Source organism: Rhodococcus sp. AW25M09, from assembly GCF_000333955.1.
Taxonomy (GTDB): domain Bacteria; phylum Actinomycetota; class Actinomycetes; order Mycobacteriales; family Mycobacteriaceae; genus Rhodococcoides.
The window spans coordinates 1-47,253 of record NZ_CAPS01000045.1; the positions used below are offsets into that span (position 1 = coordinate 1).

General features: G+C 65.6%; 52 protein-coding genes. 33 read left to right on the plus strand and 19 right to left on the minus strand.

Annotated elements, in window-relative coordinates; all coding sequences use genetic code 11:
• Positions 1-325 precede the first annotated feature (325 nt).
• Genes RHODMAR_RS08125 through RHODMAR_RS08140 form a run of 4 tightly spaced genes read left to right on the plus strand, consistent with a single transcriptional unit; the run spans position 326 to position 3,431 of the window.
• Entirely contained in the window at positions 326-1,186 is an 861-nt protein-coding gene (locus RHODMAR_RS08125) for a TauD/TfdA dioxygenase family protein (protein WP_008713318.1), read from the plus strand.
• A gap of 35 nt (positions 1,187-1,221) precedes the next feature.
• Positions 1,222-1,749 (plus strand): Rv0361 family membrane protein, encoded by a 528-nt coding sequence (locus RHODMAR_RS08130; protein ID WP_008713320.1) that lies wholly within the window; start codon positions 1,222-1,224, stop codon positions 1,747-1,749.
• Positions 1,750-1,797: 48 nt separating this feature from the next.
• The gene (locus RHODMAR_RS08135; RefSeq protein ID WP_008713322.1) at positions 1,798-2,211 is read left to right on the plus strand and encodes a rhodanese-like domain-containing protein; all 414 of its coding nucleotides are present in this window, start codon (positions 1,798-1,800) and stop codon (positions 2,209-2,211) included.
• Complete coding sequence (locus RHODMAR_RS08140) at positions 2,208-3,431, plus strand: O-succinylhomoserine sulfhydrylase (protein ID WP_008713324.1); 1,224 nt, start codon at positions 2,208-2,210, stop codon at positions 3,429-3,431. Before RHODMAR_RS08135 ends, RHODMAR_RS08140 begins: the two co-directional genes overlap by 4 nt.
• 51 nt (positions 3,432-3,482) lie before the next feature.
• On the opposite strand, the gene RHODMAR_RS08145 is transcribed toward RHODMAR_RS08140, so the two are convergent.
• The 3 genes from RHODMAR_RS08145 to RHODMAR_RS08155 form a co-directional block, all read right to left on the minus strand.
• Positions 3,483-4,556 carry an isochorismate synthase gene (locus RHODMAR_RS08145; protein WP_008713326.1) on the minus strand — a complete coding sequence of 358 codons (1,074 nt, stop codon included), beginning with the start codon at positions 4,554-4,556 and terminating at the stop codon, positions 3,483-3,485.
• The gene (locus tag RHODMAR_RS08150) at positions 4,556-5,314 is read right to left on the minus strand and encodes an HAD-IIA family hydrolase (RefSeq protein ID WP_086000244.1); all 759 of its coding nucleotides are present in this window, start codon (positions 5,312-5,314) and stop codon (positions 4,556-4,558) included. Before RHODMAR_RS08150 ends, RHODMAR_RS08145 begins: the two co-directional genes overlap by 1 nt.
• 102 nt (positions 5,315-5,416) lie before the next feature.
• Positions 5,417-5,785, minus strand: a complete 369-nt coding sequence (locus tag RHODMAR_RS08155; protein WP_008713329.1) for a TfoX/Sxy family protein — start codon at positions 5,783-5,785, stop codon at positions 5,417-5,419.
• Positions 5,786-6,036: 251 nt separating this feature from the next.
• Between RHODMAR_RS08155 and RHODMAR_RS08160 the strand changes: the two genes are divergently transcribed.
• Both RHODMAR_RS08160 and RHODMAR_RS08165 read left to right on the plus strand, forming a co-directional pair.
• Positions 6,037-6,597: a hypothetical protein gene (locus tag RHODMAR_RS08160; RefSeq protein ID WP_008713331.1), complete on the plus strand. Its 561-nt coding sequence runs from the start codon at positions 6,037-6,039 to the stop codon at positions 6,595-6,597.
• A gap of 37 nt (positions 6,598-6,634) precedes the next feature.
• Positions 6,635-7,570 carry an NADP-dependent oxidoreductase gene (locus tag RHODMAR_RS08165; RefSeq protein WP_008713333.1) on the plus strand — a complete coding sequence of 312 codons (936 nt, stop codon included), beginning with the start codon at positions 6,635-6,637 and terminating at the stop codon, positions 7,568-7,570.
• Positions 7,571-7,594: 24 nt separating this feature from the next.
• On the opposite strand, the gene RHODMAR_RS08170 is transcribed toward RHODMAR_RS08165, so the two are convergent.
• On the minus strand, positions 7,595-8,461 hold the full coding sequence (locus RHODMAR_RS08170) for an LLM class flavin-dependent oxidoreductase (RefSeq protein WP_008713335.1): 867 nt from the start codon (positions 8,459-8,461) through the stop codon (positions 7,595-7,597).
• A gap of 1 nt (position 8,462) precedes the next feature.
• Positions 8,463-9,482 carry an aldo/keto reductase gene (locus RHODMAR_RS08175; RefSeq protein WP_008713338.1) on the minus strand — a complete coding sequence of 340 codons (1,020 nt, stop codon included), beginning with the start codon at positions 9,480-9,482 and terminating at the stop codon, positions 8,463-8,465.
• Between the two features lie 106 nt (positions 9,483-9,588).
• Between RHODMAR_RS08175 and RHODMAR_RS08180 the strand changes: the two genes are divergently transcribed.
• From RHODMAR_RS08180 to RHODMAR_RS08185, 3 genes are all read left to right on the plus strand, one after another.
• A complete protein-coding gene (locus tag RHODMAR_RS08180; protein WP_008713340.1) occupies positions 9,589-10,182 on the plus strand; it encodes a TetR/AcrR family transcriptional regulator in 594 nt (197 codons plus the stop codon).
• Between the two features lie 256 nt (positions 10,183-10,438).
• The gene (locus RHODMAR_RS28180) at positions 10,439-10,828 is read left to right on the plus strand and encodes a hypothetical protein (RefSeq protein ID WP_008713342.1); all 390 of its coding nucleotides are present in this window, start codon (positions 10,439-10,441) and stop codon (positions 10,826-10,828) included.
• Between the two features lie 54 nt (positions 10,829-10,882).
• The gene (locus RHODMAR_RS08185; protein WP_008713344.1) at positions 10,883-11,407 is read left to right on the plus strand and encodes a hypothetical protein; all 525 of its coding nucleotides are present in this window, start codon (positions 10,883-10,885) and stop codon (positions 11,405-11,407) included.
• Between the two features lie 12 nt (positions 11,408-11,419).
• On the opposite strand, the gene map is transcribed toward RHODMAR_RS08185, so the two are convergent.
• Complete coding sequence (gene map, locus RHODMAR_RS08190; RefSeq protein WP_008713346.1) at positions 11,420-12,190, minus strand: type I methionyl aminopeptidase; 771 nt, start codon at positions 12,188-12,190, stop codon at positions 11,420-11,422.
• A gap of 104 nt (positions 12,191-12,294) precedes the next feature.
• Between map and RHODMAR_RS08195 the strand changes: the two genes are divergently transcribed.
• Positions 12,295-12,996 carry a GNAT family N-acetyltransferase gene (locus tag RHODMAR_RS08195; RefSeq protein WP_008713348.1) on the plus strand — a complete coding sequence of 234 codons (702 nt, stop codon included), beginning with the start codon at positions 12,295-12,297 and terminating at the stop codon, positions 12,994-12,996.
• A gap of 10 nt (positions 12,997-13,006) precedes the next feature.
• On the opposite strand, the gene RHODMAR_RS29380 is transcribed toward RHODMAR_RS08195, so the two are convergent.
• Complete coding sequence (locus RHODMAR_RS29380) at positions 13,007-15,154, minus strand: HNH endonuclease signature motif containing protein (RefSeq protein WP_008713350.1); 2,148 nt, start codon at positions 15,152-15,154, stop codon at positions 13,007-13,009.
• A gap of 125 nt (positions 15,155-15,279) precedes the next feature.
• Here RHODMAR_RS29380 and RHODMAR_RS08205 point away from each other — a divergent pair, with 125 nt between their 5' ends.
• From RHODMAR_RS08205 to fgd, 3 genes are all read left to right on the plus strand, one after another.
• Positions 15,280-15,618 carry a hypothetical protein gene (locus RHODMAR_RS08205; protein ID WP_008713352.1) on the plus strand — a complete coding sequence of 113 codons (339 nt, stop codon included), beginning with the start codon at positions 15,280-15,282 and terminating at the stop codon, positions 15,616-15,618.
• Complete coding sequence (locus RHODMAR_RS08210; protein WP_008713354.1) at positions 15,615-15,947, plus strand: YidH family protein; 333 nt, start codon at positions 15,615-15,617, stop codon at positions 15,945-15,947. The genes RHODMAR_RS08205 and RHODMAR_RS08210 overlap by 4 nt, the downstream gene beginning before the upstream one ends.
• Before the next feature lie 227 nt (positions 15,948-16,174).
• Positions 16,175-17,188: a glucose-6-phosphate dehydrogenase (coenzyme-F420) gene (gene fgd / locus RHODMAR_RS08215; protein ID WP_008713356.1), complete on the plus strand. Its 1,014-nt coding sequence runs from the start codon at positions 16,175-16,177 to the stop codon at positions 17,186-17,188.
• 12 nt (positions 17,189-17,200) lie between these two features.
• On the opposite strand, the gene RHODMAR_RS08220 is transcribed toward fgd, so the two are convergent.
• Entirely contained in the window at positions 17,201-17,713 is a 513-nt protein-coding gene (locus RHODMAR_RS08220; RefSeq protein ID WP_008713359.1) for a nitroreductase/quinone reductase family protein, read from the minus strand.
• A gap of 141 nt (positions 17,714-17,854) precedes the next feature.
• Here RHODMAR_RS08220 and pta point away from each other — a divergent pair, with 141 nt between their 5' ends.
• Both pta and RHODMAR_RS08230 read left to right on the plus strand, forming a co-directional pair.
• Complete coding sequence (pta, locus tag RHODMAR_RS08225; RefSeq protein ID WP_008713361.1) at positions 17,855-19,981, plus strand: phosphate acetyltransferase; 2,127 nt, start codon at positions 17,855-17,857, stop codon at positions 19,979-19,981.
• Positions 19,978-21,168 carry an acetate kinase gene (locus RHODMAR_RS08230; protein ID WP_008713363.1) on the plus strand — a complete coding sequence of 397 codons (1,191 nt, stop codon included), beginning with the start codon at positions 19,978-19,980 and terminating at the stop codon, positions 21,166-21,168. Before pta ends, RHODMAR_RS08230 begins: the two co-directional genes overlap by 4 nt.
• Here the strand turns inward: RHODMAR_RS08230 and RHODMAR_RS28970 are convergent.
• Genes RHODMAR_RS28970 through RHODMAR_RS08245 form a run of 3 tightly spaced genes read right to left on the minus strand, consistent with a single transcriptional unit; the run spans position 21,165 to position 26,004 of the window.
• Positions 21,165-23,729 (minus strand): serine/threonine-protein kinase, encoded by a 2,565-nt coding sequence (locus RHODMAR_RS28970; RefSeq protein ID WP_081605938.1) that lies wholly within the window; start codon positions 23,727-23,729, stop codon positions 21,165-21,167. The genes RHODMAR_RS08230 and RHODMAR_RS28970 overlap by 4 nt on opposite strands.
• A gap of 11 nt (positions 23,730-23,740) precedes the next feature.
• On the minus strand, positions 23,741-24,703 hold the full coding sequence (locus RHODMAR_RS08240) for a glutamate ABC transporter substrate-binding protein (RefSeq protein ID WP_008713368.1): 963 nt from the start codon (positions 24,701-24,703) through the stop codon (positions 23,741-23,743).
• Positions 24,700-26,004: a hypothetical protein gene (locus RHODMAR_RS08245; RefSeq protein ID WP_198289418.1), complete on the minus strand. Its 1,305-nt coding sequence runs from the start codon at positions 26,002-26,004 to the stop codon at positions 24,700-24,702. The genes RHODMAR_RS08240 and RHODMAR_RS08245 overlap by 4 nt, the downstream gene beginning before the upstream one ends.
• A 71-nt stretch (positions 26,005-26,075) precedes the next feature.
• Here RHODMAR_RS08245 and RHODMAR_RS08250 point away from each other — a divergent pair, with 71 nt between their 5' ends.
• On the plus strand, positions 26,076-26,927 hold the full coding sequence (locus RHODMAR_RS08250) for an NUDIX hydrolase (RefSeq protein WP_042938449.1): 852 nt from the start codon (positions 26,076-26,078) through the stop codon (positions 26,925-26,927).
• 6 nt (positions 26,928-26,933) lie between these two features.
• On the opposite strand, the gene RHODMAR_RS08255 is transcribed toward RHODMAR_RS08250, so the two are convergent.
• Positions 26,934-27,260: a hypothetical protein gene (locus RHODMAR_RS08255; protein ID WP_008713374.1), complete on the minus strand. Its 327-nt coding sequence runs from the start codon at positions 27,258-27,260 to the stop codon at positions 26,934-26,936.
• A gap of 244 nt (positions 27,261-27,504) precedes the next feature.
• Positions 27,505-28,098, minus strand: coding sequence for a hypothetical protein (locus RHODMAR_RS08260; protein WP_051047883.1), 594 nt, complete (start codon positions 28,096-28,098; stop codon positions 27,505-27,507).
• A 104-nt stretch (positions 28,099-28,202) separates the two neighbouring features.
• Here RHODMAR_RS08260 and RHODMAR_RS08265 point away from each other — a divergent pair, with 104 nt between their 5' ends.
• The 3 genes from RHODMAR_RS08265 to RHODMAR_RS08275 are packed head-to-tail and all read left to right on the plus strand — an operon-like array spanning position 28,203 to position 31,080.
• Positions 28,203-29,291, plus strand: a complete 1,089-nt coding sequence (locus RHODMAR_RS08265) for a LolA family protein (protein ID WP_157226027.1) — start codon at positions 28,203-28,205, stop codon at positions 29,289-29,291.
• On the plus strand, positions 29,288-30,271 hold the full coding sequence (locus RHODMAR_RS08270) for an ABC transporter ATP-binding protein (protein WP_008713380.1): 984 nt from the start codon (positions 29,288-29,290) through the stop codon (positions 30,269-30,271). Before RHODMAR_RS08265 ends, RHODMAR_RS08270 begins: the two co-directional genes overlap by 4 nt.
• Positions 30,268-31,080 carry an ABC transporter permease gene (locus RHODMAR_RS08275; RefSeq protein WP_008713382.1) on the plus strand — a complete coding sequence of 271 codons (813 nt, stop codon included), beginning with the start codon at positions 30,268-30,270 and terminating at the stop codon, positions 31,078-31,080. Before RHODMAR_RS08270 ends, RHODMAR_RS08275 begins: the two co-directional genes overlap by 4 nt.
• Here the strand turns inward: RHODMAR_RS08275 and RHODMAR_RS08280 are convergent.
• Together RHODMAR_RS08280 and thiE are read right to left on the minus strand one after the other, a co-directional pair.
• Positions 31,070-31,879 carry a lipase family alpha/beta hydrolase gene (locus RHODMAR_RS08280; protein ID WP_008713384.1) on the minus strand — a complete coding sequence of 270 codons (810 nt, stop codon included), beginning with the start codon at positions 31,877-31,879 and terminating at the stop codon, positions 31,070-31,072. The genes RHODMAR_RS08275 and RHODMAR_RS08280 overlap by 11 nt on opposite strands.
• 46 nt (positions 31,880-31,925) lie before the next feature.
• Positions 31,926-32,618, minus strand: a complete 693-nt coding sequence (thiE, locus tag RHODMAR_RS08285) for a thiamine phosphate synthase (protein ID WP_008713386.1) — start codon at positions 32,616-32,618, stop codon at positions 31,926-31,928.
• 158 nt (positions 32,619-32,776) lie between these two features.
• Here thiE and thiO point away from each other — a divergent pair, with 158 nt between their 5' ends.
• The 7 genes from thiO (at position 32,777) to RHODMAR_RS08320 (ending at position 39,174) form a co-directional block, all read left to right on the plus strand.
• On the plus strand, positions 32,777-33,844 hold the full coding sequence (gene thiO / locus RHODMAR_RS08290; RefSeq protein WP_008713388.1) for a glycine oxidase ThiO: 1,068 nt from the start codon (positions 32,777-32,779) through the stop codon (positions 33,842-33,844).
• Positions 33,841-34,056, plus strand: a complete 216-nt coding sequence (thiS, locus tag RHODMAR_RS08295) for a sulfur carrier protein ThiS (RefSeq protein ID WP_008713389.1) — start codon at positions 33,841-33,843, stop codon at positions 34,054-34,056. Before thiO ends, thiS begins: the two co-directional genes overlap by 4 nt.
• Before the next feature lie 2 nt (positions 34,057-34,058).
• The gene (locus tag RHODMAR_RS08300; RefSeq protein ID WP_008713391.1) at positions 34,059-34,811 is read left to right on the plus strand and encodes a thiazole synthase; all 753 of its coding nucleotides are present in this window, start codon (positions 34,059-34,061) and stop codon (positions 34,809-34,811) included.
• 265 nt (positions 34,812-35,076) lie between these two features.
• Positions 35,077-36,039 carry an ABC transporter ATP-binding protein gene (locus RHODMAR_RS08305; protein ID WP_008713392.1) on the plus strand — a complete coding sequence of 321 codons (963 nt, stop codon included), beginning with the start codon at positions 35,077-35,079 and terminating at the stop codon, positions 36,037-36,039.
• Positions 36,039-36,809, plus strand: coding sequence for an ABC transporter permease (locus RHODMAR_RS08310; RefSeq protein WP_008713394.1), 771 nt, complete (start codon positions 36,039-36,041; stop codon positions 36,807-36,809). The genes RHODMAR_RS08305 and RHODMAR_RS08310 overlap by 1 nt, the downstream gene beginning before the upstream one ends.
• A 33-nt stretch (positions 36,810-36,842) precedes the next feature.
• Positions 36,843-38,315 (plus strand): M28 family peptidase, encoded by a 1,473-nt coding sequence (locus RHODMAR_RS08315; protein ID WP_042938436.1) that lies wholly within the window; start codon positions 36,843-36,845, stop codon positions 38,313-38,315.
• Positions 38,316-38,352: 37 nt separating this feature from the next.
• The gene (locus RHODMAR_RS08320; protein WP_008713398.1) at positions 38,353-39,174 is read left to right on the plus strand and encodes an adenylate/guanylate cyclase domain-containing protein; all 822 of its coding nucleotides are present in this window, start codon (positions 38,353-38,355) and stop codon (positions 39,172-39,174) included.
• Here RHODMAR_RS08320 and thiD read toward each other — a convergent pair.
• Complete coding sequence (gene thiD, locus RHODMAR_RS08325) at positions 39,136-39,990, minus strand: bifunctional hydroxymethylpyrimidine kinase/phosphomethylpyrimidine kinase (RefSeq protein WP_042938457.1); 855 nt, start codon at positions 39,988-39,990, stop codon at positions 39,136-39,138. The genes RHODMAR_RS08320 and thiD overlap by 39 nt on opposite strands.
• Positions 39,991-40,281: 291 nt before the next feature.
• On the opposite strand from thiD, the gene RHODMAR_RS08330 reads away from it, so the two are divergent.
• The 3 genes from RHODMAR_RS08330 to RHODMAR_RS08340 all read left to right on the plus strand — a co-directional run bounded on the left by RHODMAR_RS08330 (position 40,282) and on the right by RHODMAR_RS08340 (position 41,808).
• Positions 40,282-40,608, plus strand: coding sequence for a GNAT family N-acetyltransferase (locus tag RHODMAR_RS08330; protein WP_008713402.1), 327 nt, complete (start codon positions 40,282-40,284; stop codon positions 40,606-40,608).
• A 147-nt stretch (positions 40,609-40,755) separates the two neighbouring features.
• Positions 40,756-41,106 carry a GNAT family N-acetyltransferase gene (locus tag RHODMAR_RS08335; RefSeq protein ID WP_051047888.1) on the plus strand — a complete coding sequence of 117 codons (351 nt, stop codon included), beginning with the start codon at positions 40,756-40,758 and terminating at the stop codon, positions 41,104-41,106.
• Positions 41,107-41,190: 84 nt separating this feature from the next.
• Positions 41,191-41,808 carry a hypothetical protein gene (locus RHODMAR_RS08340; RefSeq protein WP_042938437.1) on the plus strand — a complete coding sequence of 206 codons (618 nt, stop codon included), beginning with the start codon at positions 41,191-41,193 and terminating at the stop codon, positions 41,806-41,808.
• On the opposite strand, the gene RHODMAR_RS08345 is transcribed toward RHODMAR_RS08340, so the two are convergent.
• Genes RHODMAR_RS08345 through RHODMAR_RS08355 form a run of 3 tightly spaced genes read right to left on the minus strand, consistent with a single transcriptional unit; the run spans position 41,778 to position 44,193 of the window.
• On the minus strand, positions 41,778-42,578 hold the full coding sequence (locus tag RHODMAR_RS08345; protein ID WP_008713409.1) for an exodeoxyribonuclease III: 801 nt from the start codon (positions 42,576-42,578) through the stop codon (positions 41,778-41,780). The two genes, RHODMAR_RS08340 and RHODMAR_RS08345, sit on opposite strands and share 31 nt — an antisense overlap.
• 60 nt (positions 42,579-42,638) lie before the next feature.
• The gene (locus RHODMAR_RS08350; RefSeq protein ID WP_008713411.1) at positions 42,639-43,568 is read right to left on the minus strand and encodes an N-acetylglutamate synthase, CG3035 family; all 930 of its coding nucleotides are present in this window, start codon (positions 43,566-43,568) and stop codon (positions 42,639-42,641) included.
• Between the two features lie 22 nt (positions 43,569-43,590).
• Positions 43,591-44,193: a peptide deformylase gene (locus tag RHODMAR_RS08355; RefSeq protein WP_042938441.1), complete on the minus strand. Its 603-nt coding sequence runs from the start codon at positions 44,191-44,193 to the stop codon at positions 43,591-43,593.
• Between the two features lie 346 nt (positions 44,194-44,539).
• Between RHODMAR_RS08355 and RHODMAR_RS08360 the strand changes: the two genes are divergently transcribed.
• The 4 genes from RHODMAR_RS08360 to RHODMAR_RS08375 form a co-directional block, all read left to right on the plus strand.
• Entirely contained in the window at positions 44,540-44,878 is a 339-nt protein-coding gene (locus tag RHODMAR_RS08360) for a DUF3263 domain-containing protein (RefSeq protein WP_008713415.1), read from the plus strand.
• Between the two features lie 58 nt (positions 44,879-44,936).
• On the plus strand, positions 44,937-45,470 hold the full coding sequence (locus RHODMAR_RS08365; protein WP_198289417.1) for a LytR C-terminal domain-containing protein: 534 nt from the start codon (positions 44,937-44,939) through the stop codon (positions 45,468-45,470).
• A gap of 119 nt (positions 45,471-45,589) precedes the next feature.
• A complete protein-coding gene (gene sodC, locus RHODMAR_RS08370) occupies positions 45,590-46,300 on the plus strand; it encodes a superoxide dismutase[Cu-Zn] (protein WP_008713420.1) in 711 nt (236 codons plus the stop codon).
• Position 46,301: 1 nt separating this feature from the next.
• Positions 46,302-47,253, plus strand: a 952-nt coding sequence (locus RHODMAR_RS08375) for a glutamate--cysteine ligase (RefSeq protein WP_232433600.1), incomplete at its 3' end; no start/stop codon positions are given.

Here is a 47,253-nt window from a genome sequence, read left to right on the forward strand (position 1 = left end):
ACGAGTCTGATCAGTCATGTGCAGCGAGCTACCTTCTTCGAGGGAAGTGCGGACACCCCAGCATAAATTAAGCAGGACCTGAGCTGGGGCAGTGGGCAACTTGCCGTATTTCCCGGTTTCCGGTAGGAATTGTGCTGTGCAGACGACATTCCTGGTCCGACGGTTCACCGTCGACTTCTGTCGTACCTGCACCAACATGTGTTGTCGGTGACCACACCCGACGCCCCTTCCCACGTTCCTGCGGCATTCGACAGGACGGGATCCCCCTCTCGACGGCAGCGTTGCCCGTTATCGGTTCGCTCGCCGTGCACAGATTCGAGGACACATGACCACCGTGGAACAGACCGCCACGCTCACGCTGGACAAGCTGGGCCCGTCGTTCGGTGTCGAGGTCCTCGGACTCGACGTCTCGTCGGCCTCCGACGCGCAGATTCACGCCGTACGCCGAGCCCTCGTCGACCACAAGGTGCTGGTGCTGCGTGGGCAAACGCTCGACGACGCGGGGCACGTCGAATTCGGCAGGCGCCTCGGTGACCTCACCGCGGGCCACCCGGTGCACGACAGCGGCCACGTCGCGCCCGAGGTCTATGCCCTCGACAGTCAGGACAACGGCTTCGCCGACGTCTGGCACACCGACGTCACGTTCATGGCGCGTCCGCCGCTGGGCTCGATCCTGCGACCGGTCGTCCTACCGCCGCACGGCGGTGACACCAACTGGGCCGACAGTCAGCTCGCGTACGAGTCCCTGTCCGCGCCCGTACGCCGAATGATCGACGAGCTCACCGCTGTTCACGACGGCAACCGCGAATTCGGCTATTACCTCGCGCAGAAGCGCGGCGGAAAAGGCAACATGTGGGACGGCGAGGAAGTCACCGCGCTGGTCCCCGTCGAACACCCCGTGGTGCGGGTCCATCCGGAAACCGGCCGCAAGGGGCTGTTCGTCAATCCGGGTTTCACCTCCCACATCGTGGGTGTGTCGGAGGCCGAAAGCCGGGGGATCCTGGACCTGCTGTACGCGCACCTGACCAAGCCCGAGCACATCGTGCGGCATCGCTGGCAGCTGGGCGACCTGGTGCTGTGGGACAACCGCAGCACCTCGCACTACGCCAATCGTGACTACGGCACCGAGCACCGCACCATGCATCGCATCACGCTGCGGGGAGATGTCCCGGTCGGCCCCCGATAGTGGCGGGCCCGTCGGATCGAGGAAGATTGGCTCTCATGGCGTCGTGGAGTGAACGTAGGCAGCAGTGGGTCGACAGTCGGGAGGAAGCGCGCAACAACGCTTCCCAGGCAGCTGCCGACGCCGGTGAGCGCCGTCCGCCCAATGCGTGGCCGTTCATCATCGCGGTCGGCATCGTCGCCGTGTTGCTCGTCGGTATCTTCGCTGCGTCCAAGTTCGCGCCCGCCGAGGACAACGTCACGCAGGCCCAGTTGCTCACCGACAGCGTCGACGGTTTCCTCGAAGCGCAGAACACCGGCGATGCCGATCTGCTGCGGGAGAACACCTGCTTCGACCAGGTCTCGCTGCTCGTTCCCGGCGACGACGCACAGTACCGAACCGATCGGGCCGACGAGGTCGAGCGCAACGGCGAGACGTCCATCGACGGTGTGCCGTCGGAGTACGAGGTCAACGGCGATCGCGGCATGGTGAAGGTCCCGCTGAAGGAAGAGAAATCCGGAGTGCAGACCGACGACACCTGGAAATTCGTCCGCGTCGACGACAAGTGGTTGGTGTGCAATGTCTGATCTGGGTATCAGTGACGGAATAACAGCGAGTGATGGAAGGCTGATCAAGTGACCTACGCAGGTGACATAACCCCCGAGGCCGCATGGGAGTTGCTTTCACGCAACCCCGAGGCCGTGCTCGTGGACGTGCGGACACGCGCCGAGTGGCAGTACGTCGGGGTCCCGGATACGTCCGGCATCGATCGTCCGAGCCACCTGATCGAGTGGGTCAGCTACCCCGACGGTGCCCGGAATACCCATTTCGTCGACGACCTGAAGGCGGCAGGCGTGGACGGCGATCGGCCGGTGGTGTTCCTCTGCCGCTCCGGTCAGCGGTCCATCGGTGCTGCAGAAGCCGCGACGGCGGCGGGCATCGGCCCGTCCTACAACGTGCTCGACGGCTTCGAAGGTGCCACCGATGCCGACGGCCACCGCGGAGCCACGGGATGGCGTGCGGTCGGGTTGCCCTGGCGGCAGTCGTGAGCGGGAATCCGAGAGGCGGCGGATTCAGCAAGCCGCTACCGGAGGGTGTCGGTCCGGCAACTCTGGGAGTACGCGGCGGCCTGAACCGATCCGGGTTCGACGAGAATTCCGAAGCGCTGTATCTCTCCTCGGGTTTCGTCTACGAGAGTGCCGGGGCGGCCGAGCAGGCGTTCACCGGTGACATCGATCATTTCGTGTACTCGCGCTACGGCAACCCCACAGTCAAGATGTTCGAGGAGCGCCTGCGTCTGATCGAGGGTGCCGAGGCCTGCTTCGCTACGTCCAGCGGAATGTCCGCGGTGTTCACGGCACTGGGTGCTCTGCTGAAGGCCGGTGACCGTTTGGTCGCCGCACGGAGTCTGTTCGGCTCGTGCTTCGTGGTCTGCAACGAGATTCTGCCGCGCTGGGGCGTCGAGACCGTCTTCGTCGACGGAGAAGACCTCGAGCAGTGGGAGCAGGCACTGTCGGAGCCGACGACAGTCGTGTTCTTCGAGACCCCGTCCAACCCGATGCAGTCGCTCGTCGATGTCGGGCGCGTCTCCGAGATGGCGCATGCCGCCGGCGCAACGGTGGTGCTGGACAACGTGTTCGCGACGCCGCTGCTGCAGCGCAGCCTGGAACTCGGTGCGGATGTGGTCGTGTACTCCGGCACCAAGCACATCGACGGTCAGGGGCGGGTGCTGGGCGGTGCGATCCTCGGATCGAAGGAGTACATCGACGGGCCGGTCCAGACACTGATGCGGCACACCGGCCCGGCCCTGAGCCCGTTCAATGCCTGGACCCTGCTCAAGGGGCTCGAGACGATGCCGGTGCGGGTGCGGCATTCGGTGAACTCCGCGCTGCAGGTCGCCGAGTTCCTCGAAAGCCACCCTGCGGTGAGCTGGGTGAAATACCCCTTCCTGCAGTCACATCCGCAGTACACGCTCGCCACATCGCAGATGTCCGGCGGCGGCACCGTGGTGACGTTCGAGGTCGATGCTCCCGGGGGTGAGGGAAAGAAGCGCGCCTTCGAGGTGCTCGACGCGTTGCGCATCGTGGACATCTCCAACAACCTCGGTGACTCCAAATCGCTCATCACCCACCCGGCCACCACCACGCACCGGGCGATGGGGCCGGAAGGCCGTGCGGCAGTGGGCATCACCGACGGCGTCGTGCGCATTTCCATCGGTCTCGAGGACACCGAGGATCTGATCGCAGATCTGGACCAGGCGCTGCGGTAGGCCGGTCGTTGCTGGGGTCAGGGCTCGAACACGCTCAGGGCTCGAACACGCTCAGAGCTCGAACACGCTCAGAGCGGTGCGGAACTTCGCTGTCGTCTCGTCGAGTTCGGCGTCGGGATCGGAACCTGCGACGATGCCGCCGCCGGCAGTGGCCGTACCGGACAGCCCGTCCTCGGCGAGTTCGATGCAGCGGATCGAAACCATCCACTCGCCGTCCCCGCTGCCGTCGGTCCAGCCGACGGCTCCGGCGTAGAAGCCTCGGGAGCCCTCGACGTCTCTGATCGCAGCCATCGCTGCGGCCCGGGGGACCCCGGCGACGGCGGCGGTGGGATGCAGTGCCAGAGCGAGGTCGAGTGCCGAGGTCGCGGGATCGGCCAGGGTACCGACGATGGGCGTCGACAGATGCCACAGCTGCGGAGTACTGCTCAGCTGGGGTGACTCGGGCACCTCGAGTGTCTCGCAGAACGGCGCCAACGCAGCGCGGATCTCGTCGACGACGAATCGGTGCTCGGCCTGATCCTTGGCACTTGCCGCCAATGCCGCCGAGATACGGCTGTCCTCGCCGGGATCGGTCGAGCGTGCGGCCGTCCCCGCGAACGGATGACAACTGACGACAGCGCCGCGTTTACGAACCAGCAACTCGGGGCTCGCACCGACGATGTAGTTGCCCGAGTCGCTCGTGGGGGACAGGTCGGCCAGGAATCCGTTGCCCATCGGATCGCGTGAGACCAGAGCGCTCAACACCGAGACCGGATCGATGGGCGAACTCGCGGTCACTTCGATGGCCCGCGCGAGCACGATCTTCTCGGCAACGCCTGCCTCCAGTTGCTTGACGACATCCCGTACCCGCTGCACGTGAACGTCGGGATCGGGAATCTGTCGTGTGACGGTGACCGTAGGCAACGGAGGCAGAGGATCGACTGTGACCCAGGGCCCGTCGAGGCGGTAGAACTCTTCCGGCTCGAGCAGGGCGGTGGCGTCGGACATGTCGAAGGGGAGTGCACCGACGACATTTCGGCCCTCCCGCACCGCGGCCACCGCGTCGGCGACGGCGGGAAGAACGTGCCTTACGCCCCGTCCGACGACGTGGTGATCCTGACGGGAGAGAACGAATTCGAGTGTCATCAGAACGGGTTCTGAGTGCGGCCCACCAGGTCGGCGACGGAATCGAGGACCATGGTCGGCCGGTACGGGTACTGCTCGACGGACTGGACCGTCGAGATTCCGGTGAGGACCAGGATGGTCTGTAGTCCCGCTTCGAGACCGGAGAGCACGTCGGTATCCATCCGGTCGCCGATCATCAGGGTGTTCTCGGAGTGGCCGCCGATCGCGCGCAACGCCGAACGCATCATCAACGCGTTGGGCTTGCCCACGTAATACGGCTCCTTGCCGGTCGCCTTCGTGATCAGCGCGGCCACCGAACCGGTCGCGGGCAGCGAACCCTCACGGGATGGGCCGGTGGCGTCGGGGTTGGTGGCGATGAACCGCGAACCCTTCTCGACGAGACGAATAGCGGTGGTGATGGCCTCGAAGGAGTACGTCCGAGTCTCGCCGAGTACCACGTAATCCGGGTTGGAGTCGGTGAGCGTGTAGCCGATGTCGTGCAGAGCGGTGGTCAGACCCGACTCGCCGACGACATACGCACTGCCGCCGGGCCGCTGATTGCCGAGGAACGTCGCCGTGGCCAGAGCCGAGGTCCAGATCGACTTCTCCGGAATGTCCAAACCGGAGAACGCCAACCGAGCCCGCAGGTCACGGGGGGTGCGAATGGAGTTGTTCGTCAACACGATGAAAGGGATCTCGTTGGACTGCAGCTCGGCGAGGAACGTGTCGGCACCGGGAATCATGTGATCCTCGTGAACGAGTACTCCGTCCATGTCCATCAGGTACGTCCACTGCTGGGGCTTCTCGATGTCACTCACCCCTCCATTGTTACCTACCGAGCCGCTCCGCAGATGCCACTCCTGCTCCTGACTCGTCTGTCGTCAGCGGTGTCGATGTCGAGCCGAGCGCTCACTGTTCGCTGCGTTCGCATTGTGTTCCATTGCTGCGGCGACCCAGAACTCCAATGCTGCTTCGCTTGTCAGCGCCGCTGCGTCGACGGTGATCCACCCGTCGCCCATCGACCGGCCCCGACCCATGACCGCGTGGCTGGCTCCATCGAGCCGAACGTATTCGGGTTCACGATTGCCGTCGACGCGAACGAGCAGTCCGCGGTTGCCGGTGCCGACACACGCCACCATCTTGTCCCGCACCATGAACGCCAGACCACCGAACATCTTCTGCTCGCGCAGACTTTCCTCGTCGGTGAGCGCGCCGCGGACACGGTCTGCAAGAAGCTCGTCGTACGCCATGAGCGGGCGTCCTTCCATTGGTCGGTGCCCCGATCGAAGCCCTGGTCGGCGTCGCGCGCAACCTCAGGCCCTGTGGGGTGGGCTGTCCGGTGCGCGTCGATGTGACGTTGTCGATCGAACGTAACTCCGAGTCGCACTATTGCTGGTCACCGAGTTCAATGTCCACAAGGCCAGAGTGACGACAACAGCAGCGTTGCTCACTGTCGAGCCGGTGTCCGATGGCATGTGTTCACTCAGTGGGGATGATCGACATGAACGACGCATTTCGCTTCGCCGTTCCGTGCAGTTCGACGAAGGAACTGATCACCCGACTCCAATTCGGCACAACGGATCTGTGGACGGAGTGCACAGATCTCCCTGCCCGCTGGCAATACATGGCCGACCTGATCGTGTCCGATCGCGGCATGCTCGCCGAGCTGAATGCTGCGGTGTCGACACCGGTGGCGGATGTGCTCGCTGCGACGGCGGAACTGTGCAGACAGTCGGCCAGCGAACCTGTGCCCATGAGCGACTGGGAGCTTCTACGCCGTGCGTTGGCGTGGCTCGAACGCAGCAGTTCCGATGTCGACGGTGCGTTGCTCGCCGTCGCGGAGGAAATGACGCTGATCGGTCTCGATGGAGCAGAACAGGATTTCTCCGTCGCGACCTGGCTGTGCATCGAAGTCTTCGATCGATTCGCCGCCACCGGCGTCGGCGAAACAATCGGCTATTGGTTGCAGCGCGTGGCCGTTCCCGAGCCCACCACTGCTCACCACCACGTCGACGCAGGAGCGATCTGCTGCGGAAGGTCCGAAGTCTCGGTGGGCGTATGAGTGGAACATTTGCGTCGTGTCGTCCGTTGTACCGGCCATGACACGAGCAGCGGTTGCAGCGTCCTACGGTGGCTCCGACGTGATCGAGATCGTCGAACGTGAGTTGCCCGAACCCTCCGAAGGTGAGGTGTCGATTGCGGTGAAGGCGATCGGCGTCAACCCCTTCGACTACAAGAGCTACAGCGGCGCGTTCGGTACCGACGAGTCGAAGCTCCCGATTGCGTTGGGTAGTGAGGCGTCGGGAATCGTGGTCGCAGTGGGCGGGGCTGCCGAGGGTCCCGTCGGGCCCATTGCCGTCGGCGACGAGGTGATCGTGTCCGGCCACACCGGTACGTACGCCGAGACGATTCTGGCTCCCGCACGGTTCGTGTTCCCGAAACCGGCCGAACTGAACTGGAATGTTGCGGCCGGCGTACTTGCAGCCGCTGGAACTGCCTACGACGCAATCGAATCCGTGGGTGTCGAGCGCGGTGACACGGTGCTCGTGCACGGCGCAGCGGGCGGCGTCGGATCCGTTGTAGCTCAACTCGCAGTGGCGCGGGGAGCCACGGTGATCGGGACCGCGCGGGCACAGAACCACGATGCACTGCGTGCCTACGGCGCCGAGCCCGTCGAATACGGCGATGGGTTGATCGACCGTGTCCGAGCGGCCGCACCGAACGGAATCGATGCGGCCATCGACGCGGTGGGTACCGACGAGGCAGTGGACGTCTCCCTCGAATTGCTCACGGACCGAGCGAAATTGGTGACGATGGCAGCCTTCGGGAGGGCGTCGGCAGACGGGTTCCTCACCGTCGGAGGGCCGGAGAGCATGAAGCGTCGACGCCTCGCATCACCGTCGCTGTTGGAGCAGGCCGGTGCGGGAGTGTTCGAGGTGACGGTTGCCAAGACCTTCCCGCTGGCCGACGCCGCGAGGGCGCATACTGAACTGCAATCGACGCACCCGCGCGGAAAGTTCGTCCTGGTTCCCTGACGAAAAGTCCTGTTGCAGTACTACTCACGACCGGCCGCTCGGTTTGATGAACTCCTCGGCCACTCGATGCGCGATACCGTCGGGGTAGGGGCCCGGGAGGATGAGAACGACGTGATCGAAGCCTGCGGCCACGGCGTCGCCTATCTCGTTTCTCGTTTTCTCGGGTTCCTCGAACGACACCCCGAGCGCGATCGATCGCGTGATCGCCCCGGGATCACGCCCGATCTCGGCACAGAACCGGTCGAGTAGTCTCGCTCGGCCCACTGCGTCGTCGAGATCCCCGCCGGGGATGTTCCAGGTGTCGGCATGCTCGGCTACGAGACGCAGTACACCTGCGGCTCGGCCACCGATCACGATCGGTGGGCCGGGTCGCTGAACAGGTTTCGGGTTCTGGAACGCCCCGACGAGGTCGACGTGGGTACCGTGGAAGTCGAAGGGTTCGTCCTCGGTCCAGAGTCTGCGAATCACGGTCAGCGATTCACCGAGCCGCGCGACAGCGTCCGCGGCGTCGCTGTACGGCAGACCGCTGCCGTCGTACTCCCGTCGCGCCATCGGCACACTCGGCCGTGACCCGGCGCCGATGCCGAAGTCCAGCCGCCCGTGCGAGACCGCGTCGACCGTGGCGGCGATCTTCGCGAGGATCGCCGGTGGACGAATACGGTTGCTGGTGACCATGGTTCCCAGTCGCAACCGCTCGGTCCGAGCGGCCAGGGCGGCCAGCATGGTCCAACCCTCGAAGATCGGGCCGTCGAGATCTCCACCGATGGGCATGAGGTGATCGAACAGCCACGCGTGCTCGATCTCGGGAATGCTGTCTGCCTCGCGCCACACTCGGAGCAGGTCGGCGTAGGAGACGTTCTGCGGAGGGGTCATCAGACCGAAACTCGCCATGTCAGCGCCTCCGCAGGGACGCGTCGAGCAGTGCGGGTGGGGTGTCGAACTTGTCGCCGGGAGCGAGGTCGACGCCGGGCGCGACGATCTCGTCGATCCTGTCGAGGACATCGGCCGACAGTACGGTGTCGCCGGCAGCGAGTTGCGACTGTAGATGGGCGACAGTGCGAGGCCCGACGATCGCGCTGGTGACTCCCGGATGGGCCGTCACGAAACCGAGAGCGAGTTGGATCAACGTCAGCCCGGCTTCGTCGGCGACAGCGACCAGCTTCTCCACGGCGTCGAGTTTGGCCTGTCCCGTGGGAGTGTCGGTGCCGAAGCGCTCGGGCATCATCATGGCGCGTTGGGAGGTCGCCGCCCGCCCCGCCCGGATGGCTCCGGAGAGGAAGCCGCCTGCGAGGGGGCTCCACACGAGCACTCCCATTCCGTACTCTCGAGTGACCGGAAGAACGTGGGATTCGATGCTGCGCTGCAGGATCGAGTACTGCGGCTGCTCGGTGACGAACCGGGCGAGACGGTGTTCGCGTGCGGCCCACTGCGCCTGCACTGTTCGGTACGCCGGATACGTGGAGGAGCCGAAGTAGCGAATCTTGCCGGCGCGCTGCAGATCCGTCAGCGCAGCGAGGGTTTCCTCGTCGCTCGTCGTGGGATCCCAGCGGTGTATCTGGTAGAGGTCGACGTGATCGGTGTCGAGTCGGCGCAGGCTGTTCTCGAGCTCGGTGGTGATCCAGCGGCGCGAGCTGCCCTGGTGATTCCGTTCGTCGCCCATCGGGTTGAACACTTTGGTGGCCAGCACGACGTTCTCGCGGCGACCTGCGATCGCTTTGCCGACCATCTCCTCGGACTGCCCCTGGCTGTACATGTCCGCGGTGTCTATGAGGTTGATGCCGCCCTCGAGAGCTGCATCGACGATGGCGGTGACGTCGTCTTGCGTGGTGCGTCCGATCGCTCCGAAGTTCATCGCGCCGAGCGAGAGCGTGCTGACCTGGACGCCGGTCCGTCCTAATGTGCGGTACTGCATGGTGATCTCCTCTTGCCCACTGTGGGCTACTGTGTGAGTAAGCGGAACAGTGTTCCGTAACCCAATATACGGAACACTGTTCCGTTTGTCGAGACCGGGAGGAACAGTGGCCGAGGCTGAAGCCGAGCAGCCCAGGAAACGGGCGGATGCGCGGCGGAACGAAGCGACCCTGCTCGATGCGGCTGCGACTGCGTTCATCGACTCAGGAGTAGAGGTGCCGGTGCGCGAGATTGCCCGGCGGGCCGGCGTCGGCGTGGGAACCATCTATCGGCACTTCCCCACGCGTGGGGACCTCGTCGTGGCTGTTTTCCGGCATCAGGTGGAAGCGTGCGTCGTCGCGGGTCAGGAGCTTCTCGCTGGCAGTGAATCACCGCACGCCGCGTTGGTGCTGTGGATCGATCGGTTCGTCGACTTCCTGGTCACCAAACATGGTCTGGCCGAGGCGATGCAGTCGGACAGCACCGGATTCGAAACCTTGCACAGCTACTTCCTCGATCGGCTTGTTCCCGTGTGCAAGTCGTTGCTCGACGCCGCTGCCGACTCGGGGGAGATCACACCGGGGCAGACCGCACTGGAGTTGATGCGCGCGGTCGGCAACCTGTGCATCGGTGCAGCGGACCCCCGTTACGACCCGCGAAAAATGGCGCGGGTGTTGGTCGCAGGTCTGCGTATCACGACAGAACCCGACGAGATCGATTGATGGACGGCTACTTTCGATTCGATCGGATAACGTGGTCGGATGAACTCGATCAGTGACGACTTGGTTGCGCACGACGAGCGGGAGACGGGATCGTCCTGGAGGTCGACGGAGCGGGATCGTGAGCGCTCGCCCCTCGAATCAGCGTGATCGCAGCCGGCGTGCACCCACTGCGCCGTCGAGTTCGGTATCCGCGGCTGGCGACGCACCTGTGATGTAAGCGTTGAACTGAATTAGGCGCTTACTGCATGCTGGCGTCATGACCGCTCACAGACCGGCCGCCGAGCTGGCTGCCGAGATCGTCAACGCCTGGAAGTCGCACTTTCTGGACCACGATTGGGTGGCCGCGCTACTGGCGCGGGAATCGCTGCCCATCAGGCATCGCGGGGTCGCAGCACCGAAACCCTTGGTTGCAAACCTTGCGTGTGTCGACTACCACCCTTCGGATGGTTCTCCCAACAAGTCGCGCTCGACCTGCCAGCGCAGCGCTGGATCCGAGTCGATGAGCCAGTTGCGCAGGGAATCGGCGACCATGACCAGGGAGCCTAGCCTCGGTTTTGCAGACCTGAGCCGTGACTTCGGGAGGGAGGTCGACCAGGCGGGCCCTCGCATCGGCTTCGGGAACAGTCTCCGCGGACGGGCCGGCTAACGATCGGGTATCGACTCGAGTGGGGTACGGCTCTGCAGGACCTACGATGGATTCATGACTGCCGATCCGACCACGCCCGCACCGTCGACCAGCTCGGCGAACTGGAAGCGACGCGCCATCCTCGTCGGAGCCGGCATCGCCGCGCTGTTGGTCGCCTACTTCATCTTGGCCGCATTCCTGCCGCGCTGGTGGAGTCTGCGAGTGGAGAGCCTTGCCGATCGCACATTCACCAAGGGCATTCTGTGGGGCTTGCTGTTCGGCATCGTGTGCACGTTCGCGCCGCTGATGTTCTTCTGGAGTGCCTGGTCGGTCCGTAAGCGCAAAGCGGGCAAGCAGCTGGCAATCGGGTCGGTGGTACTGGCAGTCATCACCGCGATCCCGAACCTGTTGACCCTCACCATCGTCCTCGGTACCAGCAACGCCGCCCATGCCGGTGAGCGCACCCTCGACACCAGCGCACCGGGTTTCCGCGGCGCGACGGCACTCGGTGCGATCATCGCCGTGGTGCTTGTTGCATTGCTGGTGTTCTTGGTGGTGCGCAGGAATCGTCGACGCAAAGCCGCTGCTCTGCCGCAGTGACAGTGCTTTCGATCAGGCCCGCCGCGTCATGATTTCTGCACCGTCGTCGGTGATCACGACAGTGTGTTCACTGTGGGCGGTGCGGCATCCTGTGGTGCTGCGCAGGGTCCATCCGTCGGCGTCGGTGACGAGTTCGTCGGTGTCTTCCATGACCCACGGCTCGAGTGCCAGCATCAGGCCGGGGCGGAGGCCGTAGCCGCGACCGGCCCGTCCGGTGTTGGACACGTGCGGATCCTGATGCATCGTCGACCCGATGCCGTGGCCACCGAACTGCACGTTGATCGGGTACCCGGCCTCGCTGAGGACAGCGCCGATGGCATGCGAGATATCGCCGATCTTGTTTCCGGGGAGAGCTGCTGCGATTCCCGCAGCCAGTGCCCGTTCGGTGGCGTCGATCATCGCGAGGCTCTTCGCGGGCTTGTTGTCGCCGACGACGAAGCTGATCGCAGAGTCCGCTGCCACCCCGCCGAGGATCACGGCGAGGTCGAGAGTCAGCAGGTCGCCGTCGGCAAGCGCGTAGTCATGCGGAAGGCCATGCAGCACAGCGTCGTTGACGGAGGTGCAGATGTAGTGACCGAACGGTCCGCGGCCGAAGGATGGTGCGTAGTCGACGTAGCAGGACGTCGCCCCGGCGCCGAGAATGATGTCCTTGGTCCACTGGTCGATCTCGAGCAGGTTGGTGCCGACGGTGGCGCGCTCACGGACTGTCCCCAGAATCTCGGCGACGAGTGCGCCCGATTCACGCGCGAGGGGGATTTTGCTCGGCGGGAGAATTTCGATCATGTGTTGCCTTTCGTCGTATGACGAATAACTATACCGGTATAAGTATTGGTGTCGAGCCCTGACGGTGCGTTTACCCCACGGCCGTTCGTGCGACTCTATTTAATGTGGATCAGCACCCTCTCGACGACCCCGTCCGCAATTCCCTCGAAGGCCCGCTCGCACGATTCGCGGTTCGGCGCGGCCGGATCGTGCGGGCAGATCCCGAGGTATCCCCGTTTCTGATTCACCCCGACGTACTCGATTCACAGGACTGGGACGACATCGCTGCCCTGTTCGGGCCGCGAACCGTGGTGGGACTCAACGGACCGGAACGCGAATTGCCCGACGGGTGGTCGCACATCGAGACCTTCGGTTTGGTTCAGCTCGTCGGTACGCACCTCGAGACGCGGCCTTTCGATGAGGCAGCCGAGCTGACTGCGGCGGACGTCCCCGAGATGCTCGATCTAGTTCGTCGCACCGAGCCCGGTCCGTTCCTGCCCCGGACCATCGAGCTCGGTACATACCTCGGAGTCCGACGCGATGGGGCGTTGATCGCGATGGCGGGCGAGCGCATGCACCCACCCGGGTGGACGGAGATAAGCGCGGTGTGCACCGACCCGGCGTTCCGGGGGCACGGCTTGGCCACGGACTTGGTGCGCGCGGTCGGTCACGGTATCCGCGCCCGCGGCGATGAACCGTTTCTGCATGCATCGGATGCGAACGTGCGCGCCATCGAGCTGTACCTATCCATCGGATTCGTGCTGCGGCGGACGTCGCGGCTGACGTTGGTACGAACGCCCGCATCGAACGCCGAGCCTTCTTCCTGAGAAAGTGCTCCTAGAACGGCGGATCATCGGTGTCTCCGGCGCTGGGTTGTGCCTCCGATGTCGGGTTGTCGGGTGGGTGGGGGTAGGCGATGATGCCGGATCGTCGGGGTTGGGTGGGGATGTGCGGTCTGAGGTCGTTGCCGAGGACGGGGACGCTGGTTCCGTTCGCGGGCAGGGTTATTCGGATGGTCTTGGATGTCGATCGCCAGAGGATCGCGCCGCCGGGGAGCATGGTGGCTTTCCAGTAGCCGGCGGTTTTGACGGTGTGGTGGTACTCGCAGAGGCATTGCAGGTTGCCGACGGTGGTCCAGCCGCCGCCGAGGGGGTTGGCGTGGTCGAAGGGGACTATGTGGTCGAGTTGGCAGCGTGCGGCGGGTCGGCGGCAGCCGGGGAAGCGGCAGTGTCGGTCGCGTAGTCGTACGGCGGCGGCGGTGAGGGCGTCGGGGCGGTAGATGAGGGCTCGGTCGGTGAGTGGGTCGCGGTCGACGGATTTTCCGAGGGTGGGGTCGGCGGCGATGGCGGCTTCGAGGGCGGCGGCGAGTGAGGCGTTGCCGAGGTAGAGGCCGTGGACTGGGGGCTTGGTGTGGTTGCTCGCCGCTGCCGTCAGTGCTTCGAGGTCGAGGGCAGAGCTGTGCCGTGTGCCCCGGCCGACGGGTGTGTGGGTGCAGAACAGGGCTGCCGCGGAGGTCAGTGATTGCAGGCGCCGCTGAGGTGAGTCGTCGCTGGGGGTCGGCTCGGCTGGGCTGGTTCCCGGTCTCGCACCGTCGGCGAGTCTCGGGTCGGATTTACTGGCGATCTCGGATCGCGTTGCGGAAGAGTGTGATTCGTCTGAATCCGGTGCCGACCGGTCTGTAGCTGATTGAGGGTCCGACACCGTTGCTGGCGACGCAACTGGCACTGGGCCGGTCGCCTGCGTCGGCTCGGGCTCGGGCTCTGGCTTCTGCTCTGGCTGTGGCTTCTGCTCTGGCTCTGGTTCGGTCGCTGTCGCTCGTGTTGCCGCTTGCGTGCGAACTGGGTCGGAGCCTGCGTCAGGAGCTACAGCCTGTTCCTCCGCGGGTTCGGTTGTTGTCGAGGATTTGTCGACCTCCTCTGCCGGAGTCGATGAGTTCCCTGGCTCAGGTGAGGGCGCGCCTTCTGTTGCAGGAGCCGGAGCAGGATTCGGTGCGGCGGTCGCGGCTGCTTCCGTCTCGGTGCCGGTTGCTGGCTCGGTCTTCTCACCGTTCGTGCGCCGCTCCCATTCCCCGGTGTCCGGGTTCTGGACTGCGAGGCCGAGTTTCTCGGCGAGGGTGACTGCTTCGGTGAGCAGGATCTGCCAGGCACTGTTGCGTGCCAACTCCCGCGCCAGGTCGGGGTCGATGGAGCCGTGCCCGGCCAGATATGCGGGGTCGGCGAGTAGTCCGATGAGGGTGGCGATGTCGACGGTGATCATCGTCAGCGGTGTCCGCCGATCCGGCAAGACTGCGTCTGCTTTCGGGCAACTCTCGCGTTGGCACAGGCATGTCAGGCGGGGTTCGCCGTGCATGCGGGCCATGAACGCATCGCACAGGCGTTCCTGCTTACCGCGGGGGTCTTTCGGGCAGACGGTGTCGGCCATCTCCTCCAACAACTGCCAGGCTGCGGCAGCCTCGGGTCCGGTCAGCTCGGCTCGGATCCGTCCCAGTTCCCCACCCGGACTGTGGGAGATGTGACGGAATTTCTTCGCGAAATCCCGCAACGCGGCCGCTTCTTCGGGTGCGGCGCGCATGAGGATGTCCCAGATCTCGTTCTCGAGCGGCCCTGGTGAATTCCTGCGTGCGGCTTCGACGACGTCTTCTTCGACGAGTGTGACGATGGTGTCGGAGAGGTTGTCGAGGATCCGGCACACGACTCGGACTCGGGCGAGGTCGATCTCGCCGGTCTCGAACGCGGCCAGTACCAGTGGTAGCCGGGTGTGGAGGGCGACGCCGATGGAGACGTACGATTCGGCGACCGTCGCCGAGCATCCCAGCGCCACGGCCATTTCGGTGCGTCCGTATCGGCTGTAGTGCTTGTGGTCGGTGTCGTGGGTGATCCAGTCGCGGTGTACGCGGTAGCAGGCGGCGATCTTGCGGGCGGCGTGCCGGTTCTCTGCCTGTGCGGCTGTGGTCAACGCCTCCAGCGACACTGTCGGTACTGCCATCGTCTTCACCCCCCGGTGACCCAGTTCAGAACGTATGTTCGAACTGAAAGAAGAGTAACCGGGAGCACCGACAGGTTTCGAAATCTCTCGTTGCGCGCCACGGCGTCGGACATTTACCGTTACTTGTGCGAATAAATGGCGACGTCATCTACGACGATGGGCTGGTTCTCCTCGACGAGGCAGGGGTCACTCTCAGGTACTACTACTTCCCGATTGCCACGAAGAAGTTCGACCCCTACGCCGAGATCCGCGCCGTCGACACAGCCGTCCTCGGCAATTGGAACGGTCGGTGGCGGCTGTGGGGAGCGCCGTGGATCGATCAGTGGCTTCCGCTGGACGTGATGCGTCCCAGGAAGGACACTGCAGTGGTGCTCACCATCCGCCATATCTCGCCGGTCTTCACACCCGATGATCCGGACCGGGTCGCCCATCTGATTCGCGAGCGTATGACCGCACCGGCGTGACGCGCCCCGATGAGCGTTTCACCCTGGCCAGTGAACGCACTTTTCTCGCCTGGCTTCGGACCTCGCTCGGTTTACTCGCCGGCGGCATCGCGGTCGTCCACCTCGTCCCCGATTTCAGTACGGGATGGGTTCGGACGGCGCTCGGCCTCATCCTGATCGGACTCGCTGCAGCGGCACCGATCATCGGCCTGCGACGGTGGATGCGCGTACGGGATGCCCTGGAGAACGGCGCACCGATGCCGGAGTCCCGAGACCTGTGGATCTTCGCGGTCGGTATCGGTGCGGTGGCTGTGCTGGCTGCGGTGGTCACAGTTCTGGGGATCCAGTAGCGGGAGTGGAGCCTGCGGAACGACCCTTGGGGGCGGGAGTGGAGCCTGCGGAACGACCCTTGGGGGCGGGAGTGGAGCCTGTGGAACGACCCTTGGGGGCGGGAGTGGAGCCTGCGGAACGACCCCTCAGGCAAAAGTGGAGCCTGTGGAATGACCCTTGGGGTACTGCGTCGACCGTCACAGGTGCACAATCGAAGAACTAGGACGACCAACGACAGGAGTTCGGCGTGGCGCAGGGTCTCAAGCTCGGATACAAGGCATCGGCGGAGCAGTTCGGGCCGCGGGATTTGGTCGAGCTCGGTGTTCTGGCCGAGCAACACGGCATGGACTCCGCTACGGTCAGCGACCATTTTCAGCCGTGGCGGCACGAGGGCGGCCATGCGCCGTTCTCCCTGGCGTGGATGACGGCCGTGGGTGAGCGTACGAAGACGATTCAGCTCGGCACCTCGGTGTTGACGCCGACGTTCCGGTACAACCCGTCGGTCATCGCCCAGGCGTTCGCGACCATGGGCTGCCTGTATCCCGGACGGATCATGCTCGGTGTGGGTACCGGTGAGGCACTCAACGAGATCGCAACCGGATTCACCGGCGAGTGGCCGGAATTCAAGGAACGTTTCGCGCGTCTGCGTGAGTCGGTGCGGTTGATGCGTGAGCTGTGGCTCGGCGACCGCGTCGATTTCGAGGGCGAGTACTACACCACCAAGGGCGCATCGATCTACGACGTGCCCGAGGGCGGCATCCCCGTCTACATCGCTGCCGGCGGTCCTGTGGTGGCCCGCTATGCGGGACGCGCAGGCGATGGCTTCATCTGCACGTCGGGCAAGGGTATGGAGCTTTACACCGACAAGCTTCTGCCTGCGGTGGAAGAGGGTGCGGGTAAGGCCGAGCGCGATTCCGGTCAGATCGACAAGATGATCGAAATCAAGATCAGCTACGACACCGATCCCGATCTCGCGCTGGAGAATTGCCGCTTCTGGGCCCCGCTGTCATTGACGCCGGAGCAGAAGCACTCGATCGACGACCCGATCGAGATGGAGAAGGCCGCCGACGAATTGCCGATCGAGCAAGTCGCCAAGCGGTGGATCGTGGCGTCCGACCCGGACGAGGCAGTGGAGAAGGTCAAGCAATACACCGATGCGGGCCTGAACCACTTGGTGTTCCACGCGCCGGGACACGATCAGAAGCGGTTCCTCGAACTGTTCGAGAAGGACCTCGCGCCGCGCCTGCGCAAGCTCGGCTGATCTACCGAGAGACTAGCGATCGGCCGAGAGTGCGAACATCCGCATGTCTCGGTCGGTCCGAGTCTTGTACTCGCCGTACACCTCGAGCATCGCGTCGAACTGCGCGTACAGGCGGGCCTTCTCGTCGCCGGTGATCCGGGTGGCCGTCACCGGAATCTTCTTGCCGCCGATGGCAACCACAGCTTTCGGTTCGGCGAGGAGGTTCGACGTCCACGCCGGGTGGTGTTGCTGACCGAAATTGGATCCGACGACGAAGATCCTGTCGCCCTCCCGGTAGTACAGCAACGGGCTGATCCTCGGCTTTCCTGACTTGCGACCGGTGGTCGTCAGTAACACCACCGGCATGGCGATCGGTCCGAGGACGGTGAAGCGACCGTCGGACTTGGTCAGTAGCCATCGGTCGACGCCTGCGAGATTCTTGATGACCCAAGATCCTGGTTTGGTCGACGCGAACTTCACGGCGGGCTTGCGAATGAATGAGGTCTCGCTGCCCCAGCGGACATCCGGGAACGGGGAATCGGCCATGCATCATCTGACAACCGCGCAAGGCTCCGTGTCAACACCCGCACCACCCGTACCCGGACCAGGCTTCAGGAGTGGAGCCTGCGGAATGACCAGGCTTCAGGAGCGGAGCCTGCGGAATGACCTCGGGATAGGCTGATCGGCATGGCTGAGCCCACCACTGCCGAGACCGCCGGTATGTACCCCTCCAGCATCTATGTCGCGTCACCGGAAGGGGACACCGGGAAGTCCACCATCGCGTTGGGCGTGCTGCAGATGCTTGCCGCGACCGCAGCTCGGGTGGGGGTGTTTCGGCCCATCGCACGTTCGACGAACGAACCCGATTACATTCTCGAACTTCTTGTCGAGCACACCACCGCAGACCTCACGTACGAGCAGTCGCTCGGTGTCACGTACGAGCAGGTGCACACGGATCAGGATGCTGCGCTCAGTGAGATCGTCAATCGATACCACGAGGTGGCCGCTCAGTGCGACGCCGTGGTGATCGTGGGCAGCGATTACACCGACGTCGGCAGTCCCAGTGAGCTCGGCTTCAACGCCCGCATCGCCGTCAATCTCGGTGCCCCCGTGTTGCTCGCCCTACGCGGATCCGACCGTACACCCGACGAGATCGCGCAGCTGGCCACCCTGTGCCACGCCGAGCTTCGTCAACATCACGCACACTTGGCCGCGATCGTGGCAAATCGCTGCGCCCCCGACGATCTCGATGCGGTGACCGACGCGTTGGCGTCGGTCGGTGTGCCCGCGTGGAGCCTGCCGGAAATTCCGCTGTTGATCGCCCCCACGATGGCCGAACTGCTCGATGCGGTCGACGGCACTCTCTACAGCGGCGACCCTTCCTTGTTGCAGCGAGAAGCGTTGCGGGTCATGGTCGGTGGAATGACCGCCGAGCACATCCTCGAACGCCTCACCGAGGGTGTCGTCGTCATTGCGCCGGCAGACCGATCGGACGTGCTGCTGGCTCTCGTCAACGCCCATGAGGCCGAGGGCTTTCCGTCGCTGGCCGGCATCATCATGAACGGCGGGATCGAACCGCACCCGGCAATCGCCCGTCTGGTGGCAGGGCTCGGCCCCCGGTTGCCGATCCTCACGACCGCGCTCGGCACGTTCGATACCGCCTCTGCCGCGGCGCAGACCCGGGGCCGAGTCGCGGTGGGATCGCAGCGCAAGGTCGACACCGCTCTCGGTCTGATGGAACAGCGAGTCGATGCGAAAACGCTGCTGGGACGGCTCGACATCGCCATCCCCACCATCACGACACCGCAGATGTTCGAGTACCAGCTGATCCACCGAGCACGGGCCGACCGCAAGCACATCGTGCTACCCGAGGGCAGTGACGACCGCATCCTCCGGGCCGCCGGCCGACTCCTTCAGCGTCAGGTGGCGGACCTGACGATCCTGGGGGAGGAAGGACCCATTCGCCGACGGGCATCTGAACTGGGTGTCGACCTCGACAAAGCCACCGTCCTCGATCCCACCGACTGCGACTACCTGGAGGACTTCGCGGCCGAATACGCCGATCTGCGCAAGCACAAGGGGATGACGATCGACCGCGCCCGCGAGGTCATGGCCGACATCTCCTACTTCGGAACGATGATGGTGCACAAGGGAATTGCCGACGGTATGGTCTCCGGGGCAGCGCACACCACCGCGCACACCATCAAGCCGTCGTTCGAGATCATCAAGACCACCGAGGGCGTGTCGACGGTGTCGTCGATCTTCCTGATGTGCTTGTCCGATCGCGTGCTCGCCTACGGCGATTGCGCTGTGGTGCCGGATCCGACGGCCGAGCAGCTCGCCGACATCGCCGTGTCCTCGGCGCAGACCTCGGCCCAGTTCGGGATCGAGCCGCGGGTGGCCATGCTGTCCTACTCCACGGGCGAGTCCGGTTCCGGGGCCGACGTCGACAAGGTTCGAAAAGCCACCGCGCTTGTCCGTGAACGCAATCCGGAACTGCTCGTGGAGGGGCCGATTCAGTACGACGCGGCGATCGAACCATCCGTCGCCGCCTCGAAGCTCCCCGACTCGGAGGTTGCCGGCCGAGCGACAGTGTTCATCTTCCCCGACCTCAACACCGGCAACAACACGTACAAGGCCGTCCAGCGCAGCGCCGGGGCCGTCGCGGTGGGACCGGTTCTGCAGGGCCTACGCAAGCCCGTCAACGACCTCTCTCGTGGCGCGCTCGTCGAGGACATTGTGAACACTGTCGCGATCACAGCGATTCAGGCACAGGGCATTTCGGACGCGGCAGAGAAGGAGGCCGCATCGTGAGCATTCTCGTCGTCAACTCCGGGTCGTCGTCGGTCAAGTTCCAATTGGTCGACCCCGACTCGGGGGAGTCCGTGGCCAGTGGACTCGTCGAGCGCATCGGCGAGTCCGACGGACGAGTGGAACTCGACTATCGAGGTGAGAGCCTCGAACGAACCCAGCACATCGACGACCACGGTGCAGGCCTGGCGCTGGCGTTCGAGATGCTCGCCGACGCCGGAATCGTACTCTGGGACGAGGTCACCGCCGTCGGACATCGCGTCGTACACGGCGGTACGGTCTTCTATCGTCCGACCATCATCGACGACTCCGTCGTCCAGCAGATCTCCGAACTCAGTAGCCTTGCGCCCCTGCACAATCCGCCGAATGTCCTGGGCATCGAGGTCGCCAGGAAGCAGCTGCCGGACGTCCCGCACGTGGCGGTGTTCGACACGGCCTTCTTCCATTCACTGCCCGCGGCCGCAGCGACCTACGCCATCGATGCGACCGTGGCCGCCGAACACGACATCAGGCGCTACGGCTTTCACGGCACGTCGCACCACTATGTGTCGGACCAGGTCGCGAAGTTCCTCGGCCGCGATGTCGAGGAACTCAACCAGATCGTGCTGCACCTGGGCAACGGGGCATCGGCCTCGGCCGTCGCCGGTGGCAGAGCCGTCGACACGTCGATGGGGCTGACGCCGCTCGAAGGACTGGTGATGGGCACCCGCTGCGGCGACCTCGATCCCGGCGTCATCATGCACCTGCGCCGCAGCGCAGACATGAGCGTCGACGAGATCGACGACCTGCTCAACCGGCGTTCCGGACTCATCGGTTTGTCCGGGGTCAACGACTTTCGGCAACTGCAGCAACTCATCGACGACGGCGACGCCCCGGCGCAGCTGGCCTACGAGGTCTACATTCACCGACTCCGCAAGTACATCGGTGCCTACATGCTCGAGCTGGGCCGGCTCGACGTCATCACCTTCACTGCGGGTGTCGGTGAGAATGCGGCGGCCGTGCGCGCGGACGCGCTGGCCGGCCTCGGCGGCTTCGGAATCGAGATCGACCGCGAACGAAATGCGGTGCGTAGCAAGCAGGCTCGGGTGATCTCTACGGACTCGTCGATCGTCACGGTGTTGGTGGTGCCGACCAACGAGGAGCTGGCGATCGCTCGCGCGACGGACGGTCTGGTGCGAGAGGTCGGCTAGAACAGCGAGCGAGGTCGGATGGCGTTGGCCAGATCCACCAGCGAGAAGCGGTGCGCGCGATCGGTGGCGTTGCGCGCCAGTGCGCGTAGTCCCTTCTCGGTGCCGCGTCGCAACCCGTCCTCGGTGAACGGGACGCTGAGGATCGGCTCACGTTCGGCGGTGGAGGCGTGGCCGGAGACGATCCAGTCCAGGGCCATGGCCAGCACCAGGGTCCGCATCTGGAGCGCTCGGCTCTCGGCCTTGGGTAGCAACGCAACTCGCCGCGCCGCCGAACGAAAGTCGGCCTCGGACAGCTCGGCGCGTGAGCGATCCATCAGTAGCGTCAACACACTGGTCATGCGCGCCATCGAGTAGTGCCGCGAGCTGATCGGTACCTGGTCGAGGGCGGCGATGGCTCCGGATTGATCGCCGCGCCGCTGCAATTGCCGGGCCAGGCCGAACGCCGAGCTGACGATCCCTCGATTGGTCCGCCACACCGCGCGGTACAGGCCTTCGGCTTTTGCCCGCCACCGCTCGGCTTCCTCGGCATTGGCTCCCGCGACATGACCGAGCAGTTCAGAAGTGGCCCCGAGGGCGAGTTTGGGGGCCAGTTCACCGGGCATGGCACCGAGTACGTTGTCGAAACTCCTGAACGCAGAATCGTATTCGTGATGCAGCAGCGCGATCAGCCCCGCGTACCACTGCACGCGCCATGGGTCGTCGGACGGGTCGTCGGACTGCACAGTGGCCAGAATCTCGGTGGCCTCGACGACGTTTCCGAGGTCGAGATGGGCTTTGACCTCGGCGAGGGTGATACCCGAGATCACGTCGGCAGGAGTGGAGCCTGCGGAACGACCATCAGCAGTGGAGCCTGCGGAACGACCAGAGGGGTCGGGAGTGGAGCCTGCGGAACGACCGTTGGGGGCAGGAGTGGAACCTGCAGATTTGCCCGATTCGCCTGCAGAGACGCGTTCGATCCCGTTGCGTCTGGCGTGTTGCAGTGAGTCCAAAGTCTGTCGGGCTTCGACGTGTACTGCCGCCGCGAGCAGCGGTGCGCTCGGATCGTTGGGGTCCACCAGTGGAACTGGAAGTGCGGCAACCACTTCGGCTGCGGTCATGCGTTCGTGTCGGACCGTCCCGTCTACGTAGGTATCGGTACGACCCACCGAGTGCTCGGTGCCGAAGGTCGTTCGAGGGGGGCTGAAGACTGCCGACAGCCCCGGCCGCTCGACGCCGGTCCGGATGGCGAGGATCTCACGCAGCACACCGGTTGCCTGTCCGGCGAATTCTTCTGCCGATCGGAACCGTCGAGTAGGGTCCTCGTGGATGGCGCGGAGTAGCAGTCGGTGCAGCGACGGATACTGCTGCAGCACTTCGGAATCCTCGACCGGCGGCAGGCCGTCGAGATACTTTCCGTTCTTCGACGGCATGTCCAGCGTCAGCACCGCGAGCGTCCGGCCGACCGTGAAGATGTCCGATGCCACCGTGGGGCCGGTCTTGATGATCTCCGGTGCCTGGTAGCCCACCGTGCCGTACAGGTAGCCGTAGTCCCCGATGCCGGCTACTGCGCCGAGGTCGATGAGTTTGATCTGATCGTCGGAGACCATGATGTTCTCGGGCTTGAGGTCGTTGTAGACCAGGCCGATCGAATGTAGATAGCCCAGTGCCGGAAGCACTTCGAGGACGTAGGCGAGTGCCTGCTCGACGGGCAGGCGGGTCCCCTCGCAGGCGGTGAGGATGTCGCGCAGTGAACGTCCGCCGACGTACTCCATGACGATGAAGCCGACGCTGGACCCGTCACTGCGGGGTTGCTCGACGAAGTTGTAGATTTTCACCACTCCGGGGTGCGCGACCTCGGCGAGGAACTGCCGCTCGGCGACAGCGACGGCGTGGGCCTCCTCGTCGCCGAAATGCAGCAGGCCCTTGAGGACCACCCAGCGGTCGCTGACATTGCGGTCGATGGCGAGGTAGATCCAGCCGAGGCCGCCGTGTGCGATGCAACCTTGCACGTCGTACTGGCCGACCACGCGATCGCCGGGCTCGAGCAGCGGAGTGAAGTCGAACGTCGAGCCGCAGTGCGGGCATATGCCCATGGCGACCTCGGGCTGGCCCGGCTCGCTGCGGCCCACCTTCGCGTTGCACTTCCAACAGAACCTCTTGTGCTGTGGCACCGACGGATCCGACATCACTGCGGTTTCGGGATCGACGGGCTCCACGCGGGGTACGTCCACCAGGCCGCCGCCGAGTCGACGTCGAATGCTGGTGGTGCGCGATCGACCGGATCTGGACCTACCCGATCGGGTACGAGTCGACGGCGATGCTGCCGCAGTAGATCTCGCTGTTCCGCGCCCTGGCGTGTCGGCCGTGGGTGGGGCCGGACGCGGGGTCGGTGCCGTCCCGTCGTCCACCGGTGACCGCGAGACCGCCTGAGTGCGTTCGATTCCGTCGGTTCCCGACGCGGTGTCGTCGTTCGATCCTGCTCGAGTTCGCGATACTGCTTGGGTGCGCTCGCCGATGTCCGCCCGCACAACTGCTTGCGTACGCTCCGCCGGAGCGGTGGATTGCTGTTCGTCCTCGTCCATTATCCGGTCCTCTAATCGCTGTACGACGCGCTGGGCGGACCGAGTGAGGGGCCGAGTACGGTCAGCCACCGGTTGTAGATGCGATTCCACGTGCCGTCCGAGCGGATGCGCTCCAGCGTCCCGTTGACGAAACGCACCAGATCCTCACTGTTTCTGTTGATCCCGACGCCGTACGGTTCCGGGCTCAGGCTGTCGCCGACTATCTCGAGGTACGGGTCCTGTGCGGCGAGGCCGGCGAGAATGGCGTCATCGGTGCTGATGGCGTCGACCTGCCGCTGTTGCAGTACCACCAGGCAATCCGACCACATCGGCACTGTCACCACGGTCGCCGAGGGCTGCACCCGCTGCAGACGGCGCAGCGAGGTGGTGCCCTCCACCGCGCATACCCTCTTGTTCGCCAGGTCGTCGACACTGCGGATACCCGAGCCCTGCACCACCAGAACACGTTGCTGCGCTTGGAAATACACGGTGGAGAACTGCACGTCGTTGCGGCGAGCGCACGTGATGGTCATGGTTTTCACCACGATGTCCACCGAAGAATCCTGCAGGGCCTCCAGCCGTTGCGCAGAGGTCAGGATGCGAAAGTCGAGCCGGTTCGGATCGCCGAACAGATCTCGCGAGATCTCCCGAGCGATATCCACGTCGAACCCGACGAGCTGCCCGCTCATCGGATCGCGAAAGCTGAAGAGATTGCTGCCCGTGTCGAGCCCGACGACCAGGCGCCCCTTGGCGCGCAGTGTGTCGAGAGTCGGTTGCGGTTCATCGGCACCCGCAGGCAGCGGGCGCAGGCTGGCAGTGGGGCGAGCGCACTCGTCGTCGGCCGGGGTTTCGGTGGGCCGCGCGGCTACGGACGCGCCGGCCGGTAGCGGCGGTTCGGTGAATGTGGTATCGACCTGCGGCGCAGAGCTTTCCGGTGGTGCACAGCCGACCAACAGAGCGGTGGTCAGGATCCCGACGGCGAGTAGACGTCTCACAGGTATTCACGCAGCCTCGGGAACAAGCCGACGCCGAAAGCGACCGAGGCACCGATGGTGAGAACCCACGCGCCGTCGGACAAGCCGGACAGTACCCCCACCGATCGGTCGATGTTGGATCGCAACTCGCGGCGCGCGTTCTCGATTCCGTCGACCAGAACGCCGTCCAGTGCATTGAACGCCGCTGCCGAATCGAACTCCCCGGTGCCGGTGGCGATAGCGACGGCGCCGTTGAAGTCGCCGACCTCGAGCGCGGAGTCGATTCGCGAATGCGAGGTGGACCACGTGTTCAGAGCATCGATGACTGCCGTATCTCCCTGGAACATGTCCGACATGCGAGAGAGGTTGGCGTCGAACGACTGTCCGTAATCCTGACTGCCGCCGCGGCGCGCGAGATCGAGTGTCTCGTCCGCTCTGGCCTGTTGGGCCAGGATGAAACCGGTCGTGTAGGACTTCAACGGAGATACGCCGCGCTCGAGCGCGCTGTCGGTGGCGATGGACGAGATCAGCCCCACCACCAACATCCAGCCGAGCAGGCCGGTGACAGCGGCTGTGGCAGTGAGGAATCCGACGTTCAGCGTGCGCCGCGTCGTTCGCGAGAGGTACCACTGCCCCAGGCCGGTCATCATCAACAGGAACACCACGGACCCGATCGCGAACAACGGGGGAGTGGTGAACCGTTCCTGATCGCCGGACACCCGCGATGCCTGCTCGGTGTACAACTTCTCGGCCAAGGGCAACAAACTGGTCTGCATCATCGTCGACGCTTCACCGAGATACGCCGCGCCCACCGGATTCCCGCTCCGGTTGTTGGCGCGAGCGGTCTCGACCAGACCGCTGTACACGGGCAATCCGGCCGCGATCTGCGTCAGCACCGCGCTGGTGGCCTCGTCGTTCTCGCTCACGCCGGACGAGGCCGCGATCAATTCGGACGATGCCTCGCCGAGCGCCTGCGCGTACCGCTCGCGCACCTCGGCGGGTTCGAGTCCGCCCGCGATGAATGCGGTCGCGGCAGCAGCGTCGGCCACCGACAGAGCTCCGTACAGATTCTGCGCCGAGTTGGCGAACGGCTCGGTCCGCACCAACAGGGTGCCCAGGGTGTCGACTCGTTCGGTCACGGCCGTGGACGCCAAACTTCCGACCGTCAACGCCAATATCACCAGCGCGGTGCCCATCGCGACCAATCGCGCGGGCGTCGAGCGCATCGTGTACCGAACCGGTGGCTTGCCTGCAGCGGCACCGACGGGCGTTGCCGTTGTCGGGGGGACGGCAGCGGAGGGAGTAATGCCGGCCGCGATCACGTCACCGAGCATATAAGTAGGCGGACCGTACTGCAGCCACTCAGCAGGATGATTCACCTAGGCTGATGAACATGCGAGGTGACGGGGACGGCTGGATGATCGGTGAGAACGGTTCTCGACACTGGGGAAAGCACGGGGCCGCCGGACTGTTGCTGCGGGCACCGTCGAACAGCGGACCGTCCGACCGCGCCGAGCCGATGGTGCTGCTGCAACATCGCGCGCTGTGGAGCCACCAGGGCGGAACGTGGGCATTGCCCGGCGGGGCCCGCGATTCCCACGAGAGCACCGAGCACGCGGCGGTGCGGGAGGCCCACGAGGAGGCCGGTATCTCCGCCGATCAGCTGTGCGTGCGCAGCGAGAGGGTCACTGCCAGCGTCGAGAGCGGCTGGTCTTACACCACAGTCATCGCCGATACCGATCATCCCCTGAGCACCGTGCCCAACGGCGAGAGCACCGAACTGCGCTGGGTACCGGAATCGGTCGTCGCCGAGCTCCCGCTGCACCCGGGTTTCGCGTCGAGCTGGCCGTCGCTGCGCACCGAGCCGCTGCGGGTGCTGCTCGATACCGCCAACGTGCTGGGTTCCCGGCCGAACGGATGGTGGAAGGATCGCGCCGGGTCCACCGGAGCCTTGCTCGCCTCGCTCGCCGAGACGCTTCCGCGCACCGTCGAACTTCCCAGCGGCCAGTACGGGTGGCTCACCCGAATAGACGCGGTTCTCGAAGGTCAGGCCAGAGATGCCGTGGTGGACGACCCGAGGATTCCGGTGATCGTCGCCGACGGCAGCGGTGACGACACCCTCGTCGACCACGCGCACCTCGCCGGGGGTTTGACGGCGATGGTCACCGCCGACCGTGGGCTGCGCGACCGGCTGCCGGAATCGGTGCAGGTACTGACCCCGTCGGTCGTCCTCGGCTGGTTGTAGCGAGAATCACCAGTTCGGCAGCACCATGAGCAGAAAGCACACGCCCACGAGGATGCCGATCGCTCCGCTGCCCAAGGCCAGGGCGGTGTCCTCGCGGGAGGCTCTCTCGCCTTCGAGATCCGGGCTCCGATGTGCCCACAGCGCCGTAGCGACGGCGACGAGTCCTGCCCCGATGCCGATACCCGCGGCCCAGAAGGTGACGATGGACAGCGCACCGATCATGATCGCGAATTCGGTCATCTGCGCTCGGGTCCGCGGTCGCCGGTCCCACAATCGCGACACAATCGTGTTGTCGGAATCTCTGGTCTGGGGGTTGTCGGAAGCTACTGTCACTTTCGTCTCCTTTCTTGATCGCGTACGCCGCTGCTGTTCTTGCGCAGCGCGAACGACTGGCAAGACGCGTCAGCGTCGACTCGGGGTGTCTTACAGAAGTGTTCTTCACCATTCTGGCAGCGGACGGCTCGGACTACCAATCCCTTCCTCGATTGCGATGCGGATCACGTCCTGATCGTTGTTCGGACGCCGCTCGACCGAGATTCTTTGCCGCGACGGAGATTTCGCGACACCGATCTGGAAACTAGTGGCCGGCCGACTGCGTGCGCCGGTGCCGGATCAGTACCGCGCCTCCCACCAGACCGGCGACGACGAGGATCAGGCCGGCGGCCACACTGGCCACGCGATCGGGCCACGGCAGGATCGTCGGCACGCTGAACATTCTCCGATAGAACGGCTCCAGCACCGCCCCGACGGGGACGACCAGACGCGCAAGCAATCCAGACGGGCCACCGCTTCGCGCCATCGCCCCGACAAGACCCAGCGGGCCGCCGGCGACAAGCGCCAGCACGAACCAGACCTGGTTCCCCGCCCACACGGTGTCGTCGAACATCCCGAACAGCCGGCCGACCCCGTAATGCACGAACAGAGCCATCAGACTTGCCACGATCCCCGCCGCGAACGCCTGCAACGGACGGCGGACCAGCCAGCCGGAAAGGATCGGGAGGCCGGCCCACACCGCACCCGAATTGACCAACTTGCTGAATGTCCAGCGCACCGCCAGCAGTGTGTCGGCCTCTGCGGACAACTGGCTTTCGCTCGTGATGTTCGACGCCAACGACACCAGGGCCACGACAACCGCAGCCAGAACGACAAGCCCCCACCCTCGTCTCGCCACACGCGGATAGTACGCACATCCTCTGCCTGCACTTGCGTCCGATGTCCGTCCGTCGCCGACCTACCTCCGTGCAGCACACGGGGTACGTCCGTACGTTTGAGTAGGTGCGTGGTGAGTGGCGGTGGTTGGCGGTGGTGCTCGGCATCGGCGTTCTCGTCGCCGCCCCCGCGGCGGTCGAGCGGTTACCCGTCGAGGCGTCGACCATCGACGCGGCCGAACTGCTCTCCCGCCTCCAGTCCTCCACCGCGACTCCGTACTCGGGTTACGCCCAGGCGGTCGGCGGCGTCCTCCTGCCGGTGACCGACGGACTCGGGGGCCTGCCGGACCTGCTCGGCGACACCACGAGCTTGCGCGCCTGGTATCGCGGCCCGGACAGCTGGCGAGTCGACACCGTGCGGCTCGCCGGCGAGCGCGATCTCTACCGGACTCCGACGCGGTTGTGGAAGTGGGATTACGAACAGAACACCGCCGTGCTCACCCCGGCCCCCGAGCCGAGCCTGCGCCTGCCCCGCGAGGCCGACCTGCTGCCTCCGGAACTCGGACAGCGATTGCTCAGCGAGGCGACCCCGGACGAGGTGACCCGGCTGCCGACCCGTCGGATTGCCGGTCGAGACGCTCCTGGCCTGCAGCTCGTCCCCAACGAGCCACAGAGCACCATCACCGAGGTCGACGTGTGGGCCGACCCCGACAGCGGGCTGCCGCTACGGGTCGACGTGCTCGGTGCCGGGGCCACCCGTCCTATCGTCAGTACCGCCTTCCTCGACTTCTCGTCAGCGATCCCCGACGCCGACACCGTTCGTTTCGTTCCCCCGCCCGGCACCGACGTACAGCTGCAGGACGGTCTCGATATCGCCTCGTTCGCCGACCGGATCGACACCACCGGCCTCCCCACCAGCCTGTCGGGGCTCGACCTGCAGAGCCGCGACGCGCAGGGTTCGGTGGGAATCTACGGTCGAGGTGTGACCGAGCTGGTCGCCGTTCCGCTGCCGCGCCGCGCTGCGGGCGGGCTCGTCGACCAGCTCCGAGCCGCCCCCGGTGCGGTCGTCACCGGCAGCAGCGTCGCGGTGTCGATCGGTCCGCTGGGTGTCCTGGTCACCGGCCCCACCGCCGACAGGCGCCGCTACCTGCTCTCCGGCACCGTCACCGCGGAGACCCTGGCCACCGCCGCCCAGCAGCTCGGAGGAGCCACATGATCCGCACCACCGGCCTGACCAAACGCTACGGATCGGTGCACGCAGTGGACGGCGTCGACCTCGACGTGCGCGCCGGCGACATCTACGGCTTCGTGGGCGCGAACGGCTCCGGTAAGACGACGACCGTGCGGATGCTGCTCGGACTGGTATTGGCGACCTCCGGACAGATACAGGTGCTCGGCGAGGACATGCCGCGTCGACGTACGAGCGTGCTGCCGCGCGTGGGGGCGCTGATCGAGAACCCCGCCGCGTACCCCAACCTCTCCGGACGACGGAACCTCACCCTGCTCGACGCAGCCGGTCCCGGTGGTTCCAGGCGCACTCGGAACACCCGGGTCGGCGAGGCCCTCGAACAGGTGGGCCTCGCCGGGGTGGGACGGAGGCCCGTCAAGCAGTACTCACTCGGCATGCGGCAGCGTCTCGGTCTGGCCGCGGCGCTGATGCGCACCCCCGAGCTGCTGATCCTCGACGAACCGACAAACGGCCTCGACCCACAGGGGATCCTGGAGATCCGAGAGCTGCTGCTGGGCCTGCACGCCCAGGGCACCACCATCTTCCTGTCGAGCCACCTGCTGGCCGAGGTGGAGCAGCTGTGCGACCGAGTGGGAGTGCTGGATCGGGGTCGACTCGTACTACAGGACCAACTCTCCGCGATGCAGCAGCCCACCGGCCGGGTGCTCGTGCGCACTCCGGACCACGACCGGGCGGTGACCGTGCTTTCGGGCGTCGAGGACGCCACAGTGCTTTCGGGCGTCGAGGACTCCACGGTGCTTTCGGGCGTCGAGGGTCAGCAGCTCGTCATCGAACACCCGGACCCGGCCCTGCTGAACCGACTGCTCGTCGAGAACGGGGTGCGGGTGAGCGAGCTCAGCCCGCAGCGAATGAGCCTCGAGCAGTCCGTACTGGCCGCCACCGGAAACAGTGCCGACCGCATCGACAGCGCCGAGGTCGGCCAGGCCCGGACGGAGGTGACCGCATGATCGGCGTCGAGCTGGGCGCGATGCTGCGCCGACCCCGCACCTGGGTCGTCATCCTTCTGCTCAACCTGCTGCCCACCGTCGTCGCCGGCCTCCTGGCCCTGACCGACGTCGGTCCACGGCCCGGCGAGGGCCCCGCTTTTCTGTCGGCGGTCCTCGGCAACGGCCAGCTCTTCCCGCTCGCGGCGCTCGCCATCGTGCTGCCGCTGTTCCTGCCCGTGGCCGTGGCGGTCATCGCCGGAGACTCGGTCGCGGGGGAGGCTCAGGCCGGCACCCTGCGTTACCTGCTCGCCCGCCCGGTGGGGCGAACCCGGCTGCTGGTGGCGAAGCTGATCTCGGTGGCCGCCTTCGTGCTGCTGGCCGTCGTCGTGGTCGCCGTGACCGCGTACTTCGTCGGCACGACGCTGTTCGACTCCTCGCCATTGGGGGGCGTCGCCAGCGTGTCCGGCACGGTGCTCACCGGGGAACAGGTCGCCGTGCGCACCGTCATCGCCGTGTTCTACGTGACGCTGTCCATGCTCGGGGTCGCCGCCATGGGGCTGTTCCTGTCGACCCTGACCGACTCACCGCTCGCCGCGACACTGGGCGCGTTGGCGTTTCTCATCGCCGGCTCGCTACTGCTGACCCTCGATGCCGCCGACGCCATCGCGCCGTACTTGCCGACGCGGTACTGGCTGGCCTTCGTCGACCTGTTCCGCGACCCGGTGCCGATGCGGGACCTGCTGCGCGGCGTCGGTTTGCAAGCCGTCTACGTCGTCGTGCTGCTCGGGGCAGCGTGGGCGAACTTCACCACCAAGGACATCACGAGCTGAGACGGCTGCAATCAGCCGCGCCGAGCTGGGTGGTGGAGCTGCCGTCCAGTTCGTCGGACACGATCGCAGCAACGAGAGAATCGCGGGGCAGACTGCCGTGGTCGACGGTGGAGTCGGCACACACGCTCTGGACGGGGACGTTGATGGCCCCGTCGAGGGCGGCCGAGGTCGGCGGCGTCACCACCTGATCCACCTCGGTCCAGATCGACACCCACTGCGGCCCTTCCGGTGTCTCGTCGCCGGAGTTCAACCCGGTGAGCAGGGGGCTGTTCGGGTCGAGCTGCTGACATGCCGTCGGGCATCGGTCGGGCACGAACTGGGCCGCCAGCCCCGCCACCTGGGTGCCGTGGTGCGGGGAGCCGAGGGTCACGATGCGTCGGGCCTGCTCGGCACCGCCCAGGTCGGTGGCCCAGATCCGGGCCACCACCCCGCCCGCGGAATACCCGACGACGTCGACCGAGGTCGCCCCGGTGCGGCTCAGAGCCTCGTCGGCCGCGCCGCGGAGGGTCTTTGCCTGCTCGGTGAGGTCGCCGATGCCACCCTCGGGCAGGGCCACCACGGTGGCGTCGCGACCGTCTTCCCGCAGCACACCCGCAAGCACGTCCAGCGCATCGGTGGAACCGCCGTACCCGGGCACCAGCAGCACCGGACCCGGAACGGACTGGTCGACGCTCGCCACTGGGGCGCCGGTGCCGCGCGAGAGAGCAAAGGCCACCGCTGCCGCGAGGACACCGATGACGACGAGGGCGAGCACACCGAGGACGAGCCGGCGGCGAGCCGGGGCGAGGGAGGAGAACACTCGGTCCAGTGTGCCCGTCGACGGTGTTGCGCGGTGATCGTCGAGGCTAGGCCTGCAACGCCTGGACCAGCTGACGAGCCGCTGCCTGCGGATCGCGGGCTTCGGTGATAGCGCGGACCACCACGATGCGGTCGGCACCGGTTGCCCGAACCTGATCAACATTGGTCGCGTCGACTCCGCCGATGGCGAACCACGGCCGTTCCGGTAGCGCATCGGCAGTGGCCCGCAGCGCCTCTAGCCCCGCGGCCTTGCGGTTCGGCTTGGTGGGCGTCGGCCACACCGGCCCGACGGCGAAGTAGTCGACGCCGTCTTCGATCGCGGCGAGCGAGGACTGGGCACGGTTCTGCGTGGAACGGCCGATCACCACGTCCGGCCCGAGGATCTTCCGGGCGTAGTGCACCGGCAGATCGCCCTGACCGAGATGCAGCACGTCGGCTCCCGAGGCCAGAGCCAGATCCGCGCGATCGTTGACCGCCAGTAGCGCACCGTGCCGCTTGGTGGCGGCGAGCAGAACGGCCAGCGCAGCGAGCTCGTCCTTGGCTTCGAGGGGCCCGTACTCGCGTTCACCGGCGGAATTCTTGTCACGCAGCTGGATGATGTCGACGCCACCGGACAAAGCGGCTTCGGCGAACTGGGCGAGGTCTCCCTTCTCACGCCTGGCATCGGTACACAGGTACAGGCGAGCGGACGCAAGTCGCTCACGGGGAGTCTGATTGCGGGCGGTCTGAGATGGATGCACGAATCGAACTGTATTCTCTTGGGGGCCGTCTTCGATGATGGAGTGGCCGAGAAATCGCGGGAGTCCCGGGGATCGTGGGGCTGAGAGTGGGTTCGCCGCCCTTACCGTCAATACCTGAACCCGATCATGCGGGCGCAGGGAGTGAGGACGTGAATCGCGTGCACATCGCCATAATCGGCGGAGGCGTCATCGGGTTGTCGACGGCCTTGCGTCTGCAGGAGGACGGCCACCGCGTGGTCGTACACGATCCCGCATTGGGCCGGGGCGCGTCCTGGGTCGCCGGCGGCATGCTGGCACCGCTCTCCGAGGGCTGGCCCGGTGAACACGAACTACTGCATCTCGGCGCCGCCTCGCTGGCGCGGTGGCCAGAATTTGCTCGACGCCTCCCCGGCCCCTCGGTGTTCTCCGCGACCGGATCGTTGACGGTTGCCCTCGACTCCGCCGATGCCGCCGACCTGCGGACCATCGCCGAATGGGTGGGCGAGCAAGGACACGAGCTGGAGATTCTGAGCCGGGCGCAGCTGCGAGAGCTCGAACCTGCACTGGCACCGAATATTCGACTCGGAATGCTGGCTTCGACCGAGCTCTCCGTGGACAATCGAGCGCTGGTGGCCGCACTCGAGCAGGGCTGCATCGACGCCGGAGTCGAGTTTTTGACCGCCCCGGTGAAGACCATGCCCGACGCCGACCACGTGGTATTGGCCGCAGGGACGCACTCGGCCGCGCTGTGGCCGACGCTGCCCGTCCGTCCGGTCAAGGGCGAAATTCTCCGGTTGCGGCGTCGGCCGAGCGCTACTGCGCCGCCGAACCGTACCGTCCGCGGAACCGTGCACGGCCGCCCGATCTACCTGGTGCCGCGCGGGGACGGATTGGTCGTGGGCGCAACGCAATACGAGTCCGGGCAAGATACGCAGGTCACCGTCGCGGGGGTGCGAGACCTGATAGCCGACGCCGAACGACTCATGCCGAGCATCGGCGAATACGAACTGTACGAGACCGCCGCGGGTCTGCGCCCCATGAGTCCGGACGGGCTACCGATCATCGGCCGACTGGCCGAGAACGTCATCGTCGCCACCGGCCACGGGCGCAACGGCATCCTGCTCGCCCCCATCACCGCCGACGCGGTGGCCGCGCTGATCGCCGGCGAGGAGATCGCCGAGGCGAAATCCGCCACCCCCGAACGTTTTCCGCACATTCACAGTCTGCAGATCGAAAGGACACCATGACACAGGTTGCCATCGGTATCACCGTCAACGGTGAGGACCACCTGCTCACCGAGGACATGACCATGCGTCGGCTGCTCGAGTTCCTGGGGCTGCCCGAGAAGGGGATCGCCGTCGCCGTCGACGGTGCCGTGCTGCCCAGGAGCACGTGGAACACCACTGCCGTCGAAAAGGGTTGGAACGTCGACGTTCTCACCGCAGTACAGGGCGGTTGAGCATGGACGATCAACTGGTCATCGCCGACCGCACCTTCACCTCCCGGCTCATCACCGGCACCGGGGGAGCGGCCAATCTCGCGGTGCTCGAGGACGCCCTCGTCGCATCGGGAACCGAACTGACCACCGTCGCGATGCGCCGCGTCGACGCCGCGGGCGGGACGGGAGTGCTGGATCTGCTGCGCCGGTTGAACATTGCGCCGCTGCCGAACACCGCGGGCTGCCGCGGCTCGGCCGAAGCAGTCCTCACCGCGCAACTGGCACGTGAGGCGCTCGAGACCGACTGGGTCAAACTCGAAGTGATTGCCGACGAGCGAACCCTGCTGCCCGACGCCATCGAATTGGTCAAGGCTGCAGAACAACTTGTGGACGACGGCTTTCAAGTATTGCCGTACACCACCGACGACCCGGTCCTGGCCAAGCGGCTCGAGGACGTCGGCTGCGTGGCCGTCATGCCGCTCGGCTCGCCCATCGGGACCGGCCTGGGCATCTCGAACCCGCACAACATCGAGATGATCGTCGACGCCGCGTCGGTTCCGGTGATCCTCGACGCGGGCATCGGCACTGCCAGCGACGCCACCCTCGCGATGGAACTCGGCTGCGATGCGGTGTTGCTCGCCACCGCGGTGACCCGAGCGAAGGATCCGGCGCTGATGGCGTCGGCGATGCGTCACGCGGTGGCCGCAGGATACCAAGCGCGACATGCGGGGCGGATTCCGAAGCGATTCTGGGCGCAGGCCAGCTCGCCCATGTAGCCGGCCGTGTCGTCGGCGCGGCACCTTCTGTGGCTGCGTATCCGGCAAACGCGCGCGCTTGTGCGAAACGCGCGCAGAATAGTGGCGAATACGAGGCGAATCCACGCGCATCTGGCAAACGCGCGCGCATTTGCGGGCGCGCCTATGGTGGCCGCGTGCCGCCGATGCGACCGACTGTCTCAGGGTGTGGGTCATCCGAAAGGATGATGGAGAAGGCGACTGTGGGCCGATGTGCGAACGCGTTCGATCGGGGAAGGTTGTTCCCATGATCGAAGTGACAGGACTGACCAAGCAATACGGCGCGGTGACGGCGGTCGACAACCTCACCTTCACCATCAAACCCGGCATCGTGACCGGCTTCCTGGGCCCCAACGGCGCAGGAAAGTCGACCACGATGCGGATGATCCTCGGTCTCGACCGACCCACCTCGGGTACGGCGACCATCGAGGGCAAGAGCTACAGCCACCTGAAGCAGCCACTGCGTAGCGTCGGAGCTCTGCTCGACGCCAAGTGGGTGCACCCGAACCGCTCGGCGCGTGCGCACCTCGAGTGGATGGCCGCCTCCAACGGCATCCCCAAGTCTCGCGTCGAGGAGGTGCTGCGTCTGGTGGGACTGTCCGACGTGGCGAAGAAGAATGCGGGCGGCTTCTCGCTCGGTATGTCTCAGCGCCTCGGCCTCGCGGGCGCGTTGCTCGGTGATCCCAAGGTGCTGCTGTTCGACGAGCCGGTCAACGGGCTCGACCCCGAAGGTATCGTCTGGATCCGAAAGTTCATGCAGCGCTTGGCTGCCGAGGGGCGAACGGTGCTGGTCTCGAGCCACCTGCTCTCGGAGATGGCGCAGACTGCCGAGCACCTCATCGTCATCGGACGCGGCAAGTTGATCTCCGATTCCTCGGTGCAGGAATTCATCGACCACGCCTCCGAGGCCTCGGTGCGCGTGCGCAGCCCGCAGCTCGACGGTCTCCGCAAGGCCCTGACCACGGCCGGGCTCACAGTGCGTGAGCCGGACCAGACCGACGAGCTGCAACCCTCGCTCGTGGTATTGAACTCCACGACGGACGCGATCGGCGACATCGCCGGCCGGTCCGGAATCACATTGCACGAGTTGGCCTCTCAGCGAGGATCGCTCGAGGAAGCATTCATGAAACTCACCGGAGACACAGTGCAATATCACGGCTCGGGAGCCGAAGAATCTGGCAATCAGCAAGCGATGGGCGGGTCACTCTGATGGGCGTCTTGGCAGCAGAAAGAATCAAGTTCACCTCGACCAAATCGCCGTGGTGGTGCAGCGCGATCGTGGTGGTGTTCGGCCTCGGGTTCGGAGCCATCCTCGGTTGGGCCGCGAAGACCGCCCTCGGCCCCGACGCTCCGGAGGGGCTTCCGCCGACCACCGCGTACGACGTCGTCAGCAGCGGTGTGGGCGGGCTGGGGGTCATGGTGTTGATGATCCTGGCGGCCCTCACTGTCACCAGCGAATACCGCTTCGGCCTGATTCGGACGACATTCCAGGCAGTCACCAATCGGGCGTCGGTGCTCGGAGCCAAGGCGCTCATCGTCGGCATCTACGGAGCGGTGCTGTCGTTGATCCTGGCGTTCGGTGCACTGTTCCTGGCGAAGTCGATCGCGGGCGAGGAAGCGGGCGCGCTGATGAGCTTCGATGTCGACGGCACCTGGCGCGTCGTCTACGGCACGGCGATTCTGGCGTTCGTGCAGATCTTCCTGGCCGTCGCGGTGGGCGCGCTCATTCGGCAGTCCGCCGGCGCGATCGCCGTCCTGCTGCTGTGGCCGTTGCTCATCGAGAACCTCGTCGGGCTCATCCCGAAGGTCGGCGAGAAGATTCAGCCGTTCCTGCCGTTCAAGAACGCCGACCATTTCCTGGCCGGCTCGGGAGGAGTTGATTTCCACTGGGGGCCGGTCGGCAGTCTTGTCTACTTCGTCGTCTTCACCGCGGTGATCTTCGGGGTAGCAGTGCTCGTCGTCAATCGTCGCGACGCCTGACGCTGCGCGAAATGACTGGGTAGGGTGTCCGTTATGCGGATTTCCTTGCTTGCAGGTAGCGCAGTCACGGTCCTGATTCTGGCCGGTTGCTCGTCCACCTCTGGTACAGGGGCGGGAGGCGAGGAACCGGCCAGAGTTTTCGCGACACCCGACGGGCCGGGCCTGTCGGTAGCAGTCACCGAGGATGCGCTCGTCGGGCACCTCGAGCAGCTGGAAACCATTGCCGCCGCGAACGACGGAAACCGCGCCGCCGGTACCGCCGGATACGACGCGAGTGTCGATTATGTTCTCTCGCAACTCGAATCGGCTGGTTTCGAGGTCGCCACACCGGAATTCGAGTTCGACACTTTCGAGGCGCAGACTCAGATCCTGTCGGTTGCGGGAACCGAGATTCCGGTGTTCGCGCTCAGTTACTCACCGACCACCGGTGCCGAGGGCATCACCGCGAGAGTCGTCGGTGCCCCGCCCGATGCGGACGGCTGCGAGGCGGCCGATTACGCCGGACTCGACCTGGCCGGTGCCATCGCGGTCGTGCCGCGCGGAGTCTGTCCGTTCGGTGTGAAGCAAAGTGTCGCAGCAGAATTGGGTGCCGCCGCTGCAATCATCGTCAACAACGAACCGGGACCACTGGACTCCGGGACGCTCGGCGACGCCGAGACCGGAAAGATTCCGACCGGCGGAGTCGGCCAGGACGACGCCGCAGCAGTGCTCGCGGCTCCCGAGGTCACGCTGACGCTCGATACCACGACCGAAACGACGAAGAGCCGCAACATCATTGCGCAGACCACCACCGGTTCGACCGAGAACGTGGTGGTGGCCGGCGCACATCTCGACAGCGTTCCCGAGGGTCCGGGCATCAACGACAACGGCTCCGGCACCGCGGCAGTACTCGAGACGGCACTGCAGATGGGCAGTGCTCCCGAGGTGACCAACGCGGTTCGCTTCGCGTTCTGGGGTGCCGAGGAGCAGGGGCTCGTCGGCTCCACCGAATACGTCGAGAGCCTGTCCGACGAGGACAAGCGAAACATCGCGCTGTACTTGAACTTCGACATGGTCGGCTCGCACAACGCCGGGTACCTCGCCTACGACGGCGACGATTCCGACAAGGTGGGCGAGCCCGCGGGACCGGACGGATCCGACGGCATCGAGCGCACGTTCGTCGAGCGACTGGCCGACGACGGTGTGACCGTCGACGGCACCGATTTCGACGGTCGCTCGGACTACGGCCCGTTCATCGAGGTCGGTATCCCCGCCGGCGGGGTGTTCAGCGGCGCGGACGAGAACAAGACCGCCGAGCAGGCCGAGAAGTGGGGCGGCACCGCCGATCAGGCATTCGACGAGAACTATCACACCGATCAGGACACGTTGGCCAACGTCGACCGAGACGCCTTGGCCGCGAACGGCGCGGCCGTGGCCTACGGAATCGGCGTCTACGCGCAGTCTGTGGAGGGTCCCAACGGGGTGCCGGTGGGGGCGGAGCGCGAGGCTGCACGGGCCGACGGGTGAGGCCAGGTATGTGTAACTGTGGGTTACGCTCGATATTGTGAACGCAGTCGTCGCCTCGGTGGTGGAGTGGGTCCGCACCACCAACCGAGCACCCACAGTGGTCGGGGCAGTTCGGCGTGTGCGTCGAGCATTACCCGGTGACCCCACATTCGGCGATCCCATGTCGATCGACGGTCCGGGACGAGCACTGGCCGTCGCCCGGGTGGCCGATCGGTTTCTGGCGGCGAACGGACTCGACGACGAACCGGGCGCGTCTCGTGAAGTCGGCCTCGGTGCCCTGCAGGTGTGGCAGGCGATCCTCGAACGAGCAGGGCGAGGCCGCGGCGAACAGGACGTCACGATCGTGTTCACCGATCTGGTCGGCTTCTCGTCGTGGTCGCTGCGTGCGGGCGACACGGCCACGTTGACCTTGCTCCGTAAGGTCTCCAAGGCCGTCGAACCCGAAGTCGCGTTCCGCGGGGGCCATGTCGTCAAGAGGCTGGGCGACGGGATCATGGCCGTGTTCACCGATGCGGGCAAAGCTGTCGATGCAGTGTTCGCAGCGAAGGAGGCTCTACGCGGCGTCGACGTCGACGGCTACACCCCGACCATGCGAGTCGGTATCCACACCGGCAGCCCGCGTCAGGTCGGATCGGACTGGCTCGGCGTCGACGTCACCGTCGCCGCCCGGGTGATGCAGACCGGCGGAAACGGGAACGTGATGATCTCGGGGGCAGCGCTGGCTGCCGTGCCACCGGAGGTGCTCGACGCGTTGCAGGTGGTGTCCAAGCCCTATCGGCGCAGTTTCTTCGCTCCGAAGATCAAGGGCGCACCGGACGACCTACGCATCCTCCGGCTCGTGCAGTCGCCACAGCGGTGACACCGGGCCGTGCCCAGCACCGAGGTCGTAGGACGCGGCCAGGCAGCGGGTGACCCACTCCTTGCCGAACGCCACCGCGTCGGGCATCGAATATCCGTGTGCCAGCGCCGACGCGATCGACGCGGCGAGGGTGTCGCCGCCGCCGTGATCGTTGCCGGTGTCGATGCGTTCACTGGTGAATTCGAGGAAAGAGTCGCCGTCGAACAGTAGGTCGGTGCTGTGCGTGGAGGTGCGTAGATGGCCGCCCTTGACCAGGGCCCACTGAGCGCCCAACCCGTGCAGTGCTTCGGCGGCGCGGTGTGCGCTCGCGTCATCGATCACGTCGATGCCGGTGATCAACCGAACCTCGTCGAGGTTGGGCGTCACCAGTGACGCAATCGGAAACAGGGTGTGCCGGATGGCGTCGAGTGCCTCGGCGTGCAGCAGTGGATCGCCGTGCATCGACGCACACACCGGATCGACGACCAGCGGAACCGGCTGGTCGCGGCCGATGCCGACCTCGGTACACACGGCCGTGACGGCCTCGATGATCGCGGTGGACGCCAGCATTCCGGTCTTCGCTGCGCCGACGCCGATGTCGGAGACGACCGAGCGAACCTGCGCCGCCACCACATCGGGCGGGATCTCGTGGAAGCCCGTCACACCGACGGTGTTCTGAACGGTCACTGCTGCGACGGCGACACACGCGTGGACACCCAACAGCGCCATCGTGCGGCTGTCGGCCTGGATTCCGGCACCGCCGCCGGAGTCGGTTCCGGCGATCGTCAGCGCACGGACGGGAGTCTCGCCGTTGGGCGTGAGCGGTAGGAACTTCACGAGAGTCGACAGTACCGGCGGCGGCGAGAGCATAGCCTCGGCGGCCGAATCCGAACCTGTGAATATTCGGTGAGAATACGGCCGGTCTTCGAATGTTGTTGTATCACAACGTCGAACAGGGGCACTTATGATCGATACCAGCATTCGGCTCGTGACCGGGCGGCAAACCTACGCATCCGAAGGTTTGTTGGTAGAAAAGGTGACAGAGCCACCGCGCGCATGTTTAATAGTGGTGCACGTCACATCTGATTCACTCGTTCACCACTCCACACACAGCGAAGGAGGCGTCCCATGCTTGCGAGTTCTCCTAGCGCTGATGTCTCGATCAACAAAGACCAGAATCGGTTCGAGCTTCGATTGAACGGCGATCTCGTCGGGATCGTCGGATTCTTCGAGGTGGAGGGAAACGGTACGCGCGCCACGCGAACGCACGTCGTCTCTTTCATGCATACCGTCATCACCGAGGATTTCGGTCATCAGGGTCTGGCCGGCATTCTGGTGCGTCGCGCGTTGGACAGTGCCCGTGCGTACGGTTGGAAAGTCAGGCCTGTCTGCACCTACGTGCAGCGATTCGCCGCCGCAAATCCGGAGTACAAAGACATGCTGGTCGCTCTCTGACGCTGTTCTTCCGACGCTCGCCGGTCACGATAGGGCTGGTTACATTAGGGCTGGTTACATTAGGGCTGGTTACATTAGGGACTCGACTCGGCGACGATCGATGCACTCTTCTCACGTCACACGAGTAACACTGGTCTCATGGGTGACATGAGTCACATCATTTCACGACGTGTCGCCGCGGTCGCCCCGGTCGAGCGACCTGTCGTCCGCATCGAGGACGACGTCGATCACAGTAGGTTCGATCTCTTCGTCGACGACGAACTCGTCGGCATTCTCGGCTACCGCTTCGGCGACGGATGCGTCGGCGACGGCTCCGTCGTCGCGCTCATGCATACCGTGGTCAAAGCGGAGTACGGCGACCGCGGTTGGGCCGGTGTGCTGGTGCGGGCTTCACTCAACACTGCGCGCGATCGCCGGTGGCGGATCGTTCCCATCTGCACGTACGTGCGGCGATATCTCGCGGAACACGAGGAATTCTTGGACTTGGTCGTCGAATAGAGAGCACTGCTCTTGCCGTAGACGGCATTGAGGTGAATACTGCTTCCTGAAGAGAGCGCCGCTCTCGAAAGGGTGGGTATTCCCATGAGACCAGCTGTGTACCTCTTCATCGCCGTCATGTTCGCCGCCTATCCCGCACTCCGGCCGTACTCCGACGAGGTGGGTACCCCGGGAGCGCAGGCGTTCGCATCCTCGCAGTGGGTGCTTGCGCACACCTTCGCGATGCTCGGCTTCATCGCACTCGGTCTGGCGGTGTTGTACACCGGTAGACGGTCCGATCTCGCCGTCGTCACCACGTGGGTCGGCGTCGGCCTGGTTCTGACGTACTACGGCGCGGAAACGTTCGCCCTGCATGCTCTGGGTGTCGAGGCCGTAGCGAACTCGAATCCCGCCCTGATCGAACTGGCGGATCCGATCCGCTATTCGCTGGTGCAATCGGTCATGTTCGGTCTCGGGCTGGTGCTGATCGCCGTCGGGCTGGTGGCATTCGCGCTGCGGAACCGCTATGCGATGGTGCTGGCGGCCGGGTTCGTGCTGTTTCTGCCGCAGTTCTACACCCCGCCGGCCGTACGAATCGCTCACGGCGTGCTGATCGCCGTCGGAGCGATCATCGCCGCCCGAGCCGTCGCGAAGCGGTCCGCCGAGACAGTGGGTAGGTCTGCCGAGAGTGCTCAGCCGATCTCGACGATCACCGGAGCGTGATCGCTGGCTCCCTTGCCCTTGCGTTCCTCGCGGTCGATCGACGCGCCGGTCACGCGGGCCGACAGGGCAGGGGAGGTCAGAGCCATGTCGATGCGCAGACCCTGCTTCTTCGGAAACCGCAATTGCGTGTAATCCCAGTAGGTGTACGTCCGGGGTTCGGGGGTGAACTGCCGCGTCACCTCGGTGAACCCGGCGTCGGCGAACGCGCTGAAGGCGTCGCGCTCGGCCTGGGAGGTGTGGGTCTTGCCCTCGAACAGTGCGGGATCCCAGACGTCGTCGTCGGTGGGCGCGATGTTCCAGTCGCCTACCAGCGCGATCTGTGCCTGCGGATCCGCCGTCACCCACGCCTGCGCGTCGGCCTTCAGTGCGGCCAGCCATTGGAGTTTGTAGGTGTAATGCGGATCGGCCAGCTCGCGACCGTTCGGCACGTACAGGCTCCAGACACGGACGCCGTCACACGTGGCACCGATGGCGCGCGCTTCCTGCGCGGGATCGATCTCGGGGTCCTTGCTGAATCCGGGCTGATCCTCGAACCCGACCTGCACGTCGTCCAGACCGACCCGGGACGCGATCGCGACGCCGTTCCATTGACTCAATCCGGTATGGGCTATCTCGTACCCGATGTCGGTGAACCGCTGATACGGAAACTGTGCGTCCTTGCACTTGGTTTCCTGCATCGCCAAAACATCGACGTCGGATCGCTCCAGCCAATCGACGATTCGATCCTGACGAGAGCGGACGGAGTTCACGTTCCAAGTAGCCAAGCGCACGGGGAGGAACCTTATAGAACGCCTCCGACACGCTCGCGACCGATCGCATCGAGCACGTCGTCACGAGGCCGGACGTGCGTAGCGATATCGGTGATGCTCGGCGAAGCCCAGATCTCGGTACAGACCGGCGGCGTCGGTGTTGTCGACGGCCACCTGCAGATATGCATGGGTTGCGCCGTTCTCTCGTCCCCATCGCACCAACTCGCCGCACATCAACGTGCCCAGGCCGTTGCGGCGATGCTCCGGGGCGACCCAGAGCGAGGTCAACCCCACCCAGCATCGACCGTCCGGGGCGGTGGTGACCGCCGCACGCCCCACTGCGAGGGAGCCGGTACCGAGCGTGCCGAATCCGAGCGTGCCGTCATGGACCGCGGAGACCACCTCCGCTGCCCCCGTCGGTGCCTGGCGGCCCTGGTAATGCAGGGAGCTCAACCAGTCAGGCGTCGGATGCGCTGTCACGGCGATGGCCGAATCGCCCTCGCGCAGCACGAGGTTCGAGATATCGGCAGCCATGACCGACGTCTCGTTGTACGACGACCAGCCGGCCGGGACGGTGCCGAGGCGATCGGGAAGTGAGAGCGTCGGCGGTACTCCTCGTGCGGCGTACCAGCCGGTGATGTTCGACAGCGTGTCGGCCGTCGTCGATGCTCCGGGTTCGAGCGGTACCGCCGAATTGGCGCGACCGGTGAAACCGTGCCCGAAGCGCAGCTGCCAACCGTCGACCCATTCGCGCTCGACGCCCGGCCATCCGTCTGCTGCGGCCGCCTCGAGCGACCGAATCTCCGACGTCCGAATCGGCCTGGGGCCCAACGGTTTCAAGGCCACGACGCGGTCCACGGCTACCTGGACGAGCGCACCGTCCCGGCCGCGGACCGAGACTGCGACGGCGTCGATGGACACCAGTTCGCCGATGACGTCCGTCATCGGATGGGTGTGCCCGGGTGGCAAGCGGTAGCGGAGCATCACCCGCGACCCCACCGCAACGCTCATGATTCCCCGGTCATCGGGTGAGTCAGTCTTCGTCTTCGTCGTCGTGCCCGAACGGATCGTTCACCGTGCCCGGCGTCCAGCTCAGTCCCGGCACACCCCAACCGGCTCGTTTGATGGCCTTCTTCGCGGCCCGCGCGTGTCGGCCGATGAGCACATCGGTGTACAGGAAACCGTCGAGATGACCCACCTCGTGCTGGAGCATCCGAGCGAAGAAGTCTCGCCCCTCTATGTCGACCGGATCGCCGTTGGCGTCCGTGCCGGTCACCCGGGCCCAGTCCGCGCGGCCGGTGGGGTGCTGCTCGCCGGGAACCGACAGGCAGCCCTCGTCGTCGTCTTCGGGGTCGGGCATCGTCTCCGGAATTTCGGACGTCTCGAGCACCGGGTTGACGACCTCGCCGCGGCGGCGGATCATCTTGCCGTCCTCGCCCTGATCAGGGCAGTCGTAGACGAACAGGCGCTTGCCGACGCCTACCTGGTTGGCTGCGAGACCGACACCGTTGGCGAGTGCCAAGGTCTCGTACATGTCGGCGATCAGCTCGGCCAGCTCGGCGGGTGACTCGGTGACGGGAGCGGTAGCGGTATGCAGCACCGGATCGCCGACGATCCGGATGGGAAGAATTGCCATGGTCGACAAGGATAGTGGGTGGCTCACGTGCCCTGGCCGACGGCAACCGCACCTGGTTGTTCGGTATCGGCGTCGGCGTGCGGGATTCCGCCGATGGGTAGCGACAGTGAACCACCGGGTGCGGATCGACCTCGTGAGTCGTGCGGCCTACCTTCACCGAACACGCCACGCGCCGCTACCTCGCGGGAGCCGTTCCCCGGGCGTCGAGCGTGGTTGAATGATCGTCGAAGAACATGTGTGTAATTCGGTCGGTGCCCGTACGGGTGTCGGCAGCACTGGGGGAAGTAGATTTCCCCGTGGCCGGTTTTCGGGCAGGCCTCGGGGAGTCGAGAAGTCGAGGAGTGGGATGGACGGCGCAGCAGCGCGTGACTCGAACCAGTCTCAGCAACCGGGAAGTTCGGACGGCACTCAGGATCCGAATGAGGTCGGTGCGGACGGCCTGAGTCGACGAGAGCACGACATCCTGTCCTTCGAGCGACAGTGGTGGAAGTACGCCGGGGCGAAGGAAGAGGCCATCAAGGAACTCTTCTCCATGTCGGCGACCCGCTACTACCAGATCCTCAATGCCTTGGTCGATCGTCCGGAAGCCCTCGCCGCGGACCCGATGCTGGTCAAGCGACTGCGTCGACTGCGTGCGAGTCGGCAGAAGGCCCGCGCGGCACGTCGTCTGGGTTTCGACGTCTGAGCAGGGCCTGTGATTGCGTGTTCCGAGCCGTCGTCGACGGTCGGCTAGGGTCGAGTACGTGAGCAGCCCCAACCCGGAACAGACCGGGCCACCACTCCGTGCTCTGGCCATGGTCCTGATATCGCTCGCGATCCTGTTCGCAGCGATCGGCGCACTCTCGCTCACCGGTTCCGATTCCGATGCGGCCGCCGAGCCGTCCGTCGCGGAGACCACGAGCGCGCCCGCGGCAGTCGCACCGACAGCGCAGGCTCCTGCAGCTCAGGTTCCGGCAGGCGACGCGCCTGCCAGCTCCGCAGCGCCGAGCCCCACCTCGGGAACACCCGCCGACATCGAAGTGCGGGTCCTCAACAACTCGAACATCTCCGGTCTTGCGGCCGGTACCGCCGATACGTTGACCGCCGAGGGATGGACGGTGGTCGAGACCGGAAACTTCAACGAGGCCCAGTTCGCGCAGACCGCGGTGTACTACGGCACGGGTGCAGGTGAGGAACAGGCCGCGCAGACGATCGCCACCCAACTCGGCGTTCCGGCCGAGCCCAAGCCGACCTCGCTCGAACCCACGGTCGGCGTCGTGGTCATCGTGACCCAGTAATTTCTTACCGTTGACCCACTGATTTCCGAACCTCGAGATCGTGCCCGGTTCGGTCGAATCGGGCGGCACGTTATCATTTTCGAGCCCGGCGAAACTGCCTGAAAGAGGAGCGATTTCCGATGGACATGTTCAAGCGACGCACTGCTGCGACCCGATCGTTGCGTTATGTGGTGCCGGTCCTCGCGATCGCAGCGCTCGGTCTCTCTGCCTGCAGCAACGGCGAGGTTCGGTCCGACGCACCCGGTACCGTCCCTCCGGTCTGGACGGGCGAATCCGATCCTGCGGCCGCAGCCGGCGCGGGTGACGGGCGGGCCGAGTCGGGGTCCGCCGACTCCATCGAAGGCACGCTGCGCAATGCGTCCGGTGCCGAGGTCGGTACGGTGACGTTCGCGTCCGAGGGCGACAAGCTCACGGTCACCGCCGAGGTCGAGGATTTGGCCCCCGGCTTTCACGGATTTCACGTCCACACCGTCGCCGCGTGCGAGCCCAACTCGGTAGCACCTACCGGCGGCGAACCGGGTGCGTTCCTGTCCGCGGGCGGCCATCTGCAGGTCGACGGCCGCACCGAGCACCCCTCCAGCGGTGATCTGACGTCCATCCAGGTCGGCGAGGACGGCACCGGCCGGCTCGTCACCACCACCGACGCGATCACGCTCGACGATCTGCGCGCGGATGGTGCCGGAACCTCGGTGATCGTGCACGAAGGTGCCGACAACTTCGCCAACATCCCGCCGCGGTACACGCTGGCCGACGGTGCCTCGGTGCCGGACATGACGACCCTGATGACCGGCGATGCCGGTGCACGGGCAGCGTGCGCGGTTCTCCAGTAGTTTGAGCGCTCCCCGGATCGACTTCGCGAGCTCACCTCGCCCGACGCTCGGCGTCGAGTGGGAGATTGCACTGGTCGACAAGAACACGCGAGACCTGGTGAACTCCGCCGAGGCGGTGATGGACGGGGTCAGTGAGCTGGCCGGGGACACCCCGAGGGTGACGAAGGAGTTGCTGCGCAACACCGTCGAGCTCGTCACCGGAGTGTGCGAGAACGTCGGGGAAGCGATGGAGGACCTCGGTGGCTCCCTGGAGCTGGTGCGCCGGGCTGCGGATCCTTTGGGAATCGACCTGTTCTCGGCCGGCACGCATCCCTTCGCCGAGTGGTCCACGCAGCAGCTCACCAGCTCTCCGAGCTACGACGAGCTGATCGCGCGCACGCAGTGGTGGGGTCGTCAGATGCTGATCTGGGGCGTGCACGTACACGTCGGAGTGTCGTCCCCCGACAAGGTTTTTCCCATTCTGAACTCCCTGTTGCTGCAGTACCCGCACCTGCTGGCGCTGTCGGCGTCTTCGCCGATCTGGGCGGGCAACGACACCGGTTATGCCAGCAACCGTGCGTTGATGTTCCAGCAACTGCCGACCGCAGGGCTGCCGTTCCAGTTCGAGAACTGGTCGCAGTTCGAGGGATTCGTTCGTGATCAGCTCAAGACCGGCGTCATCGAACAACTCGGCGGTATGCACTGGGACATTCGGCCGGCTCCGAAGTGGGGAACCATCGAGGTCCGGGTGTGCGACGGAGCGTCGACCAAGCGGGAACTGGCCGCCCTCGTCGCGTTGACGCATTGCCTGATCGTCCACCTCGACGAGCGACTCGAGGCGGGGGAGACTCTGCCGTCGATCCCGCCGTGGCACGTGCAGGAGAACAAGTGGCGGGCCGCCCGATACGGCCTCGATGCGGAGATCATCGTCGACTCGGACAGCAACGAGCGGTTGGTCACCGACGATCTGAGTG

Bases quoted from the DNA above. Each gene is read 5' to 3' on its own strand.
- RHODMAR_RS08125 (WP_008713318.1), top strand. From the start codon at position 326: ATGACCACCGTGGAACAGACCGCCACGCTCACGCTGGACAAGCTGGGC.
- RHODMAR_RS08130 (WP_008713320.1), top strand. From the start codon at position 1,222: ATGGCGTCGTGGAGTGAACGTAGGCAGCAGTGGGTCGACAGTCGGGAG.
- RHODMAR_RS08145 (WP_008713326.1), bottom strand. From the start codon at position 4,556: ATGACACTCGAATTCGTTCTCTCCCGTCAGGATCACCACGTCGTCGGA.
- RHODMAR_RS08150 (WP_086000244.1), bottom strand. From the start codon at position 5,314: ATGGACATGGACGGAGTACTCGTTCACGAGGATCACATGATTCCCGGT.
- RHODMAR_RS08155 (WP_008713329.1), bottom strand. From the start codon at position 5,785: ATGGCGTACGACGAGCTTCTTGCAGACCGTGTCCGCGGCGCGCTCACC.
- RHODMAR_RS08160 (WP_008713331.1), top strand. From the start codon at position 6,037: ATGAACGACGCATTTCGCTTCGCCGTTCCGTGCAGTTCGACGAAGGAA.
- RHODMAR_RS08165 (WP_008713333.1), top strand. From the start codon at position 6,635: ATGACACGAGCAGCGGTTGCAGCGTCCTACGGTGGCTCCGACGTGATC.
- RHODMAR_RS08170 (WP_008713335.1), bottom strand. From the start codon at position 8,461: ATGGCGAGTTTCGGTCTGATGACCCCTCCGCAGAACGTCTCCTACGCC.
- RHODMAR_RS08175 (WP_008713338.1), bottom strand. From the start codon at position 9,482: ATGCAGTACCGCACATTAGGACGGACCGGCGTCCAGGTCAGCACGCTC.
- RHODMAR_RS28180 (WP_008713342.1), top strand. From the start codon at position 10,439: ATGACCGCTCACAGACCGGCCGCCGAGCTGGCTGCCGAGATCGTCAAC.
- RHODMAR_RS08185 (WP_008713344.1), top strand. From the start codon at position 10,883: ATGACTGCCGATCCGACCACGCCCGCACCGTCGACCAGCTCGGCGAAC.
- map (WP_008713346.1), bottom strand. From the start codon at position 12,190: ATGATCGAAATTCTCCCGCCGAGCAAAATCCCCCTCGCGCGTGAATCG.
- RHODMAR_RS29380 (WP_008713350.1), bottom strand. From the start codon at position 15,154: ATGGCAGTACCGACAGTGTCGCTGGAGGCGTTGACCACAGCCGCACAG.
- RHODMAR_RS08220 (WP_008713359.1), bottom strand. From the start codon at position 17,713: ATGGCCGATTCCCCGTTCCCGGATGTCCGCTGGGGCAGCGAGACCTCA.
- pta (WP_008713361.1), top strand. From the start codon at position 17,855: ATGGCTGAGCCCACCACTGCCGAGACCGCCGGTATGTACCCCTCCAGC.
- RHODMAR_RS28970 (WP_081605938.1), bottom strand. From the start codon at position 23,729: ATGGACGAGGACGAACAGCAATCCACCGCTCCGGCGGAGCGTACGCAA.
- RHODMAR_RS08250 (WP_042938449.1), top strand. From the start codon at position 26,076: ATGCGAGGTGACGGGGACGGCTGGATGATCGGTGAGAACGGTTCTCGA.
- RHODMAR_RS08270 (WP_008713380.1), top strand. From the start codon at position 29,288: ATGATCCGCACCACCGGCCTGACCAAACGCTACGGATCGGTGCACGCA.
- RHODMAR_RS08275 (WP_008713382.1), top strand. From the start codon at position 30,268: ATGATCGGCGTCGAGCTGGGCGCGATGCTGCGCCGACCCCGCACCTGG.
- thiS (WP_008713389.1), top strand. From the start codon at position 33,841: ATGACACAGGTTGCCATCGGTATCACCGTCAACGGTGAGGACCACCTG.
- RHODMAR_RS08300 (WP_008713391.1), top strand. From the start codon at position 34,059: ATGGACGATCAACTGGTCATCGCCGACCGCACCTTCACCTCCCGGCTC.
- RHODMAR_RS08305 (WP_008713392.1), top strand. From the start codon at position 35,077: ATGATCGAAGTGACAGGACTGACCAAGCAATACGGCGCGGTGACGGCG.
- RHODMAR_RS08310 (WP_008713394.1), top strand. From the start codon at position 36,039: ATGGGCGTCTTGGCAGCAGAAAGAATCAAGTTCACCTCGACCAAATCG.
- RHODMAR_RS08315 (WP_042938436.1), top strand. From the start codon at position 36,843: ATGCGGATTTCCTTGCTTGCAGGTAGCGCAGTCACGGTCCTGATTCTG.
- RHODMAR_RS08330 (WP_008713402.1), top strand. From the start codon at position 40,282: ATGCTTGCGAGTTCTCCTAGCGCTGATGTCTCGATCAACAAAGACCAG.
- RHODMAR_RS08335 (WP_051047888.1), top strand. From the start codon at position 40,756: ATGAGTCACATCATTTCACGACGTGTCGCCGCGGTCGCCCCGGTCGAG.
- RHODMAR_RS08340 (WP_042938437.1), top strand. From the start codon at position 41,191: ATGAGACCAGCTGTGTACCTCTTCATCGCCGTCATGTTCGCCGCCTAT.
- RHODMAR_RS08350 (WP_008713411.1), bottom strand. From the start codon at position 43,568: ATGAGCGTTGCGGTGGGGTCGCGGGTGATGCTCCGCTACCGCTTGCCA.
- RHODMAR_RS08355 (WP_042938441.1), bottom strand. From the start codon at position 44,193: ATGGCAATTCTTCCCATCCGGATCGTCGGCGATCCGGTGCTGCATACC.
- RHODMAR_RS08360 (WP_008713415.1), top strand. From the start codon at position 44,540: ATGGACGGCGCAGCAGCGCGTGACTCGAACCAGTCTCAGCAACCGGGA.
- sodC (WP_008713420.1), top strand. From the start codon at position 45,590: ATGGACATGTTCAAGCGACGCACTGCTGCGACCCGATCGTTGCGTTAT.